Raw genomic sequence first — 54662 nt, forward strand, 5'->3', positions numbered from 1 at the left:
GACGTTGCCCGTATCGGATTCGAGGCACAGTTGCGCCTGGTCCTGCGCGTAGATGAGCAGGTTGGCCTCGAGCATGAGCCGGAAAACGACGAGCGACCGGCCGGGCGTGACGGCGCCGTAATGAAAGCTGACATAGACCGAATCGGGGTCGGTCTCGTGGTGATTGAGATGGACGTCGAACCCTTCGATCTCGAGCGTTTGCGTCTCGACGACATACTCGGCGTCGGGCAGTCCGACCACCGCGCAAACCTCGTGAATCAACTCGACGAAACGTTCCCTGCTCATGGGCGGCAATCTCCGGCGAAAATAGGGCGGCCCGGCTGCAAAAACGCGGGGGCACGTAGCCGGAAAGCAGGGCTTTCCGCTTTCGTGCCCCTCGCGCGAACGGACTGCGGCAAGGCGAGTGGCTTACTGGCCCTTCGCGGCGTCGGCGATGTTCTTCGCGCCGTTGTTGCCCACGGAGGCGAGCGCCGACGTTTCCTGCTGCTGCATGTTGATCTGCATCGCGGCCATCGTCATCGCGTTGTTCTGGTTGGCCATGGCCTGCATCTGGCCGACCATGTCGGCGTTTTGCGAACCGGCTTGCGAGACGCCCGAGCTTCCGATCGATGAAGACATGATGTATTCCCCTTATCAAGAAAGTGATGGAAAAAGCACTGCTGTGGGTTGACGCGTGATGCTTCGGTAAAAGACCCTTGGCCGTGATGGCCGCCGGTCCGGGCCGGCTGACGCGCAGCCGGATGCTGCAACTGCAAACTGTTCAACCGTCTTGCGTATCGCCGCGGATGCGGTCAAAGCGCCGCGCCGCGGGCGCTGTGGCGCTCCTGCAGCGTGAGCACGATGCGGCGCGCCGCGATCATCCCGCGATAAAGCTTTTGCAGATCGAGCCGCTCGCGCTCGTCGGCCGCGGACTGCGTGGCCGTACTGATCCGGCGCGCGGTTTCGTCGAAGGCCGCCGCGATGCGCGCGACCCGTTGCGCGCCGTCGGGCGCCGAGAGCGTGGCGTCCAGCGCGTTCAGATCCTGCGCGATGGGAAGCAATGCGTCGTACATGTCGGTTCCTTTGGTGGTCGAGGTCAATTGTTTGCTTCGTCCTTGCTGCTCGCGAACAGATGCTTCGTGCCGTCGGGCGTCTCGATGTAACGCAGCCCGCCCGTGGCGATCACGGCCGTGTACTCGACATCGGGCGCGAGCGCCTGCGCTTCCTTGACATCCACGTCGACGCGCTTGACGTTGTCGCCGAGGTCGGCCCTGATACCTGCGATCAGCGTGCGGAAGGTCGTCATCGACTGCACGCTGCCGCTCACGCGGAAGATGCCGTGGCCCTGGTAATTCACTGCCGCGCCCGTGCCGGCGAGCGACTGCTGGATGTTGTCCACATCCTGCTGCGCGACGTCGTATTCGCGCCGCACCTTGCCGCGCGCGAGGCTGTCCATGATCCGCTGCGCCTTCGCGCTTTCGTCGCTGCTCGTCACGATGCCGCGCACCGCCACACTGTCCTTGCGTGCCATGGCCTGCAGATCGCCGAGGCCTTCGCGGTGCAGGGCCTCCTGCAACTGCCGTGCGAGCGCGTCGGCGTCGAACCTCACGCTCGCCGCCTCGCTCGACTGCGTGCCCGCGAACATCACACCGGCCACGGCGATGCCGCCGATCGCGGCGGTGCAGGCGAGCGCCAGCACCGCCGTGCGCCAGGGCACCTTCGGCGAAGCGGCCGGCGCATGGCCGGCGCCGGGTTCGTCGGCATGGGCCGGGTCCATATCCTGCGCGCCGCTATCCGCGTCGGCCTGCGCCGCGGTGTCGGCGGCAGGCGGCTCGGCCGTCTTCCAGAGGCCCGCCAGCAAATCGAGATCGCGCGGCCAGGCTTCGCCATCGGGGCCCACGCAAAGCACGACGTCGCCGAACGGCACGGCCACGAAGTCCGCCACGAGCACCTCATCGCCGTTCGCCGAGCGGATCCGCGCCACACCGTCCTCGCCCACGCAAAGCTCGATGTCCTCGACCGTCCAGTCGCTGATGCAGACATCGGCGTGCTCGGTGGCGCCGATCCGGTAGGCGCCGCTCGTGAGCCGGACCTGGGCTCCGGCGTGGGTGCCGGTCAGTACTCGAAGCGCTTTCATGATCGTGGTATCCGTGTATCCGACGTGGGTCATGCGGTTGCTGTTGCGGGTCGCCGCTCCGGCGTTGCGCTGCTTCGCGCATCGGGCTGCCGAGCCTCGACCGTCAGAATCAGTTTAGGGTTTAGCCGCTGTCGCAGCCGGCGCCATGCGAACTTCGAACGTCTTATCCGAAGCGCCGGCCGCGGGCTTGGCCGCTCCTTGCCGCGCGGCGCCGGTTTGATCCCCGATCGCGCCGCCCGTCGCGCCGCCCGTGACGGCGGCACCGGCTGGCGCCCCGCGGGCCGGCAGCGCGGCTTGCGTGTCGAGAATGCGTTGCTTCACTGCCGCGATCGATTGATCGTCGTACGTGTATTCGATGCCCGCGCGCTGGCGCGCGAGCGTGTTGTCGAGCGCGACGCCGAGAAGCCCCGCCACCGCGGCGGCCTTGCCCGGGGTCGCCGCGCCTTGCATCAGTGCCGCGTCGCGGTGCGCGTGAAGCCGGGCAGCATTGCGCCGGAGCGCCATCGGCGAACGCATCGCGAGCAGCATCGGCACGGCCAGCAAGGGGCCCAGCTCGATCTGCGCGGCAAGCCGCAGCACCTCCTTCGCGCACGCCGCCGCGAGTTCGGCCGGCAAGTCCGGCGCACCGAGCTTTTGCGCCGCGAGCAGTTGCATCGTGGCCGCGAGCGGCTGGCTGCGCGCGGCGGCCTTGGCCCGGCCCGCCTTGCCGATCGCGAACTTGCGCGGTTTGTCGCGGCCTTCGCCGGACTGACGGCCGTCGCGCCGAGGCTGCCCGTCGCGCGGCCCACTCTGCTGCGGCTGCCCATGCTCCTCGCCCTGCTGATTCGAGCCGCGATCGTGTCCATGGCCGTTGCGATGCTGTTGCTGCCCGTCGCCGTGTTGCTGATCGCGCTCGCGCTTTTGCTGCTGTCCGTGCTTTTGCTGCTGCCCCTGCTCGTGCTTGCGTTCGCGCTCGTGCGGGTGTTCGTGCTCGCGCCGGGGCTCGAGCGCGTGCTGATCGTCCGGCCGTTCGTGAGCCGATGCTTCTTTGCCCTGCGCCTTCGCCGAGCCCGCCGGCCGCGGCCGTTGGCCGAGCTGGCGCATCAGCTTTTGCGCGGAAGGGGGCGGCGGCTTGTGCAAGCCTTCGGCAAAACGCTTGCCGCGGTAGAAAGCGGCGGCGAGCATCTTGTTGTGCTGCATGCGCGCGCGCTGCATCTTCGTGTGCTGCACCTTCACGCCCGTGAAGCCGCGCGCCTGGGTCATCTGCCCCATGTGCTCGGCGCCGGCCTGCGCCTGCTGCGCGAGATCGGCGGCGTGGTGGCCGTGGTTGTTGCGGATCGGCGAATTCACGACGGCACCGCGAGCGTGATGATCTGATTGGCGAAGCGCAGGATCGCGGCGGCGCCCCAGGCGCCGAACATGAGCACGGTGGCCACGACGGCCACGAGCTTCACCGCGTACGAGATGCTTTGATCCTGCATCGACGTGATGGCCTGCACGAACGAGATCGCGAGGCCGGAGAGGGCGGCGACGGCCACCACCGGCATCGAGACGGACAGGCAGAGCAGCAGCCCCTGCGAGGTGATGCGAACGAGCGTATCGGTTTCCATGGCGCGTGCCTCAGCGATAGGTCATGACGAGACCGTGAATCAATGTGGACCAGCCGCTCATGACGACGAACAGGAGCAGCTTGAACGGAATCGCGACGTTCGTCGGCTGGACCTGATTCAGGCCCATCGCCATCAGCACGTTGGCGATGACGAGATCGACAACGATGAACGCGATGTACAGCAGGAAGCCGATCTTGAAGGCGTCGGCCATCTCGGTCAGCGTGAAGGCCGGGGCGAGCACGATGAGGTCGTCCTCGCGGATCTTCGCCGCCATGTCCTTCGGCCAGACCACGGCTGCCGAGCGGACGAAGAACCGCTTTTCGCGCTCGTGCGCGTGCTTCTTCAGAAAGGCGCGAAACGGCTCCTTTGCCGCATCGAATGCATCGAGCACGACGAGCGACGTGTCGCTGCCGGGGGTACGGTGCATCGTCTGCATGGTTTGCATGGCCTGCATGCCGATCGGCGCCATCACGTACGCGGACACGAGGACCGCGATGCCGTTGAGCACCATGTTCGGCGGCACCTGCTGCACGCCGAGCGCGTTGCGCAACAGCCCGAGCACGACCACGATCTTCGCGTACGAGGTCGCGACCATGGCGACGAACGGGATCAGGCTGATCGCGACGACGGTGATCAGCAGCCCGGTGAGATCGCTAAACTGAACCATGGCCGCGCGACAGCTGAACGAGACGCACGCCGAGATGATCGCCGACGCTCACGAGTTCGCCGAAGCCGATCGTCTGCCCGTAGGTGACGAGCCGCACGCGCGCATCGGGCAGCGCGGTGGGAAGCTCGAGCACGTAGCCCGCGCGCAGCGCCGAGAGCTGCGCGACCGGCATCGACACCGTGTCGATCTCGAGCTTCAGCGGCAGGTCCAGCTGGCTGATGTCGACGGGCGTGTCGATCGAATCGGTAAGCGGCGCGTTGAACTGCGTCTCATGGCTCATGGTGGGGTCCTCGTTCAAGGTCATCAGATGGTGGGTGACGTCTGCCACGGCGCGCAGTTGCCGCGTCCCGTAGCGGCCCCAGACGACTTGCATCGGGGCGGATGAACGCTCGCTCGCGAAGAGCGCGCGGGTGGCTTCGGGTACGGCGCGCAAGATGACGTCCCCCGCGCGCAGCGAATCGAGCGTCGTCACGCTCATCGTTTTCTCGCCGATCCGCAGCCGGCCCGGTACGGCGATCTCACTTACGTGGGTGGCGAACGGCGTGCATTGCCGGGCCACGAGCGTTTCGAGCGCGTCGAGCCAGCCGCCGTCGATGTGCTCGATCACCGCATCGAAGCGGCTATCGCCCACGCGCAGCGAGAGCGCGCAGCAAGGCGCGTTCAACGGCGCACGCGCGGCCCGCTCGAGCGAGACGATTTCCACGCCGTCGAAGCCGAGCGCTTGCAGCGCGCGCCGCAGCGGATCGAGCAGGATGGCGCACACGGCATGGCGCAAGCGCTCGTTCACGGGCTCGTCCGACGCGACGACGCTCGCGAGCCCCGCGTGCTGTCCGACGTCGATGCGCACCGCGGCCGTCTCCATGCCCCAGCGCACGCGCACGACGGCGGCGCGCTCCGGCGCCACGAAATCGTGCGTACCGACGCCGAAGGCCGACACGCCGAGCGTGTGAGCGAGCAGTGCGCTCAGGCGCTCGTCGACGGCGAGCCGATGCAGGCGCGCGGTGGCGGCCGCAAGCGCGGGCAGCCGCGCGGGATCGAGCAAGACGGCCGCCGCCGGCGCTTGGGCGCCTGCCTCGGCGTGGTCTGTCAGTAGCGTTCGTGTGGTATCCATATTGGTTTTACGTGACGATGATCTCGACGCTGCGCGCGCCGTCGAAGCGGTTTTGCATCACTTCCTCGAGGCTCGTGCGCAACGTCGCCGCATGCTGTGAGATTAGTTCGCGCGAGCGTGCGTCCGTGGTGTCGAAGCGAAGCGTCAATTGGAAATGCGAAAGCGCGAGGCTCAACGTGCAGCCAGGCAGCAGCGCCGGATCGATGGGAATCGTGATCTGCCAGTCGCCGCTTTCGAATACGATCGGATTCGCGCAGAAGTCCGACACCTCGGCGACGATCGAATCGACGAACCGGTTCATGTCCTGGCCCGTGCGCGCCGGTGCCCGCACGGCGGCCACGACGTGCGGGCCGCCCGCTGTGGGGCGCTGCGGCTCGCCCGCGGCGTGTACGCGCGGCATGTGCGGCATGTCCGGCGCGGCCGTCGAGGGCGGTGCGTTGGGCGGCCACTGCGATGAAAGCGGCGCCGCGCCGCGCGCCGGCATCGGCATCGGTGCGGGCATCGTCGAATATGCCGGGACGTGCATGAACCCCTGCATGGCCGAATGCACCGGCAGGCGCATCGTCGAATGCAAGGGCGGATGAATCGGCGCTGCCGATCGACCATGCGCGGCAGCGTCGTCGCCTTCGTCGCCGGAGCCGGCCGGCGCGTCGTCGTCGCGCTCGCCGCTGCCGGCATCGTCGCGATGTTCGTCCGCGGCGAACCCGGCGACCGGATAGCGCGGATCGGCTTGCTCGGCGAATGAAGGCTCGGCCGGCGCGGCGCATGGCTGCTCGTCGCCGGGCGTTTCCGACGCGCCGGCGTGCACGCCTTCGCGCAGGCGCTGAAAAAGGGCGGCCTGGCGGCTCAACTGCGCGGCCGGCATCTCGGGTGCGGGGTCGGTGTGCGTGGCCGGCGCCGCGATGACGCGGGCGCGATGAGGGGCGGAGGAATGCATGGCGGGGCTCGCTCGATCACATCGCCAGGCGGCCGACGGGCTGGAGATCGACGTGCGAGCCGAGCTCCTGGTACGAATACACGGGCAGCCAGGGCAGCCGCGCCTCGATCATGCGCTTGATGTAGCGCCGGATATCCATCGAGGCGACGAGCGCCAGCGGCTGCCGCGGCGTATCGCCGACGATGTCAGCGATCTTGCCGACGAGCTGGGCGATTTCGTCGGGCGGCAGCGCGAGGAAGTTGCCCGTGGGGGTCTGTTTGATCGACTGCCGGATGTGCTGCTCGACCTGAACGTCGACGAGTACGACGGGCAGATCCCGCACGCCACCCGTCGCGCGATAGGCGATGAGCCGGCCGAGCTCCATGCGGATGTATTCGGTCAACATCAGCATGTCCTTCTCCTTCGGTCCCCAGACGATCAGGCTTTCGGTGATGCTGCGGATATTGCGCACGGGCACCTCTTCCTCCAGCAGCCGGCGCAGCACGTCCGCCATCTTCTGCAGCGGCAGTGCCTTTTGTACCTCCGCGACGAGGCCCGGGTAGTCCTCGTTGAGCTGATCGAGCATCCATTGCGCTTCCTGAATGCCGAGAAAGAGATGGGCATTGCGCCGCAGCAGGTCGATCGTGTGGCGTGCAATCAATGCTTCCGGTGTCGCCGCGGCGGCTGGCGCGTCCGCGGCGCCGCCGTCGGCCGCCGCGTGTACCGCGCGCGTTTCGGCGAGCGTCGTGCGCCCTTGCGGCACGTCGAAGAGGAGTACCTCGTAACTGTCTTCGGGCAGCGTGCCGTCGGTCCACATCATGATGCCGGGGAACGGCAGGCCGACTGCCGATTGCAGCGCGTGGCGCTGGGCGTCGAACGCGCGGTCGAGGGCATCGGCCGCGAGACGCGCGCTGACATCGGCTGCGAGGCGCACGCCGAGCGGGCACGTGAACTGCGGCGGGCGTGGCAGGATCGACGGCGCGTCGCCCTTGGCGCCGGCGCGCTGCAGTGCCCCGACGGGCTTGCCGGCGCCTTTGGCCGGACCATCCTGCTTTTTCTGCAGACGGTAGCCGACGAAGCCGAGCAGCCCGGCGAGCAGCGCGAAGAGCGCCGCCGGAAAACCGGGCACGGCGGCGAAGCCGAGCAGCAACAGCGCGGCGAAGAACAGCGCGCGCGCGCTGCTCGTGAACTGGCGCCTGATGTCTTCGCCGAGGGAGGAATTTCCATGGTCGCCGCCTTCGTCCACGCGCGTGATCATGACACCCGCGGCCACCGAGATCAGCAGCGAGGGAATCTGCGAGACCATGGCGTCACCGATCGACAGGACCGAGAAGCGGTTGGCCGCCTCCCCGGCCGACATGCCGTGATAGGCGACGCCCACGGCGATGCCCGCGACGATGTTGATCATCGTGATCATGAGGCCGGCGATCGCATCGCCTTTCACGAACTTCATCGCGCCGTCCATGCCGCCATGCAATTGGCTTTCGATGGCGAGCCTTGCGCGTTTCCTGCGCGCCTCGTCCGGCGTCAGGATGTTCGCGCGCAGGTCGGCGTCGATGCTCATCTGTTTGCCGGGCAGCGCGTCGAGCGTGAAGCGGGCCCCCACTTCGGCGACGCGCTCCGAACCCTTGGCGATCACGATGAACTGCACGACGGAGATGATGACGAACACGACGAGGCCGACGACGAGATTGCCGCCCACGACGAGCTGGCCGAAGCTTTCGATGATTTCGCCGGCATCGGCATGCAGCAGGATCGACTTCGTCGACGCGATGTTCAGCGAGAGCCGGAAAAGCGTCGTGAAGAGCAGCACGGACGGGAACGCCGAGAGCGTGGCGATATGGCCCACATACATCGTCACCATGAGCAGCGTGATGCTGATCGTGATGTTGATCGCGAGCAGCCCGTCGATGATCGCGGGAGGCAGCGGCAGGATCATCAGCGAGACGATCGCGATCAGCAGGACGGCGATGCCGGCCTCGCCGATGCCGGGCAGTTTCATGGTCTTGAACATGTCCACTACTCCGTGGTGGCGGTTTGAGGCGCGAGGCCGTCCACCCAGCGAAGAATCGCGGCGACGACTTCGAACAGTTCTTCGGGAATCGGCTGATTGAGCGGCACCTTGTGCAGCATGCGCGCGACGGGCGGGTTCGCGACGATGGGCACGCGCGCGTGCATGGCCTGCTGGCGCAGCCGCAGCGCCTGCTCGTCGACGCCCTTGGCGAGGACGACGGGCAGCGGAAACTCCGCCGGGTCGTAGCGCAGCGCGACCGCGTAGTGAACCGGGTTGACCACGACGACGTTCGCGCGCGCGACGCCGCCTTTCGGGCCTTCCTGCGATATCTCCCTGGCCATGCGCTTGCGCTCGCCCTTGAGTTCGGGGTTGCCTTCGCTCTCCTTGTGCTCGCGCTTCACCTCGTCCTTCGACATCCGGTTCTTGCGGATGAAGAGCCACTTCTGCAGCTTGTAGTCGAACGCGCCGATGACGACGAACACGCCGAGCGCGACCACGACCACGTGCATGAGCACGGACCACAGCACGCCGATCAACTGCGGTACCGAGTGATCGAGCGCGCTCGCCACCACGGGCATCGCGCTTTTGATCGTCTGCCACATGACGGCGACGAGAATCGCGGCCTTGCCGACCATCTTCGCGAGGTCGATGGCGGAGTTCATCGAGAAGATGCGCTGAAAGCCGGACCCGGGGCTGACCGACGCAAGCTTCGGCATGACGGCTTTCAGCGAAAACTTGAGCCCCGTCTGGGGGGCGAGCGCGATGATGGCGGCGACGAGCGCGACGGCCGCGATCCCGCACAGCAGGCCAAGCGCCTGCAGGCCGACATGAACGAGGACGGTCCAGAGGTCCTGCAACTCGCGCTCGCCGTGAGTGAAATCGATCGCCTCCTTGACGATCGCGCGCAGCGTATCGGCCAGATAGTGCTGGCCCGCCGTCAGCACGAGCACGATCGAGCCGAGCGAAGCGACTTCGACGAGGTCGGAACTCTTCGCGACCTGGCCTTCCTCGCGGACTTTGTCCAGCTTCTTGTCTGTGGGCTCTTCGGTTTTTTCGTCGCTCATGACCGCTGTCCTTCGCTTGTCGCAGGCGCGCACCCGGGATGGGGCGCCCCGATGCAACGTTAGCGGCGCCGCTGTATCCGGCGCGATGGCGATGCGAAGCAAGGACGAGGGCTGCGAAGCAAGGCGGCGCGACGGCGCGTCGCTCGGGCGCGGGCCACGTGAGCCAGGCGACCCGCGCGGCGGGCACGCGCGAAGACGTCCGCGAACGCGGCACGCGCCGCCGCCCATCGCATGCGGCGCTTCGCAATTCGTTGTGCGACTTCGTGCCGGGCACGTGGCGTATCCATCGTGTTGCGTAACTTAGCGTCAACGGAAGGCCACGCCTCATCGGGTGCGGCCCATCGGATCGAATCTGATTTCCTTGGGGGAAAGGATGGACGTTCTGAAGGATCGGCCGCAGTGCCCATCGGGAGTCGTCGGCGCGGTCGTCGACCTGGTCAGGGTGGCATTGGCCCGCGCAGGCACACCGGAGCAAGTCGATATCGACGATCTCGAGCACCTCGTCGAAGTGCTGCATCTGCTGCGCCCGGATTCCGCCGAATTCGCGTTTTTCGACGGCTGGCTGCATATGGTGCGCGAGGAATGGAGCGAGGCCGAACGGCTCTTTCGCAATCTGGTCGAGCGCTCGGTCTGCGTGCCGGCCAGCAAGGGAATGTTGCTGCAGTGCCTGAAGGCCCGCCAGGAGTTCGGTTGGCAGGAGGAGGCCCGGCGCCTCCTGGAGGAAGGCGGCAACGAAGAGGTTGAACGGCTCGCGAAGGTTCTGCTTGCGAGCGAGGAGCTGAAGCAGGCGGTCGCGACCGCGAAGCGCACGGGCCGCTTCGTTGCGCCGGATTCCGCGCTCGCGTTCGAGAACGGAGCGCATGCCGAAGACGGCGAAGCGGTCGCGACGCCGTCGTCCTCATCCAGCGACATGCTGCTGACGATGCAGTACATGCGTGTCTGAGCCTGTTGCCCCTACCAGGAGAAACGAAATGAGCATCACGACTGCATCGCAACTCCAGTACGAACTGGCCCGCGTCACCGGCACGACGCCCGCGGCGCCGACCGCGGACGCGGTATCGCAGCCGCTCGTCGACAAATTCCAGGCGATGATGGCTTCGGGGCGCCAGCATGCGGCGGCCTTGCACCCGACCGAGCGCGCGGACCTCGTGACGAAAGCGGTCGAGGAGCAGGCGGACTATTACCGGCAAGTGCCGAACGACGTGCTCTACATGACTCAGCACATGAGCGCGCTGTCGATGGAGCGCCTTGCCGCCGCCGACATGACCATCCAGCTCGAGATCGCCAGCCTGAACGCCGATCTGCAGGTGAAGATGGCAACCGTGCAGTCGTCGAAGGACGCCGTGCAGACGCTCATGAAGAACCAGTGAAATGAAACCGAACCTCGTGCCTTCGAGGCCGCCCTCCGCATGGCGGCTCGTCGCGGTGGCGGCGCTCGTGCTGTCGCTTGCGGCCTGCAAGCAGGAGCTCTACGGGCAACTGACCGAAAGCGACTGCAACGAAATGGTGGCCGCGCTGCTGATGTCCGGCGTCGACGCGCAAAAGAGCACGCCCGATGGCGGCAAGACCTGGTCGGTCGGCGTCGACGAAAAGCAGATCGTGCATGCCGTGGAAGTGCTGCGCGCACGCGGCCTGCCGCGCAAGAAATTCGACGACCTCGGCGCGCTGTTCAAGAAGGACGGGCTCGTTTCGACGCCGACCGAGGAGCGCGTGCGCTTCATTTACGGTTTGTCGCAGGAGCTCGACGACACGTTGTCGAAGATCGACGGCGTGGTCGTGGCGCGCGTGCAGATCGTGCTGCCGAACAACGATCCGCTCGCGCAGTCGGTCAAGCCGTCGTCCGCATCGGTCTTCATCAAGTACCGGCCGGACGCGAATCTCGAGCGGATGACGCCGGCGATCAAGAACCTGGTCGTGCACAGCATAGAGGGGCTGACCTACGATCAGGTCAGCGTGACGAGCGTGCCGGCCGATGCGCTCGATCCACCTGCCCACCCGCATCGCCAGGACGGCTGGATCGTCTATGCGGGCGGCGCACTCGGCGTGCTGCTGTTGATGATCGCCGGCGGCTTCGCGCTCTTGCGCGGCAACCTGCTCAAGGGCGGCGGCGGACTGGCGGGCCTGCTCGCGCGCCGGGCGGGGCGCGCGGCGAAAGCGCCGGCATGAGCTTCGATCCGAACGATCGCATGGCCGGCAGGGCAAGCAGGGGGAGCACACGATGAGCGCATACGACGCAGCCGATGCATACGACGCAACCGCCGACAGCGTTGCCGCCCCGAACGGCGAGACGCCGGCGGCCGTCGCGGCGAGGCTGGCCGCCTACCATCAGCGCCGGCGTACGCTGTTCGACTGGATGCATCCGGCGCGCCTTGCACGCGTGCCCTGTGCAGACCGGCTCGGCGCATGCGGCCCCGCGCAGGCGGAGGCGCTTGCCGATGCGCTGCTCGACGAATGGGGCATGCCCGTGCCGCCGCTTGCCGCGTTCAACGCGCCGGAAGCGGCGCTTGCCTTGCTGCCGGCGCACGATTGTCTGACCGTGTTCCGCCTGCGCGCGCTCGTGGAGCAGGTGGAGCCATTGCGCACCTGGATCGACCGGCCGCGTCGCGAGAAGTTGACGGCCTGGATCGGGGCGCGCGGCGTCAATCTGCTCTTCGCGCGCGGGCGAGAGCTTGCGGGCGAGGCGCGCTCGCTGGCCGCGCGCGCGCACACCGCGGCATCGGTCATGCAAGTGCCGCTCGACGCGGCCGATGGCGACGTCCTCGCGTGGCTCGGCTTTCGGCTTTTCGAGCGCGACTGCCGATGGGCGCCGGGCGGCCCGCTCGCGATCATGCGGTGGGCCATGCCGGCGCGCGACGATGAAGGGGCGTTGCCGTCCCTTTCGTTGCCGCCGTCACTACCGTCTTCGGAAGGCTCGAGCCCGAGCCTTTCGATCGTCTCGCAACTGCCCGACTTGTTTCCGGAGTGGTCATGGTGATCTGGTTACGCAATCCGCAGGCCGAAGGCACGGACCTCGGCGTGGGAGTCGAAGGGGACGTCCTGCGTCATGAACGCCTCGCGGCGATCGTCGAGATCGATGCGGCGTACGCCGAGATGCGCCGGCAATGCGACGAGGCGCTGGACGCGGCGCGCGCCCAGGCCCGCGTGCTGCTCGACGAAGCCCGCGCCCGCGCGGAAGAGCTCGCCGAGCGTGCGGTGCGTGAGTTCGCGCAAGCGGCCGAGCGGGGCTACGACGATGGTTTGCGGCGGGGGCTGACCGATTGGCACGAACGCGCGGCGGCCGCGCACGCCGAAGCCTGCCGGCTCGCGCCCGGGCAGCAGGACCGGCTGGCCGAACTGGTCGCGCTGGCGGTCGAGCAGATCGTTGCGTCGGCCGATCCCAAGGCGCTTTTCGCGCGCGCGGCCGCGACGGTCGAGCGGATCGTCGCCGACGGCAGCCCCGTTCATCTGCGTGTTCATCCGTCGGATCTGGCCGCGGCGAGCGCGGCCTTCGACGAAGCGGCCGCGGCGTGGCGCGAGGCCGGGCGCGCCGTGCGGTTGCGCGTGGCGGCCGACGCGACGCTTGCGCCCGGCGCATGCGTCGCCGAAACCGACCTGGGCGCGATCGACGCGAGCCTGTCGTTGCACCTGGCGGCGATGCGCGACGCCCTGGCGCGCGCGGTGCGAAGCGTGGCGGAGGAGCCCTCGCGCGAGGCGCCGAATGCGCGGCCCGGGGATGACGCACAAGCGGTCGACGCGCAGGCCGGTTTCGCCGGCGAGGATCTGGCGGACCCGGATGCGCGCGCGAACGACGGCGGCGATGGCGGCGAGGGCGGCGAGGGCGGCGAGGGCGGCGACGGCGGCGACGGCGGCGATGGCGGCAACCTCGGCGACGAAGGAGGTTGGCAGGACGATGCCGCGGCCCTGCAAACGGCGGGGGACCTGCACGACGAGGGTTGGACCGATGCCGCGCATGCCGACGCCGACGCGATGTCCATCTGAACGGGCCTTCGCGCGGCACGTGGAAGAACACATGACAAGGAAGGGAGCGCCATGATCGACAGCGCGGACAGTTTCGGAACCGATGAAGCGAGCGGGGCGCACATCGCGCAGCCGCGGGCCATACGCGGCTTCTCGGCGCTGATGGAGGCGATGGAGCGCGAACTGCGCGCCGGCGCGCAACCCGCGGCGTGCGGCAAGGTGCAGGAAGTGATCGGCACGCTCGTACGCGTATCGGGCCTCGACGCGACGCTCGGCGAGCTATGCGAGCTGCGTTCGCCCGAAGGCGCGTTGCTGCAGCGTGCCGAGGTGGTCGGCTTCTCGCGCGACGTCGCGCTGCTCTCGCCGTTCGGCCGGCTCGGCAGCGTGTCCCGGGCGACACGCGTGGTGGGGCTCCGGCGTCCGCTTTCGCTGCGCATCGGCCCCCGTCTGCTCGGCCGCGTGATCGACAGCCTGGGCGAGCCGATCGACGGCAAGGGGCCGCTCGAATGCGACGAGTGGCAGCCCGTCATCGCCGATCCGCCCGATCCGATGTCGCGGCCCGTCGTCGATACCCCGATGCCGACGGGCGTGCGCGTCGTCGACGGCATGATGACGCTGGCCGAGGGCCAGCGCATGGGCATCTTCGCGCCGGCCGGCGTCGGCAAGAGCACGTTGATGGGCATGTTCGCGCGCGGGGCGCGCTGCGACGTCAACGTCATCGCGTTGATCGGGGAGCGCGGCCGCGAAGTGCGCGAATTCTGCGAGCACATTCTCGGGCCGGAGGGAATGGCCCGCTCGGTCGTCGTCTGCGCGACATCGGACCGCTCGTCGATCGAGCGCGCGAAGGCCGCTTATGCGGCAACGGCGGTGGCCGAATACTTCCGCGACCGCGGCATGCGGGTACTGCTGATGATGGATTCGCTGACGCGCTTCGCGCGCGCGCAGCGCGAAATCGGCCTGGCGATGGGCGAGCCGCCGACGCGGCGCGGCTTTCCGCCGTCGATCTTCGCCGAGCTGCCGCGGCTGCTGGAGCGCGCGGGCCGTTCGGAGCTCGGCTCGATCACCGCCCTTTATACCGTGCTGGCCGAGGACGAATCGGGCGGCGACCCGATCGCCGAGGAAGTGCGGGGCATTCTCGACGGCCACATGATTCTTTCGCGCGAGATTGCGGCACAGAACCGCTATCCGGCGATCGACGTGCTCGGCAGTCTTTCGCGCGTGATGACGCAGGTGGTGCCGCGCGAGCACGTGGCGGCGGCGGGGCACGTGCGGCGGCTGATGGCCAAGCACAAGGAGGTCGAACTGCTGCTGCAGGTGGGCGAGTATCAGAGCGGCACCGATGCGCTTGCCGACGAAGCCATTGCGAAGATCGACGCGATCCGGGCTTTCCTCGGCCAACCGACCGATCTGCTCGTCGACCCGAGCGACACGCTCGCGGCCCTCGGCGAGATCGTGCAGTCCTGATGCCGGAGGCAAGCGATGAAAGACCGCCGCGTTGCCGCGTTCGAGCGCGTGCTCTCGCGTCGCCGCCAGCTCGATCGCAAGCTCAATGCGGCGCTCGGCGGTTTGCGCGGCGAGCTGCAGGCGCTCATGGACGCCTTGGACGAAAGCCGCGCGGCGGTGCGCGCGCATGCGGCCGAGCTCGCCGCGCACGACGGCAAGATCGACGCGATGCTGGGCGGCGTTTCCTTCCGGGCGAATGAGTATCTGAAGCTGCGCGAATTCCGCTCGCACGCGGCCGAGCAGCACGCGATGCTCGAGGCCCGGGCGGCGCAGGCCGCACAGGCGCTCGCGGCGAAGGAGGCGCAGATCGGTGCGCTGCGCACGGAGATCCTGCGCAACCGTGCCCGCATCGACATCTACGGCAAGCGGCGCGACACGCTCGTCAAGGGTATCGAGCTCGCGATCGAGGACGCGCAGGACGAGGAAACATCGGAGAGTCGCCGGCCCAGTCCGGCGTTTTGAAGCGGCGAGCGCGCTCGCCAGCCGGCATCCATTGAGCGACAGGTGACTGAAATGAGCGAGATTACATTCGCATCGATCGAATCGAGCCATCAGCTGGTCAGGTTTTTGATCGTGCTCGGCCTTTGCAGTGAACGATTGATGGTCCTGATGATGATTTTTCCGCCGACGTCCGACAACGTCGTGCAAGGCCGCGTGCGCACCGCGCTGGCGCTGCTGTGGGGCAGCTTCATCGCGTACGGGCAACGCGGCCTGCTCGAGCAGGGCGATGCGACGATGCTCGTGGGCATCGGGTTGAAGGAGGCGCTGATCGGCGTCGGCCTCGGCTTCGCGGCGTCGACGGTGTTCTGGGCCGCCGAAAGCGTCGGCACGTACGTCGACGATCTGACCGGTTTCAATCAACTGCAGATGCAGAACCCGAGCCAGGGGCAGCAGACGTCGCTGACTTCCACGCTCCTGAGCCAGTTCGCGATCGCGGCGTTCTGGTGTCTGGGCGGCATGACGTTTCTGCTCGGCGCGATCTACGAATCGTATACCTGGTGGCCGCTTGCGAACCTCACGCCGGCCGGGGGGGCGGTACTCGAATCGTTCGTGCTGGGGAAGACCGACTCGCTGATGGAAACGGTGGCGAAGCTGGCCACGCCGATGATGCTGATGCTGCTGCTGATCGACATCGGCTTCGGCTTTACCGGGAAGGTGTCGCAAAAGCTCGATCTGCCGTCGCTGGCGCAGCCCGTGAAAGGCGCGCTCACGATTCTGATGCTCGCCCTGATGGCGGCGATCTTCATCGATCAGGTACGCGATCAACTGTCGCTCGTGGGCATCGCGGCCGAGGCGAGGGCGCTCGCGGGCGGCAAGTGAAACGCGGTGAATGCTCGAGCGCGCGCAAGTATGCGTTCGCCGATGGCGATTGGCCGAAAAAGCTTGGAGAAAAACATGATCGAGGCGTTGAGCGACAACGCGATCGTCACGGGGATGATGCACGTGCTGTGGGCCGGTGCGGTGCTCGATACGTTTTCGGATGTTCAGGACCTGCTCGATGCGATGGCGGTGCTGCGTCCCGGGAGCGGCGAAATGCGCGAGGTGCTGGCCTGGTGGCATGTGCGTGCACGCGCCTGGGGCGAGGCGCTGACCGAATTGCGCCGGGTGGAGCGCGACGGCACGCTGTCGTCGCGCGGCATGGCGCTCGCGGCTGTCTGTCTTTACGCACTTGGCGATGCATCGTGGCGTACCTATGCGTACGCGGCGGCGTACAAGTCTGATGACCCGATGGCGACGCGCACCGCCCAGGCGCTGCTCGCAGCGCCCGCGATCGGGCGTGGATAGCCGCCCGCGGCTGCGTCAAGCGGGGACCGGCCGTCTGCCCGGCCGGCCGGTTTCACGATGACTCGCCGGGGCCCGAAGCAAGGTTTGCCTCGATCCACGATGCCACGTCGGTGACCGGAATGGCGTGGCGTTGATTGAACGTCCCGCGCTTGTCCCACGCGACACCCCGCCCTTGAGCGAAAGCGGCACGATACTTCCGCATCATGTTGTGTGGGTCCCGCGCCAGTTCATCCAGCAAGTACGCCTCACTCCACACCGCACGGCTGAAAGGGCGGCCGAGGCCCGCTTGCAGCTTGTCGGCGACCTCACCGTAAGTCACGGTGTCGCCGGCCAGATACACGATCTCGTTCCGGATACGAGGTTGGGCGAACACGATCTCGGCAGTCAGTGCGCCGATATCGTCGGGCGTCGTCAGCGTCACGGCGGTGTCGAGGCTGCCCAACGCGTGGACCGTGTCGTTTTTCAGGTCAACGACACCGAAGTCCGGCTCGAACAGATAGCTCATGAACATGCCGGTCGAGATGATGACCCACTCGGTGTCGTGCTGACTGCGCAGCAATTCGCGCACGTCCAGCTGTGCGTCGAAGATGTCCTGCGGACTGCCGCGACCGATCACGTCGAAATCGACCCCGAACTGCCACGGGAAGTACCTCGGGATTCGCGCCTGCAATGCAGCGCGTGCCAATTTCATCGGCGTGTCGATTCCGGCCGTAATGCCCGCGCAACCGATTACCGTGTCATATCGCGCGAACAAGACAGCGAGTTCATCGATGGAACGCTTCACGAAATCGCCTATGACGATCTCGATCCCAAGATCCCGAATCTCCGCGATATCATGCCGCTTGGCGGGTGCGCTGGATTCGACGGCACTGGCGCGCAGCAGCACGCTGATCTTCGCGCCAGTCACGTCCTTCGCCCGGCGTGCAAGACTGCGTAGCACCGGGAGGCCGAGTTCGCCGGCACCGAGCACGAGAATGTTTCGAGACGTAGCGTCAGGATCTGTTCGGTTCATCGTTTAGCCCATCAAGGAATGCGTGGCGGCAGTCTAGCAATGCGTGGGCGTGGATGAAAGAAGGCACACGCGTGATACTGGGAGCCAGAGAGTTGGATCGAGATGAACTTCTTCAATATTCGCAGACCGTGTGTGACGGCCTGCGGGACGATGATGACGGGTTGCGGCGGGAGGTGCTTGCCCATGCCGGAAGCCGTTGGTCGCTCGGTGTCGTGCACACGCTCGGCGTGTACGGCAGGCTGCGCCATGCGGAAATCGGCAGGCGCATGCACGGGGTGACTCAGCGCATGTTGACGCGCACGTTACGGCAGCTCGAGCGTGACGGCCTCGTGCGCCGTCATGATTTCGAAGAAGTCCCTCCCAGAGTCGAATACGAGTTGTCCGACACGGGCATGGACCTGCTCGTTCGCATGGTCCCGCTGTGGACCTGGATCGTCGAGAATGCGGACCGCTTCCGTGAAGCGAGGCGGAATTTCGACAGGCAGCACCGCGACGCAAACGCGTAGTCGACGCCGCCGCGGCGGTGGAGCGGCGCTGCACAAATGCCGGCGCTCGGTATCGCGCGACATCGATTCGGTCACGCGTACTTGTCGCCGACCGTACTGCGAATCGGATGGGTGTCGTAGACGATGATCATCCGTTCGATCAGCCCCGCGATGTCGAACTCGAACACGTCGACGCACTCGAAGCGCGCCACCGAACCGTCTTTCAGGGCCCAGTCGTAGATGAAGTAACCGGTCGCACGTCGAGCGCCTGTCGTGCTGACGCAGATATCGATCGGTGTAATCTTGCTTTCTCCCGATGCGGCAGCGACCTTCGAAAAGAAGGGTTCGGCGTGCATCCAGCCGAGAAACGGCGAAAAAATCCGCGCGTCCGGCGTGAATAGCGCGCAGATGGCGCCCACATCGCCTCGCTCCAGCTCCCGAAGGTAAGTGCGAACCTGTTTCGTATAGAGTGATGCCGACGTTGAGCCCAAAATTATCCTCCGATCATTCGTTGACGCTCCCGTTCATGCGTAGGAGCGGGGTATCCGGTAGACGCACGATAACGACGCACCGATGACCGAACAATCGAAAAATTTGCAACCCGGGTATGCGGCGCATGCATATCCGCTGGCCGACCTGACGCGACCTCTGCCGCCGTTGGCGGCGATTCAGTCGTTCGTCGCCGCGGCGCAGCTCGGCAGCGTCAGCAAGGCGGCGGATCATCTGTGCCGTACTCAAGGCGCGGTGAGCCGCCAGATACAGCAGTTGGAAACGCATTATCGATGCGCACTGTTCGTGCGCCATGTATCGGGGCTGACGTTGACCGCGGAAGGAAATGCACTGCTGACGGTCGCGGTCGACGTGCTCACGCAATTGGTCCAGCACGCGGATTCCCGAGCACGGGCGACCGCGGTGCTCACGTTGAAGTTGCCGTCCACGTTCGCCGTTCGCTGGTTGCTCCCGCGGCTGCCGGACATTCATCGTGCGATGAGCGGGACGGAGCTGCGTATTTCGACATCCGCGGACGACACGCCGGATTTCACGACGTCCGACGTCGACGCCGTCATCGTGCGCGGCACGGGGCAATGGACCGGCATGGAGGCGGTAGCGCTATTTCCCGAGAGGCTCACGCCGATGTGCGCGCCCGCCTTGGCGACATCGCTGCGATCCGTTGCCGATCTTGCGCAGGTCGATTTGCTCCATCCGGGGCCCAGCCATGCGGAGTGGCGATGCTGGCTCGATCACGTTGGCGCGCGCCAGATCGATGCGGGACGCGGGGTGGTATTCGATACCCTCGAATTGACGCTCGCGGCATCGACGGAAGGGCACGGCATTGCAATCGGCGACCCACGAATGGCAAGAGACCGGCTCCGCGCCGGATCGCTGGTGACACCGTTCGACGAGGTGGTTGAAGACGGCCTGTCGTACTTCCTCGTCTATCCGCCGCAACGTGCGGAACAACCGAAAATTCGGGCGCTCGCCGACGTGTTGCTGCGACTTGCGCGAGAAGACTGATCGACAGGTGAGCGACCGATTCGGCATTCCTCCCGATCTTCCTGCCCACCGACGCTCGATACGGAACGCCGCCGGCGGGTCTGCGTCCGTCGAAAATGCCGCGCTTGCCACCGCGGCGACGCTTCGATTCCGCGGATGCCGCGCCGAATCCGATGCGGTCCATCGATACTCACGCTCCCGGGCAGGATCATGCCGCGCCCGCGTCGCGCACCGACGCCGTACAACGGCCGCGTCCATGCAAACTTGATCGGGAAAAGCACTAGACGTACGGGAATTATTTCCCGGCTATAGTGGAATGACTGAAGGTAGATGCGGCGCTTTTTGCCGATACCGACCAGGTCTTGACCGTAGACGGGTGCTGTATGAAAAATAAAATCGAAAAGACCGCCGGACCGATGTGGGGTATGGCGGCAGGATTGCTTCTCGCGGTGGCGGGGTTGAGTCTCGGCATCCTCCCGAAGTCCTTGCATGGCTCGGGAAGCGCAAACGACTTCATGGCGTTCGGCGTCGCGATGCTGGGCATCTTCCTCGTCGTCTATTCCACGCACGAACTGCGCAGAAAGCGCTTGCACTGAGCGTTCGCGCGTCGATCCGCGAAAAAATCGATTCCGGCGGGCCGGCGGCTCGCGCGTGCCCGCGCCTTCGACGTGCTATGCGTTGCGGATTTCGTGGTTGTAGACGAGTTCGACGATGCGTTTCGTCGGGATGCTCGCGCGCAGCGCCTCGACGCCTTCGATCGGAAACCACCTGCATTTCTCGATCTCGTTGTTCGCTTGCGGCGTATGGTCCGGGCCGACTTCCGCGAAGAACACATGATGGATTTTCGCGAGCCCGGTGAACTGCATCGCGTACACCAGATCGTGGCCCGTCATGCCGGTTTCTTCGCGCAACTCGCGATGCGCGGCGTCGAGCGGCGTCTCCCCGCGCTTGATCGTGCCGCCGGGTAGCGCCCAGCGCGACGACGCACGCGCGACGAGCAAGACGTGCTCGCCGCGGTAGCAGACGACCGTCGCGCGCTCCTTGATCGGGACGGCGCTCGCTTCGGCGGCAGTGTTGGGCGCTGGCGTTCGGGGCATGGCGCCATTCTAACCAGCGTCGATCGTTCGGCCAAGCGGCGCCGATCGGGCTGGACGACCGGTCGTCGTCGCGTGGCCGACGGCTGCGCGACGGGGCCGGGCGCGCGGGACGCCGTTCGCACGGGGCGGCCCGCCACGCGCACCGCGCCGCCGCACGATTCGTCCGGTTACTTCTTTTCCGGCAGGAACCAGTTCATCACGAGCGCGCAGATACCGCCCGTCGCCACGCCCGATTCCAGCACGTTCTTCAGCGCATGCGGCAGGCTGTTCAGGATGTCCGGCACCTGCGATACGCCGAGGCCGAGCGCCAGCGACACGGCGATGATCAGCAGCGCGCGACGGTCGAGGTGGATGCCCGCGAGGATGTTGATGCCCGATGCGGCCACGGCGCCGAACATCACCATCGCCGCACCGCCGAGCACGGGCTCGGGCACGGCTTGCAGCACGCCAGCGACGACCGGGAACAGGCCGAGCACTACCAGCATCCCCGCGATCCAGATGCCGACGTGACGGCTCGCGACGCCGGTGATCTGGATCACGCCGTTGTTCTGCGCGAATACCGAGCTCGGGAACGTGTTGAACACGCCGGCCAGCAGCGAGTTCGCGCCGTTCACGAGCACGCCGCCCTTGATCCGCTGCATCCACACCGGCCCTTCGACCGGCTCGTTCGAGATCTTGCTGGTGGCCGTCACGTCGCCGATCGCCTCGAGCGACGTCACGAGGTAGATGATCAGCATCGGCACGAACAGCGCCCACGAGAAGCCGATGCCGAAGTGCAGCGGCGTCGGCACCTGGAACAGCGCGGCCTGATGCATGCCGGTGAAGTCGAGGCGGCCCAGGAACGCGGCGGCGAGATAGCCGATCGCGAGCGCGATCACGAGCGCGGTGCTGCGCACCCACACGACCGGCACGCGGTTCAGCAGGATGATCGTGCCGAGCACGAGGCCCGACAGCGTCAGGTTCTCGGCGCTCGCGAACGTGCCCTTGGCCATCGCGCCGTAGCCGCCGCCCATGCTGATCAGGCCGACCTTGATCAGCGTGAGGCCGATCAGCAGCACGACGATGCCGGTGACGAGCGGCGTGATCAGGCGCTTCACGAACGGCAGGATGCGCGACACGCCCATCTCGACGAACGACCCGGCGATCACGACGCCGAAGATCGCGGCCATCACGGTCTCGACCGGCGTGCCCTGCTTGACCATCAGGCCGCCGCCGGCGATCAGCGGGCCGACGAAGTTGAAGCTGGTGCCCTGGACGATCAGCAGGCCGGCGCCCAGCGGGCCGAAGCGCTTGCACTGGACGAAGGTGGCGATGCCGGAAATCACCAGCGACATCGACACGATCAGGGTCGTATCGCGGCTGGACACGCCGAGCGCCTGGCAGATCAGCAGGCCGGGCGTGACGATCGGCACGATGATCGCCAGCAGGTGCTGGAGCGCCGCGACGAAGGCGACCATCGGCGCCGGCCGGTCGTTCGGGCCGTAGACGAGGTCGCGGGCCGATTCTGCGGCGTCGGCGCCGTGGGAGGCGGATTGGGCGGAGGAGGCGGGTTGCATGGCGAGCGGGCCGGACGAGGTGGAAAGTGCGGCATTTTAGCCGAAGGGCCTGCCGGCGCCGCCGGGCCGGGCCGCAATGGTGACGAGCCGATGGATCGCGCAAAAGGCGCCCGATCGGCGGCCGGCTGGTTCGAACTGCGGGATGTGGCCAATGGTCAGCCCGCGACGCGTGCTCCGTTGCCGCGCGCCGTGGTGCGCGGCGGACGGGAATCCGGATACGCGCGCTGGCAGACGGCGATGACCGTATCGCGCAAGCGGCGGTGCACGGGGTCGCCGTGCATGCGCGGATGCCACAGCGCGGACACGAGGATCGCCGGCAGGCGAACCGGAATCTCGAAACTGCGCAGCCCGAGGACTTCGGTGAGCCCCGGCGAGCACGCATTGCCGAGGCTCGAACGCGGCACCAGCGCGATCAGGTCGGTGCTGGCGGCGACACGCATCGCGTCGGGGTAGCCCGGCACGACGACGTGCACGGCGGGGCCGGGGCCGGCGTTGCCGGTCGTGTCGTCGGCCGGCCCGGAGAAATCGCCGAGCTGGGCCGCCATGACGTGGCGGCACGCGGCATAGCGCGCGGGCGTGATCCGGGCCGACGCGAACACCGGATGCCCGGCGCGCGCCACCGCGACGTGCCAGTCGTGAAAGAGCATGCGCGTGTGCAGCTCGGGCGCGTCGTCGCCGCGCTTGCCGATTTCCAGGTCGACCGTGCCGTCGCGCAGCGCTTGCGGATCGCGGTCGAGCTTCGGGACGAAGCGGATACGCACGTGCGGCGCGACGTCGGCCAGCGCGGCGACGACCGGGCCGGACAGCATTTCCATGAACGACGCGGCGGCCCGGATCGTGAACGTGGCCGTGAGGGTCGCGAGATCGACGTCGGCCGTCGCCGGCCGGAGCACGGCGCGCGCGTCGCTCGCGACCGCATGCACGCGGTCGCGCAGCGCGGCTGCGTGCGGCGTCGGCACGAGCCTGCGCCCGGCGCGCACGAGCAGTGGATCGCCGGTGGCGATACGCAGCCGCGTGAGCGTGCGGCTCATCGCGGACGTGCTCAGGCCCAGCCGGCGCGCGGCGGCGGTCACGCTGGCTTCCGACAGCAGCACGTCGAGCGCGGTGACGAGGTTCAGGTCGATGTCGTCCATGCGGACAGGATACGCCTTTGTGCCGATAACATGGCGTTGAATGCAACTATCGATTGCGTTGGGTGCGTCTGGCGCCTGTCGTGGCGCGCGCCTATAGTGGGCGCATGACGAAACACGGCAAAGGCGAAAACCATGCAATCGACTGAATCGAATCGACGGAACGCGCCTGCGATCCTTCTCGTCGCGGCGTCGCGCGGGCTCGGGCTGGCGATGGCGGAGGCATTCCTGAAGAAGGGCTGGAACGTGACGGGTACCGTGCGCGCAGGATCGGGGCGCACCAAGCTGCACGACCTGGCCGACCGGTTCGACGGCCGGCTCGAGATCGGCACGCTCGACATCTGCGAGCCCGCGCAACTGGCCGCGCTGCGCGAGCGCCTGTCGGGCCGGCGCTTCGACATGCTGTTCGTGAACGCGGGCACGACCAACGATCCGAGCGAAACGATCGGCGAAGTGACGACCGACGAATTCGTGCGCGTGATGATCACGAATGCGCTGGCGCCGATGCGTGCGATCGAGACGCTGCAGGATCTCGTGACCGACGACGGCCTGATCGGCGCGATGTCGTCGGGGCAGGGCAGCGTCGCGAACAACGTCAGCGGGATGCGCGAGGTGTATCGCGGCAGCAAGGCCGCGCTGAACCAGTTCATGCGCAGCTTCGCGGCGCGTCAGGCCGATACGCGCCGCGCGCTGGCGCTGATGGCGCCCGGCTGGGTCCGTACCGAACTTGGCGGGCCCGACGCGCGCCTGACCATCGACGAGAGCGTGCCGAGCCTCGTCGACGTGCTGCTGGCGAAGCGGGCGCGGCCCGGGCTCGAATATCTCGACTATCTGGGGCGGACGGTGCCGTGGTGAACGACGGAGGCGGCGCAAGCGCGCGGCGGCCGGCCAGGTTCCGGCTCGTCGTGAGCGTGCCGCGGGATCCGGCCTGTGGTTCGCGGCCTGTCGCGGCACTGCGAAGGCCGTGCCGATTCAATACAATGCGACGACGCGTCAGTGATACGGTGCCGCCTCATCGCGTTTGAATCCATCCGGCTCATGGCGGATGGGGGGCGCTCCCGTCGCGACGGGCTTGTGTCGAACATGGAGCGCAGCATGAACGAACCCTATCTGCAGGTCATCGCGCATTTCTTCGCGAAACCCGGCAACGGCGACCGCGTGGTCGAATTGCTGGCCGAACTCGCGCCGGCCACGCGCACCGAGCCGAAAAACCTCGACTACGCGTACTTCCGGTCGCCGGAGAACCCCGACCACATCGTGATCCTCGAGCGTTACAGCGAGGCCGACGGCCTCGACGTGCATCGGGAAACGCCGCATTTCCAGCGGATCGGTGTCGGCGCGATCATGCCGTTGCTCGATCGTCGCGAGGTGATCCGCTACATGGTGCAGCCGGACACCGGCACGGCGACGGCCCCGGGAGGCGCTCGATGAACCCGTTTCAATTCCGTACCGTTCCGACGCAGATCGTCGAATTCGGCGCCGCGCGCCGGCTCGGCGCGCTGTTGCGCGAACGCTTTCCGGCGCTCGCGCGGCTGTGCGTCGTCACCGATGCGTTCCTGCATCGCAGCGGCGTGCTCGCGCCCGCGCTGGCGAGCCTCGCCGCGCACGGCTGGCAGGTCACCGTGATCGACGACGTGATCGCCGATCCGCCCGAGCACGTGGTGCTCGACGCGACCGCGCGGGCCGTCGCGGCCGATGCCGAGATCGTGCTCGGCCTCGGCGGCGGCTCGTCGATGGACGTCGCGAAGCTGATCGCGGTGCTCGTGCCGGGGCAGCAGGCGCTGGCCGACATGTACGGCGTCGACAAGGTCGCGAGCGCGCGGCTGCCGCTCGTGCAGATGCCGACCACGGCCGGCACCGGCTCCGAGGTCACGGCCGTGTCGATCGTCACGGTCGGCGAGGCGCGCAAGATGGGCGTCGTGTCGCCGCACCTGTTCGCGGACGTCGCGATCCTCGACGCCGAGCTCACGCTCGGCCTGCCGCGCGCGGCGACGGCCGCCACCGGCATCGACGCGATGGTGCATGCGATCGAGGCGTACACGTCCGCGCGGCTGAAGAATCCGGTGTCCGACATGCTGGCGACGCATGCGCTGACGCTGCTGTCGCGCAACCTGCTGGCCGCATGCGACGACGGGCAGAACCGGCACGCGCGCGAAGCGATGCTGGTCGGCGCGATGTTCGCGGGGCAGGCGTTCGCGAATGCGCCGGTCGCGGCCGTACACGCGCTGGCCTATCCGGTCGGCGGGATCTTCCACGTGCCGCACGGTTTGTCGAACGCGCTCGTGCTGCCGCACGTGCTGCGCTTCAACGCGCCGGCCGCCGCGCCGCTGTATGCGGAACTGGCGGCGATCGTCGCGCCGTCGGCCACGGGCAGCGACGAAGCGAAAACGCACGCGCTGATCGCCGAGATCGACCGGCTGATCGTCGCGACGGGCATTCCGCGCACGTTGCGCGAGGTCGACATCGGCGAGGCCGACCTGCCGAGGATGGCGTCGGACGCGATGCTGCAGACGCGCCTGCTCGTGAACAATCCGCGCGAGGTGACCGAGGCCGACGCGCTGGAGATCTATCGGCAGGCGTGGTGACGCGGCGGGCGCGCGTGGCGCATCGCCCGGCACGATTCACGACGCGCGCACGACCGGCCGCGCGGGCCGTGCCGCAACCCACGTGCATGCCGGCGCGACGGCCACGAGCGTGCCGAGCCGCCCGCCGTGCCTACATGCGCGACGCGTCGGCGCCGGCTGCCACCACGTACGCCGACGCCTGCTTCGTGCCGTCCGGCTTCGTCTGCAGGTACACACCCTGGATTTCCGGTTCGAAGCCGGGCAGCGCGTTGATCCCGGCCTCCAGCGCGCGGAAGTAGTCGAGCGCCGGGCCGCCCCATACTTCGCCGGGCACCACGCAGAAGATGCCGGGCGGATAGGGCAGCGCGCCTTCGGTCGCGATCCGGCCTTCGATGCGATCGAGCGTGACGAGTTCGACGTCGTTGCGGATCAGCTCGGCATTCGCGGCCTGCGGCAGCATCGCCTGCTTCGGGAACTGCGCACGCCGGAACATCTGTTTCTGCAGATGCTTCATGTCGTGGCTGCGATAGAAATCATGCATGCGCTGGCACAGCTGCCGCAGGCGCATCGTGCCGTACAGCTCGGGATAGGCTTCGCACAGCGACGGAATCGCTTCGCGCAGCGGCGTGTCCTGATCGAGATGGCGTTCGAATTGCGCGAGGTGAGCGACCAGATGCTGCAGCTTGCCGAAGCTCTCCGACGGCGTGAGCAGGAACAGGATCGTGTACAGGTCGGCCTTCTCCGGCACGACGCCGTGCTCGCGCAGGTAGCGCGCGAGGATCGGCGCCGGCGCGCCGAACGGCGCGTATTCGTGCGTGTCGCGATCGATGCCGGGCGTGGTCAGCAGCAGCTTGCACGGATCGACGAAATACTGGTCGTCCGCATAGCCTTCGAAGCCGTGCCACGTGTCGGCCGGATGGAAGCGGAAGAAACGCAGGTCGTCGACGATCTGCTCGGTCGGATAGTCGGCCCACGGGCGGCCGTCGATCTGCTGCGGAACGAACGGGCGGATCTGGCGGCACGTTTTCAGCAGCAGCTTGCGCGCATCGACGCCGTGTGCGACGCAGTCGCGCCACAGGCGCTTGCCGGCCGGGCCCGCATGCATCTGCGCGTTGACGTCGAGCGCCGCGAACATCGGATAGAACGGGCTCGTCGACGCGTGGATCATGTACGCGTTGTTGAAGCGCCGGTGATCGCAGAAGCGCTTCTGGCCTTCGATGTGGCTGTCCTTCTTGTGGATCTGCGACGTCTGCGAGAAGCCGGCCTGCTGCTTGTGCACCGACTGCGTGACGAAGATGCCGGGATCGTCGGGCCCGAGCGTCAGCATCAGCGGCGAGCAGTCCTGCATCATCGGGATGAACTGCTCGTAGCCGACCCACGCCGAATCGAACAGGATGTAGTCGCACAGATGCCCGATCCGGTCGACGATTTCGCGCGCGTTGTAGATCGTGCCGTCGTAGGTGCCGAGCTGGATCACCGCGAGCCGGAACGGGCGCGGCAGATCGGCGCGCTCGGGCGCGACGTCGCGGATCGCGTCGCGAATGCGCGCTTCGCCGAGCGCCGCGCTGTCGACGCCGCCGATGAGGCCCCACGCGTTGCGTGCGGTCTCGAGGTAGACCGGCCGCGCGCCGGACAGCACGAGCGCGCCGAGGTGCACCGACTTGTGGTTGTTGCGGTCGAACAGCACGAGATCGCCGGGCGCGAGCAGCGCGCTCGTGACGACCTTGTTCGACGTCGACGTGCCGTTCAGCACGAAATACGTCTTGTCGGCGTTATAGATCCTTGCGGCGTTGCGCTGTGCTTCCAGCGCCGGCCCTTCGTGGATCAGCAGGTCGCCGAGCCGCACGTCCGCGTTGCAGAGATCCGCGCGAAACAGCGTCTCGCCGAAGAAATCGAAGAACATCCGGCCGAGCGGGTGATTGGAGAAGAACTGGCCGCCCTGATGGCCGGGGCAGTCGAACTCGACGTAGCCGCGCTGCACATAGTCGCGCATCACCTTGAAGAACGGCGGCAGCAGACTCTCGCTGTAGATGTCGGCGGCGGCGGAAATCTGCCGGCCGTAGTAATGGCGGCCGCCGTGGCGGAGCTGGATCACGCCGCTCGCGCTCGGCAGGACCGACGGCGGCACTTCCTGGTCGGGCTCGACCGCGACGAAGAACGGAATCGCGAAGCCGGTTCTTTCGACGGTTCTCAGCACCTTTTCCGCGGCGTCGATACCGACGACGATGGCCGCGATATTCGTGAAATCGGTCTGAAATACGTCGACCTGTTCGTGCGTGGTGAGGAAGGCGCCGATCAGCGCCGGCTCGACTGCGATTTTCAACAGGCTCACGCGAACTCTCCGGTAAATGACCTGAAACGGGAGCCGCATTCACGCCGATGCGTCATGTCGATACGACGCGCGCCGCAGCCGATTGAAATGCTCCCGCGAATGCGGAATGCCGAATGCGCACCGCGCCGGGAAGCGTCGAGCCGCGCGGCACAGCCGTGATCGGACGGTGCTCGGCGCCGCCGATCGTAGCAATAAAGGCACGCGAATTCAATCGACCAGAATCGTCAATGTCATTGACGGATGAGCCTAATCAATTGATCGGCAATTGACGTGCTGCAGCGCATATAAAAATGATCCAATGATGAAATCCTATTGAAAAGGCGCCGATGGTTTCACCGAATCGTCGGCTTTTCATCGAATGGCGTTCATGGCATAGTCGGCTCCGAACTGGGTGGCGAATCAAGCCGGAATGGCGAGCGTCTCGTGCCACTGCCCGTGACCTGCCGTCCGCGTGCGCGCGAGACGAACGATACCAATCGAAGCAACCCAACCGCGAGGGCAACAACATGAACACTTCCGTCGGCGGCATTCGCCGTCTCGGCATGCGTGCGCTACTGGTCGACGACGAAATCGCGCAGGAAACCGCCACCGGCCGCGCGGTCCGCACGCTGAGCGCGGAACTCGCGCAACGCGGCATCGACGTGTTGACGGCCACGTCCGCCGACGATGCCGTCGTGCTGATCCGCTCCGATCCGTCGATCCAGTGCGTGCTGCTCGACTGGGATCTCGGCGTGGACGGCCACGGGCCGTCCGAGGTGGTGGTCGACGCGATCCGGCATCGCAACGGCAGCGTGCCGATCTTCCTGCTGGCCGACCGCAGCGTCGCGTCGACGGTGCCGGCCGCGGTGATGGGCAAGGTCGACGATTTCGTGTGGCTGCTCGAGGATACGGCCGACTTCATCGGTGGGCGCATCCACGCGGCGATCGAACGCTATCGCTCGACCGTCCTGCCGCCGATGTTCGGCGCGCTCGCGAAGTTCTCGCGCGTCTACGAATACTCGTGGCATACGCCGGGCCACACGGGCGGCACCGGCTTCCTGAAATCGCCGGTCGGCCGCGCGTTCTTCGAGTACTTCGGCGAATCGCTGTTCCGCTCGGACCTGTCGATCTCGGTGGGCGAACTCGGCTCGCTGCTCGATCATTCGGGCCCGATCGGCGAAAGCGAGCGCTATGCGGCGCGCGTGTTCGGCGCGCATCGCACGTATCACGTGACGAACGGCTCGTCGACGTCGAACCGCATCATCCTGATGGCGAGCGTGAGCCGCGACCAGATCGCGCTGTGCGACCGCAACTGCCACAAGTCGGCCGAACATGCGATGACGATGTCGGGCGCGATTCCGACCTACCTCGTGCCGACGCGCAACCGCTACGGGATCATCGGGCCGATCGCATCGGAGCGCCTCACGCAGGCGGCGATCCGCGAAGCGATCGCATCGAACCCGCTCGCGGCCGGGCTGGCCGATCGCCAGCCGAAGCACGCGATCGTCACGAATTCCACGTACGACGGCCTCTGCTACAACGTCACGCGCGTCGAGGAATTGCTCGGCGCGAGCGTCGACCGGCTGCACTTCGACGAAGCGTGGTACGGCTACGCGCGCTTCAATCCGATCTACCGCGACCGCCATGCGATGCACGGCGACCCGCGCGACCACCACAAGGACCGGCCCACGGTATTCGCGACGCAGTCGACGCACAAGCTGCTGACCGCGCTGTCGCAGGCGTCGTACATCCACGTGCGCGACGGCCGCAGCCCGATTCCGCATGGCCAGTTCAACGAAACGTTCATGATGCACGCGTCGACGTCGCCGAACTACGCGATCATCGCGTCGAACGACGTCGCGGCCGCGATGATGGACGGCCCCGGCGGCGCCGCGCTGACGCGCGAATCGATCGAGGAGGCTGTCGCGTTCCGGCAGATGATCGCGCGAATGAACAATGAATTCGGCGCGAAGGGCGACTGGTTCTTCGAATGCTGGCAGCCCGATACCGTGCTCGAGGCGCGCACGGGCCGCACGCTGCCGTTCCACGAAGCGCCGCCCGAGCTGCTCGCGAGCGACCCGGCGTGCTGGGTGCTGCGCCCCGGCGCGCAATGGCACGGCTTCGGCAATATCGAGGACGGCTACTGCATGCTCGACCCGATCAAGGTGTCGATCGTCACGCCTGGCGTCGCGCCGGCCGGCGGCCTGATGCCGGTCGGCATCCCGGCGAGCGTCGTCACCGCGTATCTCGATGCGCGCGGGATCGTCGTCGAGAAGACCACCGATTTCACGATCCTGTTCCTGTTCTCGATCGGCATCACGAAGGGCAAGTGGGGCTCGCTCGTCAGCGCGCTGTGCGATTTCAAGCGCGACTACGACGCGAACCTGCCGCTCGACATGGCGATTCCGTCGCTCGCGAACGAGCATGGTTCGCGCTATGCGGGCATGGGGCTCAAAGATCTGGCCGACACGATGTTCGCGGCGATGGAGCAGCTCGGCACGACGCGGCTGATGTCGGAGGCGTTCTCGATCTTGCCGACGCCGGAGATGAGCCCGGTGCGCGCATACGAGCATCTCGTGCAGGGCCGCGTCGAACAGGTCACGCTCGACGAGCTGGCCGGGCGCACGGTGGCCACGGGCGTCGTGCCGTATCCGCCGGGCATTCCGCTCCTGATGCCGGGCGAGAACGCGGGGCCTGCCGGCGGCCCGGTGCTCGGCTACCTGAAGGCGCTCGAAGCGTACGACCGGCGTTTCCCGGGCTTCGCGCACGACACGCACGGCGTGGAAGTCGAGGACGGCACGTACCGCGTGTACTGCCTGACGGCCTGACGAGCGAACGAACGAGCGACCGGCCGCCCGGCGGCCTCACATCGAAGGATCGAACACCATGGACAACGCAGCGCACCTGTCCGGCGCGGCCACGACGGCCGCGCCGAAGAACCGGATGAACGTCTGGCAGCTCACCGTCCTCACGGCGGTCAACATGATGGGCTCCGGCATCATCCTGCTGCCGGCGAAGCTCGCGCAGGTCGGCACGATCTCGCTGCTGTCGTGGATCGTCACGGCCGGCGGCTCGCTCGCGCTCGCCTATGCGTTCGCGCGCTGCGGGATGCTGAGCCGCAAGCCGGGCGGGATGGGCGGCTACGCGGAGTACGCGTTCGGCAAGGCCGGCAACTACATGGCGAACTACACGTACGGGCTGTCGCTCGTGATCGCCAACGTCGCGATCGGCGTGACGGCGGTCGGCTACGGCACCGTGCTGTTCGACGCGACGCTGTCGCCGCTGCAAACGGGCCTCTGGACGATCTTCCTGCTCGTGCTGACGACGGTCGCGAACTTCGGCGGCTCGCGCATCACCGGCCGGATCGGCGCGGTGACGGTGTGGGGCGTGATCATTCCGGTCGTCGTCGTGTCGCTGATCGGCTGGTTCTGGTTCAGCGGCGCGACCTGGGGCGCGGCGTGGAATCCGCACGACCTGCCGTTCGGGCCGGCCGTCGGCGGCTCGATCGCGGTGACGCTGTGGGCGTTCCTCGGGCTCGAATCGGCGTGCGCGAACTCCGACGCGGTGGAGAATCCGGAGCGCAACGTGCCGATCGCCGTGCTCGGCGGCACGATCGCGTCGGCGATCTTCTACATCGTGTCGACCAACGTGATCGCCGGGATCGTGCCCAACGCGATCCTCGCGAAGTCGAATGCGCCGTTCGGCATCGCGTTCGCGACGATGTTCACGCCGGCCGTCGGCACGATCGTCACCGCGCTGATGGTGATCGCATGCATCGGCTCGCTGCTCGGCTGGCAGTTCACGGTGGCGCAGGTGTTCAAGAGCTCGGCCGACGTCGGCTACTTCCTGCCGGTGTTCGCGCGCGCCACGCGCACGGGCACGCCGATCGTCGGCATGGTGATCCTGCTGGTCGCGCAGGTCGCGCTGGCGCTGATGACGATCAGCCCGGAGCTGAGCAGCCAGTTCCAGAAGATCGTCGATCTCGCGGTCGTCACGAATCTCGTGCCCTACGTGATGTCGATGGCCGCGCTGATCACGATCCAGAAGGTCGCGAAGGTGCCGCCGGGCAAGGCGCTGTTGACGAACGTGGTCGCGATGGTCGCGACCGCGTACAGCTTCTACGCGCTCTACAGCTCGGGCGAGCAGGCGCTGATGCTGGGCGGCCTGTGCGTGTTCCTCGGCTGGACGCTGTTCGGCTTCGTCAGCGCGCGCTTCTACCAGATGGAAGTCGATGCGCACGTGAAGGAACCGGGGAAGTCGCTGCAGGCGTGAACAGGCCCTAACGCTGCCGCTGCGTCAGCAGCGGCGGGAGTGCTCGTTTCAACAGATCGACGACGGCGCGCACGCGCGGCGGCAGCGGCCGCTGCGCGTGCACCAGCACGTTGAGCGCGAAGTCGGGAACGTCGTAGTGCGGCAGCAGGCGGACGAGCCGGCCGTGCGCGAGCGCATCGGCGCAAGCCGGGTGCTGGACCACGCCGATGCCGCCGCCCGCCGCGATCGTGTCGAACATCGGGCGCCAGTGGCTCGCGGTCATGACCGTGCGGATACGCGCGTATTCGACTGCGCCGCCGTCGCGCTGCAGCGGCACCTGTTCGTTCGCGAACACACCTTTCACGCGGATGAACGGATGGTTCGCGAGATCGGCCTTCGTGTCGATCGGGTCGTGCCGGTCGAGATACGACGGTGCGGCGACGAGCACGCGGCCGACCGCGCCGAGCGCGTAGGCGACGAAGCCGCCGTCGCCGAGCTGGCCGACCCGGATCGAAATGTCGACGCCCTCGGTGACCGGATCGACGATGTCGTCGTTCAGCACGAGGTCGATGTGCAGCTTCGGATACGCGGTGCGGATCTGCATCAGCACGCCCGGCAGTACGACCTCGCCGAAGCATTGCGGCGCCGCGAGCCGGATCGTGCCGTCGAGCGCGTTTTCCGTCTTCGACACCGATGCAACGGCCAACTCGGCCGCCTCGAGCAGCGCCTTGCTGCGTTCGTAGAAGAGGCGGCCTTCCTCCGTGCACGCGAGCGTACGCGCACTGCGCATCAGCAGCCGCGTGCCGAGATGTTTCTCGAGTTTCTCGATGCGCTCGCTGACGGCCGGTTGGCCCATGTCGAGATCCCGCGCCGCGCCGGACATCGTGCCGCGCTCCACGACCCTGACGTAGATGCGCATCGTCGCCAACAAATCCATGAAGTCGCGCCTTTTGTCTTCCGGTTCGATTTTGTGCCGATCGACGGATGGTATCAAAGCGGAGGAGGGCCGACGGTGCGCGTCGGCCCGATACTCATTATCGGCCGGTGCTCATGGTGCCGACGAAGCCGCGTGCGTTCGTCCGCGCCGTGAGCGAAAATCGGCGTCGTTCCCTCGCGACCGACAGGAGACCCGGCATGACGCAACGCAACGAAGCCCCACGGACGCATTGCGTCGCATGGCAGATCGTGCAGACGTGGCAGGCGGCCGAATGGTGCCGGCTCGACGAGTCGCAAACGGGCATCGCGCTAGCGGGGACGGTGGCGGGCGCGATCGACGGCACGCCGTTTCGCATCGATTACGCGATCGCATGCGGGACCGACTGGCTCACGCGTTCGGCGCGCGTGACGCGGTGGACCGGCACGGCGCCGCCACGGCAATGGGACATCGCGTGCGATGCGGGGCGGTGGACGATCGACGGCGTCGATGCGCCGGCGCTCGCGGGCGCGACCGACATCGATCTCGGCTTCAGTCCGTCGACCAATACGCTGCCGATCCGGCGGCTCGCGCTCGCCGTCGGCGAGTCGGCGGAGATTCACACCGCGTGGCTGCGTTTTCCGGATGTCGACATCGTGCGCGGCGAGCAGCGCTATACGCGCACGGCGCCGCACGTGTATCGCTACGAGAGCGGCACGTATGCGGCCGATATCGCGATCGACGGCGCGGGCCTCGTCACCGACTACGACGAATGGCGGCGCATCGGCGCGGCGCCCGCGTCGTGACGCATCAGCGCGCGCTGGCGACCGACAGCTTGCCCGGGATCAGCTTCAGCGTGCTGAACGCGTCGGCGATGCTCTGCTGGTACGCGAGAGTCGCGTCGGTGATCGGCTGCACGCCGTAGCCGGCGCGCTTGAGCGCGACTTCGAGCGTCGGCGCGTCGAGGCCGACGAGCGGGGACAGTTGCGCGGCCACCTCGGGCACGTGATCGCGCGCCCAGCGGTCGACCGCATCGACTTCGTCGAGCAGCGCACGCAGCACCTGCGGGTGCGCGGCCGCGTACTTGCGCGCGGCGAGGTAGTACTGCGTATTGCGCACGAGCGCGTCGCCGTTCGCGACCACGCGCGCGCCGAGCTGCCGTTCGGCGGCGGCCAGATACGGATCCCAGATCACCCACGCATCGACGCTGCGCTGCACGAACGCCGCGCGCGCGTCGGCCGGCGTCAGGTAGATCGGCTGGATGTCGGCATAGGTCAGGCCCGCGCGCTCGAGCGCCTTCACCAGCAGGTAGTGGACGTTCGAACCCTTGTTGAACGCGACCTTCTTGCCGCGCAGTTGCGCGACGGTTCGGATCGGCGAATCGGGCAGCACGACGATCGCCTCGCCCTGGGGCGCGGGCGGCTCGTTGCCGATGTAGACGAAATCGACGCCGGCCGCCTGCGCGAAGATCGGCGGGGTTTCGCCGACCGTGCCGACGTCGATCGCGCCGGCGTTCAGCCCCTCGAGCAGTTGCGGGCCGGCCGGGAATTCGAGCCATTGCACGGCGACGCCCTGGCTCGCGAGACGCTTCTCGAGCGTGCCGCGCGCCTTGAGCACGACGAAGTTGCCGTATTTCTGGAAGCCGATGCGCAGCCGCGTGCCGCCGGCGTCGGCGCGTGCGGGCGCGGCCGCGAGCGGCCCGAGCGCGAGCCCGGCCAGCCCGGCGGCCGCGCCGTGCAGCCACTGGCGGCGGCGCGGGTTTGCCGGAGTCGATTCAAGGTCTGCGTGCGGTGTGTCGTTCATCGAGGCGTCCTGCTGGCGGGTTCACGGGCCGCGCGCGAAGGCGGCGCGGCCGGCGCAGGACCGGGCCGGATGCGGGCGACGCACGCAACGGGCCGGCCCGCGCCGGAGTCAGGACGATACGGCGCGGCGGGCCGGCGGCCAACCAACGAATCCGAATATGCAAATCAGCGGCCGGACGATACGTAACCGGTGACGCGGCAGCACGCCGCCGCGCTCACTCGGTGACGAGCAGGCTTTCCTCGATCGAGTCGACGCGATCCGGATAGAACGCGAGGTGCCCGCGAATCGATTCGACGGCCGGATTCGGATGCTCGTACGTCCACACGGCGTTGATCGAGCGTTCGCCGCCGGCCGGAATCGAGTAGTACGCGCAATCGCCCTTGTACGGGCAGTAGGTCGCGTGGTCGGTGCGTTCGAGCAGCGACATGTCGGCATCCTCGCGCGGAATGTACAGCACCGCCGGATAGCTGGCCTCGCGTAGCACCAGCGCATGGCGCGTATCGGCGACGACCTTGTCGGCCACCTTCACGATCACGCGGGACGAATGCGGTTCGATCAGGATCGGGTGATCGGGGCCCGGCGACTTCACGGGACGAGAGGGCGTATCGGGGTTGATCGGCATCGGGTTCCTCCGGAAAGGGCGGCGCGCACGGACGCGCCGTGCCGGCATGTGCACGCCGGGCGGATTCCCGCGCGCCGGCGCCGGCGTCGGCCAATCGATACGATGCACCCATTCCGGAGAACTTGCAGGGGGCCGGAAGGCCGTGCGGCGGTTTTCGACGGGTTTTCGGGCGGCCCGCCGCGGCGGGGCTTCGCATGCATGCGGCGCTCGCATGGACTTTTCGATGCCGCGGCAGCGGGATGCATCCACGACGATAAGCAACGCGGAATTAATTGGTAAGCGATCGGCGGGAGGCGCGCGAAGATCGGCGGTCGTCAATCGCATGACAGCCTTTTTTATCCGCCACCATGAAGAATCCTTTCGTTTCGTCAGCCGCGCGCCGCACGCGCGGCGTATCGCACGCCGGCGCGGCGCTCCGCTGCATCGCCGCGTCGTTGCTGTTGGCGGGCGCCGCGACGCACGCGCTCGCGGCGCCCGCGGGCAAGACGCTCGTGTACTGCACCGAAGGCAGCCCGGCCGGTTTCGATCCCGGCCAGCACACGACGAGCACCGATTTCGATGCGAGCACGTACCCGGTCTACAACGGGCTCGTGCAGTTCAAGCGCGGCACGCTCGATCTCGTACCCGCGCTCGCCACGAGCTGGGACGTGTCGCCCGACCAGCGCACGATCACGTTCCACCTGCGGCGCGGCGTGAAATTTCAGACCACCGCATGGTTCAAGCCGACGCGTCCGTTCCAGGCCGACGACGTCGTGTTCACGTTCCGCCGGATGCTCGACCCGGACGATCCGTTCCGCAAGGCCTATCCGGTCAGCTTCCCGTATTTCAGCGATCTCGGCTTCGACCGCAACATCGAGCGCATCGAGAAAGTCGACGACTACACGGTGCGCTTCGTGCTGAAGTCGCCCGACGTCGTGTTCGTGCGCAATCTCGCGATGGCGTTCGCGTCGGTGCTGTCGGCCGAATATGCGGGGCAGCTCGCCGCGCGCCATCGGGAGTCGGACATCAACCAGTTCCCGGTCGGCACGGGGCCGTTCGTGCTGCGTACGTACCAGAAGGACGCGCTGATCCGCTACGACGCGAATCCCGACTACTGGAACCCGGACGACGTGAAGCTCGCGCGCCTCGTGTTCGCGATCACGCCCGACCCGGCCGCGCGCTTGCAGAAGCTCGTGGCCGGCGAGTGTCAGGTGTCGGCGTTTCCGCGGCCGGCCGATCTCGAGACGGTGCGGCGCGACCCGAAGCTGACGCTGTTTTCGGGGACGGGCTTCAACGTCGGCTTCGTTGCGTACAACACGCAGCATCCGCCGCTCGATCGCGTCGACGTGCGGCGCGCGCTCGACATCGCGATCGACAAGGCGGCGATCATCAAGACCGTGTTCAACGGCGACGCGACGATCGCGACGAACCCGATGCCGCCCGCGCAATGGTCGTACAACCCGCGCCTGAAGGACGCGCCGCGCGATCCGGCCGCCGCGAAGGCGCTGCTCGCGCAGGCCGGGTTTCCCAACGGCTTCGACCTCACGCTGTGGGCGATGCCCGTGCAGCGCCCGTACAACCCGAACGCGCAGTTGATGGCGCAACTGATCCAGCAGGATTGGGCGAGGATCGGCGTGCGCGCGAGGATCGTCAGCTACGAATGGGGCGAATACAACCGCCGCGCGAAGCACGACGGCCAGCACGACGCGATCCTGTACGGCTGGTCGGGCGACAACGGCGACCCCGACAACTGGCTCGGCACGCTCCTCGGCTGCGACGCCGTGCACGGCAGCAATCTCGCGAAGTGGTGCAACAAGGACTTCGAGCAACTCGTGACGGCGGCGCGCTCGAATGCCGATGTCGCGAAGCGCACGGCGCTGTACGAGCAGGCGCAGGTGGTGTTCAAGGACCAGGTGCCGTTCACGCCGATCGCGACGTCGATCGTGTCGCTGCCGATCTCCAGGCGAGTCCACGGGCTGACGTTCTCGCCGCTCGGCGGGCACCGGTTCGACGGCGTGTGGCTCGATTGACGGAAGGGGGGCCGGCGCGCCCGTGCGCACCGGCGTTCGCCGCGTCAGTCGAGCGCGACGGCCGCGGCCGTTTCGACCGGCGTGCCTTCGAGCGCGACCGACGGCCGGCCGTCGGGGCCGACCGGCACGTCGCCGACGAGCGTCGTGCGATATAGCTGGCGGTCGAAGTCGAGATCGAAGATGTCGACGGGCGCGAGATGCGCGGTCGCGCGGTTGTCCCAGAACGCGATGCTGCGCGGTTCCCACTTGAAGCGGATCGTGAATTCCGGCCGCGTCACGTGCTCCCACAGCAGTTCGAGCAGCGCCTGGCTCTCGCGCGGCGTCAGCCCGACGATCGATTTCAGGAAGCTCGGGCTCACGTACAGCGCGCGTTCGCCGGTTTCCGGATGCACGCGCACGAGCGGATGCTCGGTCACGAGCGGGCGGCGCTCGACCGCATCGTCGAATGCGCCGGTCGCGCGCGCGCCTGGCGGCGGCGTGAAGCGATGGATGCCGCGCAGCGTGTCGACGAAGCCGCGCAGCGGCGCGGACAGCGTTTCGTAGGCGCGCACGAGGTTGGTCCAGTGCGTGTCGCCGCCGTACGGCGGGATCGTCACGCCGCGCAGGATCGATGCCCACGGCGGATTCACGGCGGCCGTCACGTCGGTGTGCCAGCCGGTCCAGGGCCGGCGCACCGGTTCGCCTTCGAAGCGCGTCGCCTTGCGATGCTTCGCGATCGAATAGACGGCCGGATGGCCGTCGACATGCCCGAACACCGGGTGCCCGACCGTCGGCTCGCCGAACTGCGCGGAGAACGCGACATGCTGCTCGTGCGTGAGAAATTGTTCGCGGAAGAAGACGACGCGCCATTTCAGCAGCGCGGCGCGGATCGCCGCGATCTGCGGCGTGGTCAACGGTTGCGTGAGGTCGACGCCGCGGATTTCCGCACCGATGTGGGCGGACAGCGGGATCACGTCGACCGGCTGCGGGGCGGGTTCGAGTAGGGCGCTCATGCGACGCTCCTGGCGGAAGTGAACGGGGAAGACGGACGACATCGTTGCGCGTGCAAGCGTCGGTCCGGTGGCGCGAGGTTCATGGCGGGTGTCCGGCAGGGAGTGGCGCGGCGGCGCGCGGGAAAAAGGGAAAGGAAACAGGCAAAAGGGCGCCGCCGCGGGACATGGACGTTATTGCAGCGTGGCGCCCGGCCCCTTCAGCAGGACGCTCCGGCGGCCGTCGATGCCGACCGGCACGTCGCCGTGAACGGTCGCACGGCGCACGACCCGGCGCGCATCGCCGTAGTCGTTGATCGCATAGTGCTGCGTCGCGCGGTTGTCCCAGATCGCGACGTCGCCCTCCTGCCAGTTCCAGCGCACGGTGTTCTCGAGACGCGTCACGTGCTCGTGGAACACCTGCAGCAGGTGCGCGGAATCCTGCGCCGACAGCCCCTTGAGCCGCTGCACGAAGTGTCCGAGCACGAGCGTGCGCTCGCCGGTTTCCGGATGCACGCGCACGACCGGGTGCTCGGTTTCGTAGACGGTCGACGTAAACACTTCGCGGTAGCGCTTCAGTTGCGCATCGTCGGCGTGCACGTGCGTCGATGCATAGTCGTAGGCGTTCGTGTGCAGCGCCCACAGCGTGTCGGCGAGCGCGCGCAGCGAATCGGGCAGATGCGCGTACGCGGCGGCCGTGTTGGCCCATACGGTGTCGCCGCCGAACGGCGGGATCACGACCGCGCGCAGGATCGAGACCTTCGGGTACGCATCGACGAAGGTCACGTCGGTGTGCCACGAATTCGCGCGTGCGCCGTGCGCGGAATCGAGTTCGAGCAGCGCCGCGCTGCCGTCGACGGACGGCACGGTCGGGTGCGCGACCGTGTCGCCGAAGCGGCGGGCGAACGCTTCCTGCGCGGTGTCGTCGAGATGGTGCTGGCCGCGGAAGAACAGCACCTTGTGGCGCAGCAGCGCGGCGTGGATCGCGTCGAACGTCGCGTCGTCGAGCGTGGCCGACAGCCGCACGCCGGAAATTTCGGCGCCGATCCGGCCGGCGACCTGGCGAAGCTGAAGCGGGACGGCGGCCGTGCGCGGCGCGGCGTGCGAAGCAGGCGAAGGCGAGTGAGCGGCGTGCTGGACATCGGACATCGTGAGTCTCCTGGAGTCGGGTCGGTCGAGCCTCCATTCAAGCAGGCGCCGCGCGGATTCGGAACCGATGAATCGTCACAACCTTAGCGTGCGGGCTGCGCTGAACGATATGTGTCGTCCTGCTGAGCAATGCAAACGCGTTGCATCGCTACCACGCGAGCCGCCATTCGCCGATCGGGTGCGCTCGCGCCGCGTCGATGCGCCTGCCGCCCGACGCGTCGTCGCCCGACGGGTCGCTGTCGTCGAAATCGGCGAGCACCGTGGCGCGCAAGCGCGCGAATGCCGGCGAATCGCGCCGGCGCGGGCGCGGCAGCGCGACGTCGACGATGCGCGCGATGCGGCCCGGACGCGGCGCCATCGTGACGACACGGTCGCCGAGATAGACGGCTTCGTCGACGTCATGCGTGACCAGCAGCATCGTGATGCGTTCCTGTTCCCAGATGCGCAGCAGTTCGTTCTGCATCTTCGCGCGCGTCTGCGCGTCGAGCGCGCCGAACGGCTCGTCGAGCAGCAGCACGCGCGGCCGGTTCACGAGACCGCGCGCGATCGCGACGCGCTGCGCCATCCCGCCCGACAACTGGTTCGGAAACGCGTGCTCGAAGCCGTTCAGCCCGACGAGGGCGATGTGTTCGGCGACCGCACGCCGTTTCGCGGCGGCGTCCAGCGGCGCGTTGCGCAGCGCGGCGCCGATGTTCTGTTCGACGGTCAGCCACGGAAACAACCGGTGATCCTGGAACACGATGCCGCGCTGTAGCGACGTGTCGCGCACGCGTTCACCGCCCGCGCGGATTTCGCCCGTGTAGTCGGTGTCGAGCCCGGCGACGAGCCGCAGAAGCGTGGACTTGCCGCAGCCGCTGGCGCCGACGATCGTGACGAATTCGCCGGCACGCACGTGCAGCGATACGTCGTCGAGCACGGCGAGCGCCGCGTCGCGTCGCGCGTAGTGCTTGCTTACATGGAGGATGTCGAGCGAATCGGAGGCGAGGGTCGTCATGGCGGTACGAAGAAGGGGGCGGAAAGGAGGCAAGGGGCGCTCAGCGCGTGAGGTCGCCGCGCCGGGCCAGCACCTTGCGCTCGATCGCTCGCGCGGTCGCGTTCAGCGCCCAGCCGGTCACGCCGACGACGATGATCCCGAACAGCACGAGATCCATCCGGAACTGCTCGCTGCCGTCGATCAGCGTGTTGCCGATCCCGCTGCCGGCGACGAGCAGGTATTCGGCGCCGAGCGTCGCGAGCCACGAATAGATCAGGCCGAGATACAGGCCGGTGAAGATCGACGGCAGCGCGGCCGGCAGGATCACGTGGCGGATCAGCTGGAGCCGCGAGTAACGCAGCGCGCGGGCGACGTCGACATACGCGCGCGGCACCGCGTGAATGCCGTCGCAGGTATGGGCGGCGACCGGCAGTAGCGCGGCGAGCGACAGGAACACGACCTTCGCGACGTCGCCGAGGCCGAACCACACGGAAATCAGCGGAATCCACGCGAACAGCGAGATCTGCTTGAACGTGTCGAAGCTCGGGCCGACCATCCGCGCGGCGATGCGCGACAGCCCGAGCACCGCGCCGAGCAGGAGGCCGCCCGTCGCGCCGATCGCGAACCCGCACGCTTCGCGCGCGAGCGACGCCGACAGCGCACGGCCGAGCGCGCCGCTTGCCGCCTGCGCCCACGCGGTGTGCAGCACGTCGGCCGGGCCGACGAGCAGCCCGCTTGTCGCGAGATGCGCGGAAGCGATCGCCCACCAGAGCGCGAACGCCGCGAGCGGCAGCACGAAGCCGCGCCAGTCGGGCACATGCGGACGGCGGGCGGCCGCGGCGGATGTAGCGGTGGTAGCGGTGGTAGCGGGCGGTGTGGCTGACGGCGCGGCGGCATGCGGCACGGGCGATTCTCCTTCGGTTGGGCGGGCGGGCCCGTTCAGCCGCGAAACGCGGACGGCACGCCGCGGCGCAGGCGCGCTTCGAGTGCGTCGAGCGCCCGGTTGATCAGCAGGCCGACCGCGCCGACCACGACCACGGCTGCCATCACGAGATCGAGTTGGAACAGTTGCCGCCCGTACACGATCAGGTAGCCGAGCCCTTCGGACGACGCGACGAGTTCGACCACGACGAGCGCGAGCCACGACTTCGTGAACGCGAGCCGCACGCCGGTCGCGAGCGTCGGGATCGCGGCCGGCAGCACGACGTGGACGATGCGTTGCCGGCGCGTGTAGCCGAACCCGCGCGCGACTTCGTCGAGGGCGGGCGGCGTCTGGCGAAACCCTTGCAGCGTGCTTAGCGTGACGGGGACGAGCGCCGCATGCGCGATCAGCAGGTACTTCAGCGGCTCGCCGACGCCGACGAGCAGCAGCAGGAACGGCAGCCAGCCGAGCACCGGGATCTGCACGAGCGCGTTGAAGCTCGGCAGCACGTAGGCTTCCAGCGTGCGCGACAGCCCGAGCGCGACGCCGATCGACACGCCGAGCAGCGTGCCGGCCGCGAAGCCGACGAGCACGCGTTGCAGGCTGATCAGCGTGTGGCGCACGAGATCGCCGTTCGACGCGAGCTCGGCCAGCGTGTCGACCACGCGTTCGGGCGGCGGCAGGATTTGCGGCGCGATCCAGCCGCGCGCGCTGCCCACGCTCCACAGCGCGAACAGCAGCGCGGGCAGCACCCACGGCGCGAGCCGCCACGCGAGCCGTTCCAGCGCGGCCGCGCGGCGCGGCGGCACGGCGAGCGTGCGCGACTCGGACGACGGGACGGGAAACGCGGTGTCGCTCATCGGGGTCGATCCGGTCAGGAGAGAGGCTTGCCGGCCGCGTCATAGCGCGGCCAGTAGTTTTCGAGCTTCAGCGTGCGCAATGCATGGTCGAGATACTTCGGCTCGAACCAGCCGTCGACGTCGACCGGCTGACGGATCAGCTTCAGGTTCAGCGCATCCTGCGCGACGGCCTTGTAGCGCGCGACGACGAACGGGTCGATCAGCGGGGACAGGCGGTCCTTCAGGCGCTGGTTCGCATAGTCGGCCTGCCACGACGTGTACGGCACGCCGCTCTTCGCCCACAGCTTGAACAGCGCATCGCGGTTCGCCTCGTCGGACGACCATTGCGCGCCCTTCACGAACGCGGTGACGACGCGCTGCACGATGTCCGGGTGCGCGCGTTCGAAATCGTCGAGTACGAGCAGGTGGGTCTGGCGCGTCAACTGCGGGCCGTCGTTCTGCGATTCGTAGATGATTTTCGCGAGGCCCGCGTCGCGCAGCTTGTAGAGCCCGTAATCGCCGACCGACGCGTCGATGCCCTTCGACGCGAGCGCGGCGAGCGAACTGGCGGCGTCGAGATTGATCACGCGCAGGTCGCGTTCGCCGAGGCCGTTCTTCGCGAGCGCGTTGTCGGCGACGAGCTGCAGGTTGGTGCCGCGGAAGATCGACACGCGGCGGTCCTTCAGGTCCTTGATCGAGCGGATCGTGGAGTCGGGCGGCACCGCGATCTTGATGCCCGATCGCACGCTCGCGGCGAGCAGCAGGCGCGTCTTGATCCCGTTCGAGCGCGCGAGCACGGCGGGCAGGTCGCCCTGGTATGCGAAGTCGAGCGCCTTGTTGGCGATCGCCTCGTTGACGGCCGGCCCCGCGCCCTTGAAGAACAGCCATTCGACCTTGATGCCGTCGGCGGCGAATTCCTTTTCGACGAGCTGCTGCAACTGCACCGTCGCGGCGCTCGATCCGCCGAACGTCGGTGGGTCGCCGGCGCCCTGCTGGGCGACGCCGATGCGGAGAATGGCGGGCTTGTCCGCGTGCGCGGCGGCGGCCGGCAACGCAACGAGGGACGCGATCAGCAGTGATCGCAGCAGGCGCAGTGGAAGCATGAATCGATGGATCCGGAACGTTGGGGAACGAGGCCGGGCCGCAGCCCGTCGGGTCATTCTCGATGACGCCCGGAGGCCGGACAAGCAACGATTTGAACTATGCTTATCGCCGCGCGGGGGATCGCGGGAGGGACCGAGCGCGCTGCAGCAGCACGAGCAGCGCGATCGACGTGATGGCGGGCCCGATCTGCGGCAGCATCATCCACGGATTCAGAAACTCGTACAGCGGCAGCGCCCACATCGCGGCGACGGCGCATTGCTCGCCGCGCCGCCAGCCATGCTGCGAGCCGATGGCGATCATGCAGGCGATCGGAATGCACAGCCACGACAGTTCGTAGTGCCAGACATACGGATTGGCGGCGAGCGTCGCGACGACCAGTACCGCGCCGCGCAACCGCGCGTCCCGGCTGCGGCGCCAGACCTGGCACGCCGCCGCGAGCGCGATCGCCGCGACGGCGGCCTGGCCGGCGAACGCGGCGGCGGGCGACAGGCCGGCAAGCCGAAACGCCGCGAATGGTGTCGGCGACGCGAACCAGAACGGCACGCCATGCTCGATGATCAGCGAGCGCAGCGCGCCGGCATTCCGCAGAAACAAGCGAAGCGGTTCCATGCCGCCCGCCGCGATGCCCAGTGCGGTGATCGCGATCGCCCATGCCGCGGCCCATGCGAACGCGCGCCACGCGCGCGCGGCGATCAGCACGAACGGGAACAGCACCGCCAGTTGGGGCTTGACCGACAGGAGTCCGATACACAGGCCGGCCAGCATCGGCCGCCGGTCGACGAAATACACGGCGAGCGCCGCACACGCGGCGGTCAGCATCGCGTTCTGTCCGTACATCGCGGTGACGAGCACCCCGGGGCACGCGAGCAGCGCAAGCCAGCCGATGCGTGTCGCGTCGGGCACGGCGCCGAGCCCCGATACGCGCCACACCGCGAGGCCGAGCAGCACGACGCCGAGCACGACGAACAGCGGATAGCTGATCGCATAGGGCAGCAGCGCGAGCGGTGTCACCGCGAGCAGATACGACGGCGGGTACAGCCACGGCAGGAATGCATGGCGGCCGGCCAACGGGAACAGTCCGGCGAGCGCGCGCGAGAACGCGGGGATGTCGTAGGCCTGCCACGGCGAGCCGTGGAGCATCAGATGGGACGCGGACCAGAACACCATGTACCCCGAACCGGGGCGGAACGTGCCCGGTTCGGTCGAGCGAAGGCCGATCCAGAGCAGGACCGCCCCCAGCAGTACGCCGATCGCCAGCATGACCGCACTGTAAAGCGCGATGCGTGCGGGGGTGAGCCAGGCGCGGACGGGTCGTTCGCCGCGCCGTATCGGCGAGCCGGAAATATCCATGCGGCGCTACTTGGCCGACAGATTGCGCGGCACTTCGGAAAGCCGGTTGTGCACGCGGTAGCAGAGGGCGGCCGCCATGCGTTGCATCAGCGGATCGCACATCCGGTCGGTGCGCTTCGTGGCGACGACCTCGGCGCCCGCGTGCCAGCGTTCGAGCATCGCGGGAATCAGGGACGGTGGGCCCTGCAGGTCGGCGTCGGTCAGGATCACGGCCGCGCCGGCCGCCTCGTCGAGGCCCGCGGTGAGCGCGGCCTCCTTGCCGAAGCGCCGCGTGAGATCGACGATGCGTACGCGCGGATCGGCGACCGCGATGTCGATCAGCTTGTCCAGCGCGCCGTCGCGGCTGCCGTCGTTTACGCAAACGATTTCGAAGCGCGCGGTGCCGATCGCTTCCGGTATCGGAACGGTGGTCGCGAAGAACGCATCGATCGCTTCCGCTTCGTCGTGAAACGGCGCGACGAGCGATACCAACGGCTTCAGGGTGTGCCTGGACATACGTCCCCCGTGAGATCCGGTCTGCGGCGCGTTGTCTGGTTCTGTTGCCGGCGAACGTGCGGAAACGGGCCCGGACCGGTGCGCATGTCGCGGTTATGACGGCCTCGCTGGCTGCCGCCGGCCGGGGCGGCGAACCGTCGGATCATTCTACGCACGAACGGCACGCGAGTGACAGCATGCGCGGGTTTGCTCGGGGGGATTTTCCGCGATGCCGCCCGTGCCGAGGGGCGTTGGCGTTCGGACCGGTCTGCATACGCGCGCAACCGTTAGCATGTTGCTGTCACGACGGTAACGGAGAGGGGCATGCAAGTCCAGGATCTGACAGGCGCGGCGCTGGATTACTGGGTCGCGATCGCGGAAGGCCATGATGCGCCACGTGCCGACGCGTACGGATGCACGTCTGTTCGCACGGCGGGCGGCGTGCCGGCGCCGTTCGCGCCGTCGTCGTCCTGGGCGGACGGCGGCCCGATCGTCGATCGGCGGCCGTTCGCCGCGTTCGAGCGCGATGGCGGGCGGGGCGCGTGGCGCGCCGTGTTGCATCGGGCCGTGCCGGCCGCGGGCGAGCGCTGCACGTTCAACCAGTCGGGGCCGACGCTGCTGATTGCCGCGATGCGCACGGTCGTCGCGTCGACGTTCGGCGACGACGTGCCCGACCTCGATATGGCGCGCCCGCGCTGACCGTGCGTCGCGCGCCGCGCGGCGCCACTCAGGCCGACACGTTCCGGATGGCGATCGACGCGACGTCGACGCGGCGCGGCAGGATCGCGTCCGCCGCCGCGCGATCGGCGACGCGCTGCAGCACGTCGATGTCGGCGCCGCTGAGGCTGCGCTGCGCGAGCGCGGCCCGGCGCGCGATATCGGTGGCGGCGTCGGGCGGCAGACGCGTGAGCGACGCATAGACGCTCGCGTAGTCGGCCGGGTGCGCGAGCGCCCATTGGCCCGCACGGGCGAGCCGCGCGAGCACGTCCGCGAGCGCTGCGCGCTTGCCGCGATCGTCGAGCGTTTCGACTGGCGACGTGAGGAACGCGAGCCCCGAGTTGATGCCGCTGCCGTCGCGGACGATGCGCGCGCCGCGTCGCACCGCATGCCCGTAGTACGGATCGAACGTGGCCCAGATGCCGATCCGCTTCGCCTCGAACGCGGCGAACGCGTCGACCGGCAGGACGAAACGCACCTCGACGTCGCGCGGCGCGAGCCCATGTTCGCGCAGCGCGCCGTACAACTGGTATTGCGAGATGCTGCCGCGCGCCGACGATACGACGACGGTTTGTCCTTTCAGGTCGGCCACGGTGCGAACCGGCGAGTCCGGCTGCACGACGATGCCGAGCGACGTCGGCGAGCCGACGCGCGTCGCGACGATCCGCAGCGACGGATCGCCGAGCGCGGCCGTCAGGACGGGCAGGTCGCCGGCCGGCGCGAGATCGATCGCGCCCGCGCGCTGCGCTTCGAACAGCGGCGCGGCGCCCTGGAAGTTGGCCCAGCGGAACCGGTACGGCGTGCCGTCGAGCACGCGCGCCGCTTCGGCCAGCGCGCGCAGGCCGCCGGCCTGGTCGCCGAGCACGAGCGTGACGCCCGACAGGTCGGCGCCGGCCGCACGGGCGGGCAGTGCGAGGCCGCCCGCGAGCGGCGCGGCGGCGAGGGCGGCAAGGCGCTGCAGCGCGCGGCGGCGCGCTGTGGCGAAAGGGTGGGTCATCGGCGGCGTGTCCTCGGTGATCCGCGCGCGGACGGCGCGGCTGCCGGGCAGGTTACGGAATCGGTTTCCGGCCGACAAACATCGAATCGTGAAATGCATATTCGTGCGGAGGGCGGCCGGTTTGGCCGGTGCGGCGGCGCCCGACCCGGCGCCCGGGCGCGCACGTCTTACGCGGCCGGCCGAATCGTCCGCAGGAATGCCCGCACGGCCGGCGCCTTTTCGAACCGCCGGTGCGCGAGCGCGAGCGCCGACATGATCGGTTTGCCGGCGATCGGCCGGTACACGACGCCCGGCAGCGACACGCAACCGGCAAGTGCATCGGGGATCACCGCGACCCAGCCGTTCACCGACACGCACGCGAGTACCGCGAGCAGGCCGCCCGGCCGCGCGGCGACGACCGGCGCGAAGCGGCCGCGGCGCGCGACTTCGAGCGTGCCGAGCGCCTGTTCGGGCACAGCGAAGCGCGCGTCGGCGAGGTCCGCCGCGCGCACGGTCGCCATCGCCGCATAACGCGAATCGGCCGGCACGGCCGCGACGAACACGTCGCGCTGCAGCGTGACGATCCGCAGGCCGCCGGGCAGCGCCAGCGGCGGGCGCACGTACGCGAGGTCGAGCCGGCCCGTGTCGAGCTGGTTCGCGACGTCGTCCATCGGCACCTCGCGCAGGTTCAGCTCGATGCGCGGGTGCGCGGCGCGGAACGCGCCGACGGTGCGCTGCAGCGTGCCCGAATAGACGGCCGACGACACGTAGCCGATCTCGATCCGGCCGAGTTCGCCGCGTTCGGCCAGCGCGGCGAGTTCGCGGCCTCGCTGCAGGTGCTCGACTGCGGCTCTCGCTTCCGCGAGATAGGCCTCGCCGGCCGCGCTCAGCGTGACGGCGCGGCGCGACCGGTGAAAGAGCCGCACGCCGAGCACGCGCTCGGCTTCCTGGATCTGCCGCGTGAGCGCGGGCGGCGCCATGTCGAGCGCCTCGGCCGCGCGCGCGAAATGCAGGTGTTGCGCGACGCTCAGGAACGCGCGCAGATGACGGAATTCGAGGTGACCCATGGTTGCAGTTTTCGTCAATGAAACAGCATGGAAGTATCAATGACAGGCAATACCGGGCGAGCCTAGCATACGGCTCGTTCATCCTGTTCCGGAGTGGCCGATGTCTCAGTCTTCACCGGCGTCGCGCGCAAGCGCGGCCGCCGCCCCGCCCGCCGGCGTCCGTCTGCCTGCCGCCGCGACGCTCGCCGTCGCGTCCGCGACCTGTTCGCTGATCGTGCTCGACACGAACGTGGTGGCCGTCTCGCTGCCGAGCATCGCGCGCGGCTTTCACGCGAGCTTCGCCGATATCGAGTGGGTCGTCAGCGCGTACATGACCGCGTTCGCCGCGTGCCTGCTGCCGGCCGGCGGGCTCGCCGACCGCTTCGGGCGCAAGCGGATGCTCTTCGCGGGCCTCGCGCTCTTCTTCATCGCGTCGCTCGGCTGCGGCGTCGTGCCGTCGGCGGGCTGGCTGATCGCCGCGCGTGCGGTGAAGGGCGGCGGCGCCGCGCTGCTGCTGACCGCGGCGCTCGCGGTGATCGCGAACCGTTTCCCGGACGGGCGCGAGCGCGCACGCGCGTGGGCGATCTGGGGCATGTGCATGGGGATCGCGACGGCCATCGCGCCGCTCGTCGGCGGCGCGATCACGCAATGGATCGGATGGCGCTGGGTGTTCCTGCTGAACTTGCCCGTCTGCCTGCTGCTGGCGGCCGGCGCGCACGTCGCGATCGACGAATCGAACGATCCCCATGCGAAGCGCGTGGACGTGGCCGGCAGCCTGCTGTTCGGCGCGGCGCTCGCCTGCGCGATCGCTGCGCTGATCGGCGCGCCGTCGCACGGCTGGCTGTCCATCGCGACGCTGGGCCGGTTCGCGCTCGCGGCGGCGCTGCTGGCGGCGTTCGTCGGCGCGGAGCGCTGGCAGGCGCGGCCGATGATCGATCTCGCGCTGTTTCGCCAGCCGCGCTTCGTCGGCGCCGTGCTCGCGATGTTCGGTTACGCGGCGTGCGCGCAGGTGATGATGACGTTCCTGCCGCTGTACCTGCAAAACGCGTTCGGGATGTCGGCGATCGATGCAGGGCTCGGGATGCTGCCGTTCGCGTTCGCGATGATCGCCGGCCCGTCGCTCGGCGCGGCGCTCGCCGCGCGCGTGTCGTCCGGCGGCGTGCTGGCCGGCGGGCTCGCGCTGATCGGCGCGGGCAACCTCGCGACCGCGGCGCTGACGGGCGGCGGCGACTACCGGCTCGTCGCGCTCGGCATGTTCGTGACGGGGTGCGGCGCCGGCATCATGAACGGCGACACGCAGAAAGCGATCATGGCGTGCGTGCCGCCGAATCGCACGGGCATGGCGTCGGGCATCAGCACGACGACCCGCTTCTCGGCGATCGTCACGGCCGTGGGCGTGCTCGGCGCGGTGCTGGCGGCGAGTACGCATGCGCGGCTCGACGGGCTGCTGTCCGCGACGCCCGGCCTGCGCGCATTCGTCGACGCGCCGTTCATGTCGAGCCTGCTGGCCGGCGACCTCGCGCAGGCGCTCGGCCGCGTGCCGCCATCGGCTGCCGGTGCGCTCGCACAGGCGGCGCCGGCCGCGTTCGCGAGCGGATTCGCCGATGCGCTGAAGGTAAGCGGCGTACTGGCGCTGGTTGCGGCCGTCGTTGCGTACAAGTTGCTTACGCAACCGATGCGCGAACCCGCGTGACGCGGACGCTTGCATGCGCAGCGCATCGTTCTGCTGTCGATGCTCGGGGTCGCTCGTCTCGCTGCCGGTGCGGCTCGCACTCTCACGCGGCACGTATGACCCGGTACGTCCTTTGACGCATCCCGTCAGCCTTTCAGTGCGTCGCGATCGACTTGCGCGTCGTGCAGCTTGCGCATGGCGTCGCGCAGCTTGGCCTGCTTGTCGGCGAGCTTGCGTTGCGCGTTGTTCAGCTTCTTCGCATCGCCGAGCGTTTCGGCTTCATGGGCTCGTGCCTGTGCGTCGCGCACCTCGTCCTGCGCGTGCTGCAGATCGCGCTGCTTGTCGGCGACCTTGCGCTCGGCGCGCGCGAGCTGGCCGGCGTCCGTGCAATTGGCCTTGATCTGTTCGAGCGCGGCCTGCTGGCGCATCGCCTGATGCGTGTTGCCGAATCGCTTCGCGTTGTCGATCTGCGTCTGCAGTGCACGAATGCGTGTCGCGCAATCTTGCGTATCGGCGAAGGCGCCGGTGCTCGCGAGCAGTGCGGCGGGAATGGCCAGGATAACGAGCGTTTTCTTCATGGTGGGGTTCTCGACAGGATAGCGGCCGGGTGAATCAGCGATGCGGTACGGTCGCGGCGATGTTTCGAGAACGCATTCTGACGATTCGGTACCGGGCGCGTAAATAGGACTAGTCTGACTTGAGTCCGAATAGGGAATCGCACGGACCATCCGCGCGTGCACGCGTTGAGCAGCGAATCGTTGCAGGCGCGGGCGGCGGAAGGGGAACGCCGCGTGACGCCTGCGCCGGTCAGTGCGGTTTCGTCGCGAGGCGATGGATGCGTGCCGCTTGCGCGACGCGCGCCGGGTGGGACGCGTGACCATGCGCGGCCGGTGTGCGGCGCGGGCGACGGGTCGGCTCCGAGGAGTCGGCGACGTTCGGTGCGGTTTTCACGGTATCCGCATCGATCCCCGAAGCGGCGATCGCGGCGACGGCCGGCAGCGTCGCGTCGGCGTCGAGCCATGCGCGCGTCGCTTCCGCGATCAGCCCGCGCAGCCACCGCACGCCTTCCACACACGATCCCGATTCGTTCCACGTCATCCGGTACACGATGTCCGGCGGTTCCGTCGGCAGCGCGACCGCGGCGAGCGGCAGCAGCTTCGCGTAGTGCCGCGCGAGCCGGTACGTGGTGGTGAGGATCAGGTCGGCGCGCACGAGCGCATGCGCGGCGAGCTCGAAGTGCGGCAGCGTGACGGCGATGCGCCGTTGCAGGCCCACGCGTTCGAGCTGCCGGTCGATCGCGCCGGACGCTTCGAGCCACGACGGCGTCGGGCATAGCTGCGGCGCCGCCGCGAACGCGGCGGCCGTCATCGCGCCGCGCCGCGCGAGCGGATGCGTCGCGCGCATCAGGCACACGACGCGGTCGTCGAACAGGTCGTCCTGACGGAAGCGCGACCGGCGCGCGGGCCGGTTGTCGATCACGACGTCGAGCTCGCCGTCGGCCAGCGCGCGCTCGTCGTCGAACCCGTCGCCGAGCGGATGAAACACCAGTTGCGCGTTCGGCGCACGCTCGCGAAACAGCGCGACGAGTTTCGGCACGAACAGCACGTTCAGGTAGTCGGGGCAGCCGATCCGGTAGGTGCGCACTGACGTGCGCGCGTCGAACGTCGGCTGCTGGATGCGGATGAAATCGATCACGCGCAGCGCGTTGCGCAACGGCTCGATCAGTCGCGCGCCGAACTCCGTCGGCACCATCCCGTAGCGGCTGCGCACCAGCAGCGGATCGCCGAGCAGCGTGCGCAGGCGCTTGAGCGCGGCGCTCGTCGCCGGCTGCGACATGTTCAGGCGCACGGCCGCACGCGACACGGTACGCTCGGTCAGCAGCACGAGCAGGATGCGCATCAGCCGCGCATCCAGCACGTCGAGCGCGCCCGAGTCGTCGGACGCGTCGCGGGGCGGCGCGGCCGGATCTAGCGGATCGCGCATGTCGATACGCGTCCCGGCGAGGCGAGGCGGCCGCGCGACGCGGCGGCCGGCCGGCGGCCCGTCATTTCGCGAAGGTGCCCGGCCAGCCGACGATCCGCTTCGGGCGCGGCGGCGCGTAGGTGCGGACCTTCGACGTCTTCAGCTTCAGGCGCACCAGCGACTCGGCGAGCGCGACCGCGGCCGATACGCCGTCGACGACCGGCACGCCCGTGCATTCCTCGATCTGCCGGTCGAGGCCGGCCATCCCGCCGCAGCCGAGGCAGATCACTTCCGCATGATCGTCCCGCACCGCGCGCTGCGCCTCGTCGACGATCGACTCGATCGCGCGCGCCGGGTTCTCCTCGAGTTCCAGCACCGCGAGACCGCTTGCACGCACCGACGCGCAACGCGCATCGAGCCCGGCGAGCTTCAGGCGATCCTCGATCAGCGGCACCGTGCGGTCGAGCGTCGTGACGACCGAGTAGCGATGGCCGAGCAGCATCGCGACGCTCGCGGCTGCTTCGGTGATGTCGACGACGGGCGCCGTCAGCAATTCCTGCAGCCCTTCGCGGCCGTGTTCGCCGTAGCCGGCCTGGATCACCGCATCGTACGGTTCGTCGTAGCTCATCACGCGATCCATCACGGCGATCGCCGCGAGGTAGCTCTCGAAGTTGCCTTCGACCGACTCCGCGCCGAAGCGCGGCGTGAGCCCGACGATCTCCGTGCCGGGCGACGCGGCGGCCTGCGCCTGCGCGGCGATCGCGTCGGTGATCGACTCGGTCGTGTTGACGTTGACTACCAGGATCCTCATCCGTGACTCCGTATGCGTGTGTGTCAGTGTCGCGCGCAGGCAACCGCGATGTGTTCGCCCGAGCGCGCTTCGTAATGCCGTTTTCGATCGGCCAGCAGCCAGTACACGCCGCCCGCGATCGCCGCGCCGAGCAGCCACGAGAACGGCGTCATCGCGCTGAAGGCCGGTACGACGGCGAGCGTGATCGAGATCAGCGCGGACGGCACGAGCGCCGCGAGCGCGTTGCGGTTCACGCCGCGCGTGTAGAAGTAGGCGCCGGTCGGCGCTTCGGAATAGAGATCGGGCACGTTCACGCGCTGCTTGCGCACGAGCCAGTAGTCGACCGTGATGATCCCGTACAGCGGGCCGAGCAGCGCACCGAGGCCGGACAGGAAATAGACGATCACGATCGGGCTGTTGTACAGGTTCCACGGCAGGATCAGCACGGCGAGCGTCGCGCTGATGAGGCCCGCGCGGCGAAACGACAGGCGGTGCGGCGCGAGGCTCGTCAGCACGAAGGCCGGCGCGACGAAGTTCGCCATGATGTTCACGGCCACCGTCACGATCAGGAACGCGAGGCAGCCGAGCACGAGGAACAGCTTGTTCGGCACCGTCGCGATGATTTCCGTCGGGCTGTGGATGACGTGGCCGTTCAGCTTGAACTGCGCGCCGGCAAGCACGAAGCTGATCGTCGCGAACACGAGGATGTTGACCGGCAGGCCCCAGAAGTTGCCGACGCGCACCGTCTTCGCGCTCGGCGACGAACGGGTGAAATCGCAGAAGTTGAGCACCAGCGTGCCGTAGATCGCGAGCCACAGCGCGCCGCCCGCGAAGATTTCCGTCCACATCTTCAGGCCGGTCATCGGCTTGCCGATCGACATCGCGAGGTGGCCGCCGGTGCGGCTGAACATCCACGCGGCGAGCGACAGCGTCGTGACGAGGATCACCGGGCCGGCGAGCCCCTCGTACTTGCGGACCATCTCCATCCCGTACGTGAGGATGCCGATCTGCACGAGCCAGATCGCGACGAACGTGATCCAGCCGAGCGTCGACAGCCCGAAGATCGCATTCCGGTCGAACGCGGCAAGGCCCGGCCAGATCGCGGTAAGCAGCACGCGCAGCACGACCGACGCGAGATAGGTCTGGATGCCGAACCATGCGATCGCGATCACCGCGCGAATCATCGCGGGCAGCATCGCCCCGTAGATGCCGAAGCTCATCCGGCTGATCACCGGGAACGGCACGCCGGTTTTCTGGCCCATGTAGCCGGTGAGATTCATGAAGCAGTACACGAGCACCGCGCCGATCGCGAGCGACGCGAGCATCTGCCAGCCCGACAGGCCGAGCGCGAACAGCCCGATCGCGAACGAGTAGTTCGCGATGTTGTGCACGTCGTTGGTCCAGAGCGCGAAGATGCTGTAGCGGCCCCACGTCCGGCCTTCGGCCCGGGTCGGCGCGAGATCGGGGTTGTGCAGCCGCGGGCTCGGCGCGGGCTCGCGCGCGGCCGTACCGTGTCGATGCGATGCGTCGTCCGCGCCGAGCCCGATGCTCGCGCGGTGGATGGCTTCCAGTTGCACGCCGTTGTCTCCTTCCATGTGCGGGGCGCGAAACCGGCCGCGTATGCACGCGGCGCGGGCCCGGCCGCCGTGGACGTTATGTCTCGGATTTGTTCGCGAGTATGGGCGGCAGGTACGGCGATGGGAAATTAAATATTCGGCTGGGGGGCATTCGAAAAACAAATGGAACGCGCC

Annotated in this window: 55 protein-coding genes and 1 pseudogene (1 of these 56 only partly in view); 22 read left to right on the forward strand and 34 right to left on the reverse strand. The window is 68.2% G+C overall.

Annotated features, from left to right (window positions below):
- From KPB06_RS26505 to KPB06_RS26525, 5 genes are all read right to left on the reverse strand, one after another.
- On the reverse strand, positions 1 to 285 hold the 5' portion of the coding sequence (locus KPB06_RS26505; RefSeq protein WP_059582641.1) for a type III secretion system chaperone family protein. It extends 171 nt beyond the left edge of the window; only the first 285 of its 456 coding nucleotides appear in the window; the start codon lies at positions 283 to 285; its stop codon lies beyond the left edge, outside the window.
- A 123-nt stretch (positions 286 to 408) separates the two neighbouring features.
- A complete protein-coding gene (locus KPB06_RS26510) occupies positions 409 to 618 on the reverse strand; it encodes a hypothetical protein (RefSeq protein ID WP_006765597.1) in 210 nt (69 codons plus the stop codon).
- Positions 619 to 791: 173 nt separating this feature from the next.
- The gene (locus tag KPB06_RS26515) at positions 792 to 1052 is read right to left on the reverse strand and encodes a hypothetical protein (RefSeq protein WP_011660757.1); all 261 of its coding nucleotides are present in this window, start codon (positions 1050 to 1052) and stop codon (positions 792 to 794) included.
- Positions 1053 to 1075: 23 nt separating this feature from the next.
- Positions 1076 to 2149 (reverse strand): HrpD5 family protein, encoded by a 1074-nt coding sequence (gene hrpD5, locus KPB06_RS26520; protein ID WP_081068206.1) that lies wholly within the window; start codon positions 2147 to 2149, stop codon positions 1076 to 1078.
- A gap of 81 nt (positions 2150 to 2230) precedes the next feature.
- Positions 2231 to 2695 carry a hypothetical protein gene (locus KPB06_RS26525; RefSeq protein WP_226094071.1) on the reverse strand — a complete coding sequence of 155 codons (465 nt, stop codon included), beginning with the start codon at positions 2693 to 2695 and terminating at the stop codon, positions 2231 to 2233.
- A gap of 54 nt (positions 2696 to 2749) precedes the next feature.
- Between KPB06_RS26525 and KPB06_RS26530 the strand changes: the two genes are divergently transcribed.
- Entirely contained in the window at positions 2750 to 3472 is a 723-nt protein-coding gene (locus tag KPB06_RS26530) for a hypothetical protein (protein WP_226094070.1), read from the forward strand.
- Here KPB06_RS26530 and sctS read toward each other — a convergent pair.
- Genes sctS through sctU form a run of 6 tightly spaced genes read right to left on the reverse strand, consistent with a single transcriptional unit; the run spans position 3442 to position 9477 of the window.
- A complete protein-coding gene (gene sctS, locus KPB06_RS26535) occupies positions 3442 to 3705 on the reverse strand; it encodes a type III secretion system export apparatus subunit SctS (RefSeq protein ID WP_059582636.1) in 264 nt (87 codons plus the stop codon). The two genes, KPB06_RS26530 and sctS, sit on opposite strands and share 31 nt — an antisense overlap.
- 10 nt (positions 3706 to 3715) lie before the next feature.
- Complete coding sequence (sctR, locus tag KPB06_RS26540; protein ID WP_059582633.1) at positions 3716 to 4372, reverse strand: type III secretion system export apparatus subunit SctR; 657 nt, start codon at positions 4370 to 4372, stop codon at positions 3716 to 3718.
- Positions 4359 to 5483 carry a type III secretion system cytoplasmic ring protein SctQ gene (sctQ, locus tag KPB06_RS26545; RefSeq protein ID WP_059582630.1) on the reverse strand — a complete coding sequence of 375 codons (1125 nt, stop codon included), beginning with the start codon at positions 5481 to 5483 and terminating at the stop codon, positions 4359 to 4361. Before sctQ ends, sctR begins: the two co-directional genes overlap by 14 nt.
- Positions 5484 to 5490: 7 nt before the next feature.
- A complete protein-coding gene (gene sctP / locus KPB06_RS26550) occupies positions 5491 to 6420 on the reverse strand; it encodes a type III secretion system protein SctP (protein ID WP_059582628.1) in 930 nt (309 codons plus the stop codon).
- Between the two features lie 16 nt (positions 6421 to 6436).
- Positions 6437 to 8413 carry an FHIPEP family type III secretion protein gene (locus tag KPB06_RS26555; protein WP_059583109.1) on the reverse strand — a complete coding sequence of 659 codons (1977 nt, stop codon included), beginning with the start codon at positions 8411 to 8413 and terminating at the stop codon, positions 6437 to 6439.
- A 5-nt stretch (positions 8414 to 8418) separates the two neighbouring features.
- The gene (gene sctU, locus KPB06_RS26560) at positions 8419 to 9477 is read right to left on the reverse strand and encodes a type III secretion system export apparatus subunit SctU (protein WP_059582625.1); all 1059 of its coding nucleotides are present in this window, start codon (positions 9475 to 9477) and stop codon (positions 8419 to 8421) included.
- Positions 9478 to 9850: 373 nt separating this feature from the next.
- Between sctU and KPB06_RS26565 the strand changes: the two genes are divergently transcribed.
- The 9 genes from KPB06_RS26565 to KPB06_RS26605 all read left to right on the forward strand — a co-directional run bounded on the left by KPB06_RS26565 (position 9851) and on the right by KPB06_RS26605 (position 16722).
- Positions 9851 to 10420: an HrpB1 family type III secretion system apparatus protein gene (locus KPB06_RS26565; RefSeq protein WP_059582619.1), complete on the forward strand. Its 570-nt coding sequence runs from the start codon at positions 9851 to 9853 to the stop codon at positions 10418 to 10420.
- 28 nt (positions 10421 to 10448) lie between these two features.
- Entirely contained in the window at positions 10449 to 10847 is a 399-nt protein-coding gene (locus tag KPB06_RS26570; protein WP_060311186.1) for a serine kinase, read from the forward strand.
- Position 10848: 1 nt separating this feature from the next.
- On the forward strand, positions 10849 to 11643 hold the full coding sequence (gene sctJ / locus KPB06_RS26575) for a type III secretion system inner membrane ring lipoprotein SctJ (protein WP_099317280.1): 795 nt from the start codon (positions 10849 to 10851) through the stop codon (positions 11641 to 11643).
- A 52-nt stretch (positions 11644 to 11695) separates the two neighbouring features.
- Complete coding sequence (locus tag KPB06_RS26580; protein ID WP_275905920.1) at positions 11696 to 12451, forward strand: type III secretion protein HrpB4; 756 nt, start codon at positions 11696 to 11698, stop codon at positions 12449 to 12451.
- Positions 12445 to 13455: a type III secretion system stator protein SctL gene (sctL, locus tag KPB06_RS26585; protein ID WP_275905919.1), complete on the forward strand. Its 1011-nt coding sequence runs from the start codon at positions 12445 to 12447 to the stop codon at positions 13453 to 13455. The genes KPB06_RS26580 and sctL overlap by 7 nt, the downstream gene beginning before the upstream one ends.
- A 51-nt stretch (positions 13456 to 13506) precedes the next feature.
- Complete coding sequence (gene sctN, locus KPB06_RS26590) at positions 13507 to 14898, forward strand: type III secretion system ATPase SctN (RefSeq protein WP_226231606.1); 1392 nt, start codon at positions 13507 to 13509, stop codon at positions 14896 to 14898.
- A 15-nt stretch (positions 14899 to 14913) separates the two neighbouring features.
- Positions 14914 to 15399, forward strand: a complete 486-nt coding sequence (locus KPB06_RS26595) for a type III secretion system protein (protein ID WP_059582604.1) — start codon at positions 14914 to 14916, stop codon at positions 15397 to 15399.
- 51 nt (positions 15400 to 15450) lie between these two features.
- Entirely contained in the window at positions 15451 to 16257 is an 807-nt protein-coding gene (gene sctT / locus KPB06_RS26600) for a type III secretion system export apparatus subunit SctT (RefSeq protein WP_059582601.1), read from the forward strand.
- Positions 16258 to 16332: 75 nt separating this feature from the next.
- On the forward strand, positions 16333 to 16722 hold the full coding sequence (locus tag KPB06_RS26605; protein ID WP_059583107.1) for an HrpB1 family type III secretion system apparatus protein: 390 nt from the start codon (positions 16333 to 16335) through the stop codon (positions 16720 to 16722).
- Positions 16723 to 16774: 52 nt separating this feature from the next.
- On the opposite strand, the gene KPB06_RS26610 is transcribed toward KPB06_RS26605, so the two are convergent.
- Positions 16775 to 17734 (reverse strand): aromatic alcohol reductase, encoded by a 960-nt coding sequence (locus KPB06_RS26610; protein WP_124658386.1) that lies wholly within the window; start codon positions 17732 to 17734, stop codon positions 16775 to 16777.
- 92 nt (positions 17735 to 17826) lie between these two features.
- Between KPB06_RS26610 and KPB06_RS26615 the strand changes: the two genes are divergently transcribed.
- Positions 17827 to 18240: a winged helix-turn-helix transcriptional regulator gene (locus KPB06_RS26615; protein WP_059583104.1), complete on the forward strand. Its 414-nt coding sequence runs from the start codon at positions 17827 to 17829 to the stop codon at positions 18238 to 18240.
- Between the two features lie 71 nt (positions 18241 to 18311).
- On the opposite strand, the gene KPB06_RS26620 is transcribed toward KPB06_RS26615, so the two are convergent.
- Positions 18312 to 18710 (reverse strand): nuclear transport factor 2 family protein, encoded by a 399-nt coding sequence (locus tag KPB06_RS26620; RefSeq protein ID WP_059582596.1) that lies wholly within the window; start codon positions 18708 to 18710, stop codon positions 18312 to 18314.
- An 82-nt stretch (positions 18711 to 18792) separates the two neighbouring features.
- On the opposite strand from KPB06_RS26620, the gene KPB06_RS26625 reads away from it, so the two are divergent.
- Together KPB06_RS26625 and KPB06_RS26630 are read left to right on the forward strand one after the other, a co-directional pair.
- Complete coding sequence (locus KPB06_RS26625) at positions 18793 to 19734, forward strand: LysR substrate-binding domain-containing protein (protein WP_275905918.1); 942 nt, start codon at positions 18793 to 18795, stop codon at positions 19732 to 19734.
- Positions 19735 to 20096: 362 nt separating this feature from the next.
- On the forward strand, positions 20097 to 20309 hold the full coding sequence (locus KPB06_RS26630) for a hypothetical protein (RefSeq protein ID WP_059583102.1): 213 nt from the start codon (positions 20097 to 20099) through the stop codon (positions 20307 to 20309).
- A 75-nt stretch (positions 20310 to 20384) separates the two neighbouring features.
- Here KPB06_RS26630 and KPB06_RS26635 read toward each other — a convergent pair whose 3' ends face one another.
- The 3 genes from KPB06_RS26635 to KPB06_RS26645 all read right to left on the reverse strand — a co-directional run bounded on the left by KPB06_RS26635 (position 20385) and on the right by KPB06_RS26645 (position 23499).
- Positions 20385 to 20810 carry an NUDIX hydrolase gene (locus tag KPB06_RS26635; RefSeq protein WP_060311179.1) on the reverse strand — a complete coding sequence of 142 codons (426 nt, stop codon included), beginning with the start codon at positions 20808 to 20810 and terminating at the stop codon, positions 20385 to 20387.
- Between the two features lie 167 nt (positions 20811 to 20977).
- Positions 20978 to 22366: a nucleobase:cation symporter-2 family protein gene (locus tag KPB06_RS26640; RefSeq protein ID WP_059582589.1), complete on the reverse strand. Its 1389-nt coding sequence runs from the start codon at positions 22364 to 22366 to the stop codon at positions 20978 to 20980.
- A 155-nt stretch (positions 22367 to 22521) separates the two neighbouring features.
- Positions 22522 to 23499 carry a LysR family transcriptional regulator gene (locus tag KPB06_RS26645; protein ID WP_059582588.1) on the reverse strand — a complete coding sequence of 326 codons (978 nt, stop codon included), beginning with the start codon at positions 23497 to 23499 and terminating at the stop codon, positions 22522 to 22524.
- Positions 23500 to 23631: 132 nt separating this feature from the next.
- Here KPB06_RS26645 and KPB06_RS26650 point away from each other — a divergent pair, with 132 nt between their 5' ends.
- The 3 genes from KPB06_RS26650 to KPB06_RS26660 all read left to right on the forward strand — a co-directional run bounded on the left by KPB06_RS26650 (position 23632) and on the right by KPB06_RS26660 (position 26081).
- A complete protein-coding gene (locus KPB06_RS26650; protein WP_124658388.1) occupies positions 23632 to 24351 on the forward strand; it encodes an SDR family oxidoreductase in 720 nt (239 codons plus the stop codon).
- A gap of 240 nt (positions 24352 to 24591) precedes the next feature.
- Positions 24592 to 24927: a putative quinol monooxygenase gene (locus KPB06_RS26655; protein ID WP_059582584.1), complete on the forward strand. Its 336-nt coding sequence runs from the start codon at positions 24592 to 24594 to the stop codon at positions 24925 to 24927.
- Entirely contained in the window at positions 24924 to 26081 is a 1158-nt protein-coding gene (locus KPB06_RS26660) for an iron-containing alcohol dehydrogenase (RefSeq protein WP_060967693.1), read from the forward strand. The genes KPB06_RS26655 and KPB06_RS26660 overlap by 4 nt, the downstream gene beginning before the upstream one ends.
- Before the next feature lie 130 nt (positions 26082 to 26211).
- Here the strand turns inward: KPB06_RS26660 and KPB06_RS26665 are convergent, their stop codons facing one another.
- Positions 26212 to 28392 (reverse strand): ornithine decarboxylase, encoded by a 2181-nt coding sequence (locus tag KPB06_RS26665; RefSeq protein WP_185723030.1) that lies wholly within the window; start codon positions 28390 to 28392, stop codon positions 26212 to 26214.
- A gap of 506 nt (positions 28393 to 28898) precedes the next feature.
- Here KPB06_RS26665 and KPB06_RS26670 point away from each other — a divergent pair.
- Positions 28899 to 31199, forward strand: a complete 2301-nt coding sequence (locus KPB06_RS26670) for an Orn/Lys/Arg family decarboxylase (protein ID WP_089465509.1) — start codon at positions 28899 to 28901, stop codon at positions 31197 to 31199.
- Positions 31200 to 31257: 58 nt separating this feature from the next.
- Positions 31258 to 32643: a putrescine-ornithine antiporter gene (gene potE, locus KPB06_RS26675; RefSeq protein ID WP_059582571.1), complete on the forward strand. Its 1386-nt coding sequence runs from the start codon at positions 31258 to 31260 to the stop codon at positions 32641 to 32643.
- Positions 32644 to 32650: 7 nt separating this feature from the next.
- Here potE and KPB06_RS26680 read toward each other — a convergent pair whose 3' ends face one another.
- Positions 32651 to 33559, reverse strand: a complete 909-nt coding sequence (locus KPB06_RS26680; protein ID WP_124658391.1) for a LysR family transcriptional regulator — start codon at positions 33557 to 33559, stop codon at positions 32651 to 32653.
- Between the two features lie 197 nt (positions 33560 to 33756).
- On the opposite strand from KPB06_RS26680, the gene KPB06_RS26685 reads away from it, so the two are divergent.
- Positions 33757 to 34341 carry a putative glycolipid-binding domain-containing protein gene (locus KPB06_RS26685; RefSeq protein ID WP_124658392.1) on the forward strand — a complete coding sequence of 195 codons (585 nt, stop codon included), beginning with the start codon at positions 33757 to 33759 and terminating at the stop codon, positions 34339 to 34341.
- Between the two features lie 4 nt (positions 34342 to 34345).
- Here KPB06_RS26685 and KPB06_RS26690 read toward each other — a convergent pair whose 3' ends face one another.
- Together KPB06_RS26690 and KPB06_RS26695 are read right to left on the reverse strand one after the other, a co-directional pair.
- Positions 34346 to 35338: a sulfonate ABC transporter substrate-binding protein gene (locus KPB06_RS26690; RefSeq protein ID WP_059582566.1), complete on the reverse strand. Its 993-nt coding sequence runs from the start codon at positions 35336 to 35338 to the stop codon at positions 34346 to 34348.
- 214 nt (positions 35339 to 35552) lie between these two features.
- Entirely contained in the window at positions 35553 to 35960 is a 408-nt protein-coding gene (locus tag KPB06_RS26695) for a DUF427 domain-containing protein (RefSeq protein ID WP_059639233.1), read from the reverse strand.
- Between the two features lie 347 nt (positions 35961 to 36307).
- Here KPB06_RS26695 and KPB06_RS26700 point away from each other — a divergent pair, with 347 nt between their 5' ends.
- Complete coding sequence (locus tag KPB06_RS26700; protein WP_226094062.1) at positions 36308 to 37969, forward strand: ABC transporter substrate-binding protein; 1662 nt, start codon at positions 36308 to 36310, stop codon at positions 37967 to 37969.
- A gap of 44 nt (positions 37970 to 38013) precedes the next feature.
- Here the strand turns inward: KPB06_RS26700 and KPB06_RS26705 are convergent, their stop codons facing one another.
- The 8 genes and pseudogenes from KPB06_RS26705 to KPB06_RS26740 all read right to left on the reverse strand — a co-directional run.
- Complete coding sequence (locus KPB06_RS26705; protein ID WP_275905917.1) at positions 38014 to 38961, reverse strand: TauD/TfdA dioxygenase family protein; 948 nt, start codon at positions 38959 to 38961, stop codon at positions 38014 to 38016.
- Positions 38962 to 39132: 171 nt separating this feature from the next.
- The gene (locus KPB06_RS26710) at positions 39133 to 40086 is read right to left on the reverse strand and encodes a TauD/TfdA dioxygenase family protein (RefSeq protein WP_099317290.1); all 954 of its coding nucleotides are present in this window, start codon (positions 40084 to 40086) and stop codon (positions 39133 to 39135) included.
- A gap of 148 nt (positions 40087 to 40234) precedes the next feature.
- Positions 40235 to 41080 (reverse strand): ABC transporter ATP-binding protein, encoded by an 846-nt coding sequence (locus tag KPB06_RS26715; RefSeq protein ID WP_089465514.1) that lies wholly within the window; start codon positions 41078 to 41080, stop codon positions 40235 to 40237.
- Between the two features lie 40 nt (positions 41081 to 41120).
- Positions 41121 to 41963 carry an ABC transporter permease gene (locus KPB06_RS26720; RefSeq protein ID WP_275905916.1) on the reverse strand — a complete coding sequence of 281 codons (843 nt, stop codon included), beginning with the start codon at positions 41961 to 41963 and terminating at the stop codon, positions 41121 to 41123.
- 35 nt (positions 41964 to 41998) lie between these two features.
- Positions 41999 to 42841 carry an ABC transporter permease gene (locus KPB06_RS26725; protein WP_060009457.1) on the reverse strand — a complete coding sequence of 281 codons (843 nt, stop codon included), beginning with the start codon at positions 42839 to 42841 and terminating at the stop codon, positions 41999 to 42001.
- A 14-nt stretch (positions 42842 to 42855) separates the two neighbouring features.
- Complete coding sequence (locus KPB06_RS26730; protein WP_059582549.1) at positions 42856 to 43923, reverse strand: ABC transporter substrate-binding protein; 1068 nt, start codon at positions 43921 to 43923, stop codon at positions 42856 to 42858.
- Positions 43924 to 44026: 103 nt separating this feature from the next.
- Positions 44027 to 45274, reverse strand: a complete 1248-nt coding sequence (locus KPB06_RS26735; protein ID WP_275905915.1) for a glycosyltransferase family 87 protein — start codon at positions 45272 to 45274, stop codon at positions 44027 to 44029.
- Positions 45275 to 45292: 18 nt separating this feature from the next.
- Positions 45293 to 45769, reverse strand: a pseudogene (locus tag KPB06_RS26740) (glycosyltransferase family 2 protein); the annotation flags it as partial.
- Positions 45770 to 46072: 303 nt separating this feature from the next.
- On the opposite strand from KPB06_RS26740, the gene KPB06_RS26745 reads away from it, so the two are divergent.
- Entirely contained in the window at positions 46073 to 46447 is a 375-nt protein-coding gene (locus KPB06_RS26745; protein WP_099317293.1) for a phage protein NinX family protein, read from the forward strand.
- A 28-nt stretch (positions 46448 to 46475) separates the two neighbouring features.
- Here the strand turns inward: KPB06_RS26745 and KPB06_RS26750 are convergent, their stop codons facing one another.
- Together KPB06_RS26750 and KPB06_RS26755 are read right to left on the reverse strand one after the other, a co-directional pair.
- Positions 46476 to 47462 (reverse strand): ABC transporter substrate-binding protein, encoded by a 987-nt coding sequence (locus KPB06_RS26750; RefSeq protein WP_059583094.1) that lies wholly within the window; start codon positions 47460 to 47462, stop codon positions 46476 to 46478.
- A 167-nt stretch (positions 47463 to 47629) separates the two neighbouring features.
- Positions 47630 to 48508 (reverse strand): LysR family transcriptional regulator, encoded by an 879-nt coding sequence (locus tag KPB06_RS26755; protein ID WP_275905914.1) that lies wholly within the window; start codon positions 48506 to 48508, stop codon positions 47630 to 47632.
- A 100-nt stretch (positions 48509 to 48608) separates the two neighbouring features.
- Between KPB06_RS26755 and KPB06_RS26760 the strand changes: the two genes are divergently transcribed.
- Positions 48609 to 50180 carry an MFS transporter gene (locus KPB06_RS26760; protein WP_275905913.1) on the forward strand — a complete coding sequence of 524 codons (1572 nt, stop codon included), beginning with the start codon at positions 48609 to 48611 and terminating at the stop codon, positions 50178 to 50180.
- A 125-nt stretch (positions 50181 to 50305) separates the two neighbouring features.
- On the opposite strand, the gene KPB06_RS26765 is transcribed toward KPB06_RS26760, so the two are convergent.
- From KPB06_RS26765 to KPB06_RS26780, 4 genes are all read right to left on the reverse strand, one after another.
- Complete coding sequence (locus tag KPB06_RS26765; RefSeq protein WP_059582537.1) at positions 50306 to 50737, reverse strand: DUF1090 family protein; 432 nt, start codon at positions 50735 to 50737, stop codon at positions 50306 to 50308.
- A gap of 229 nt (positions 50738 to 50966) precedes the next feature.
- On the reverse strand, positions 50967 to 52142 hold the full coding sequence (locus KPB06_RS26770) for a LysR family transcriptional regulator (RefSeq protein ID WP_275905912.1): 1176 nt from the start codon (positions 52140 to 52142) through the stop codon (positions 50967 to 50969).
- Between the two features lie 61 nt (positions 52143 to 52203).
- Complete coding sequence (locus KPB06_RS26775) at positions 52204 to 52932, reverse strand: aspartate/glutamate racemase family protein (protein ID WP_059582532.1); 729 nt, start codon at positions 52930 to 52932, stop codon at positions 52204 to 52206.
- Between the two features lie 23 nt (positions 52933 to 52955).
- Positions 52956 to 54506: an NCS1 family nucleobase:cation symporter-1 gene (locus KPB06_RS26780; RefSeq protein WP_316374769.1), complete on the reverse strand. Its 1551-nt coding sequence runs from the start codon at positions 54504 to 54506 to the stop codon at positions 52956 to 52958.
- Positions 54507 to 54662 lie beyond the last annotated feature (156 nt).

Source organism: Burkholderia semiarida, assembly GCF_029268935.1.
GTDB lineage: Bacteria > Pseudomonadota > Gammaproteobacteria > Burkholderiales > Burkholderiaceae > Burkholderia > Burkholderia semiarida.

What these genes read in the sequence shown, in the direction of transcription:
- KPB06_RS26510 (WP_006765597.1), bottom strand. Translation starts at nt 618, where the DNA reads ATGTCTTCATCGATCGGAAGCTCGGGCGTCTCGCAAGCCGGTTCGCAA.
- KPB06_RS26515 (WP_011660757.1), bottom strand. Translation starts at nt 1,052, where the DNA reads ATGTACGACGCATTGCTTCCCATCGCGCAGGATCTGAACGCGCTGGAC.
- hrpD5 (WP_081068206.1), bottom strand. Translation starts at nt 2,149, where the DNA reads ATGACCCACGTCGGATACACGGATACCACGATCATGAAAGCGCTTCGA.
- sctS (WP_059582636.1), bottom strand. Translation starts at nt 3,705, where the DNA reads ATGGAAACCGATACGCTCGTTCGCATCACCTCGCAGGGGCTGCTGCTC.
- sctR (WP_059582633.1), bottom strand. Translation starts at nt 4,372, where the DNA reads ATGGTTCAGTTTAGCGATCTCACCGGGCTGCTGATCACCGTCGTCGCG.
- sctQ (WP_059582630.1), bottom strand. Translation starts at nt 5,483, where the DNA reads ATGGATACCACACGAACGCTACTGACAGACCACGCCGAGGCAGGCGCC.
- sctP (WP_059582628.1), bottom strand. Translation starts at nt 6,420, where the DNA reads ATGCATTCCTCCGCCCCTCATCGCGCCCGCGTCATCGCGGCGCCGGCC.
- KPB06_RS26555 (WP_059583109.1), bottom strand. Translation starts at nt 8,413, where the DNA reads ATGTTCAAGACCATGAAACTGCCCGGCATCGGCGAGGCCGGCATCGCC.
- sctU (WP_059582625.1), bottom strand. Translation starts at nt 9,477, where the DNA reads ATGAGCGACGAAAAAACCGAAGAGCCCACAGACAAGAAGCTGGACAAA.
- KPB06_RS26565 (WP_059582619.1), top strand. Translation starts at nt 9,851, where the DNA reads ATGGACGTTCTGAAGGATCGGCCGCAGTGCCCATCGGGAGTCGTCGGC.
- KPB06_RS26570 (WP_060311186.1), top strand. Translation starts at nt 10,449, where the DNA reads ATGAGCATCACGACTGCATCGCAACTCCAGTACGAACTGGCCCGCGTC.
- sctJ (WP_099317280.1), top strand. Translation starts at nt 10,849, where the DNA reads ATGAAACCGAACCTCGTGCCTTCGAGGCCGCCCTCCGCATGGCGGCTC.
- KPB06_RS26580 (WP_275905920.1), top strand. Translation starts at nt 11,696, where the DNA reads ATGAGCGCATACGACGCAGCCGATGCATACGACGCAACCGCCGACAGC.
- sctL (WP_275905919.1), top strand. Translation starts at nt 12,445, where the DNA reads ATGGTGATCTGGTTACGCAATCCGCAGGCCGAAGGCACGGACCTCGGC.
- sctN (WP_226231606.1), top strand. Translation starts at nt 13,507, where the DNA reads ATGATCGACAGCGCGGACAGTTTCGGAACCGATGAAGCGAGCGGGGCG.
- KPB06_RS26595 (WP_059582604.1), top strand. Translation starts at nt 14,914, where the DNA reads ATGAAAGACCGCCGCGTTGCCGCGTTCGAGCGCGTGCTCTCGCGTCGC.
- sctT (WP_059582601.1), top strand. Translation starts at nt 15,451, where the DNA reads ATGAGCGAGATTACATTCGCATCGATCGAATCGAGCCATCAGCTGGTC.
- KPB06_RS26605 (WP_059583107.1), top strand. Translation starts at nt 16,333, where the DNA reads ATGATCGAGGCGTTGAGCGACAACGCGATCGTCACGGGGATGATGCAC.
- KPB06_RS26610 (WP_124658386.1), bottom strand. Translation starts at nt 17,734, where the DNA reads ATGAACCGAACAGATCCTGACGCTACGTCTCGAAACATTCTCGTGCTC.
- KPB06_RS26625 (WP_275905918.1), top strand. Translation starts at nt 18,793, where the DNA reads ATGACCGAACAATCGAAAAATTTGCAACCCGGGTATGCGGCGCATGCA.
- KPB06_RS26630 (WP_059583102.1), top strand. Translation starts at nt 20,097, where the DNA reads ATGAAAAATAAAATCGAAAAGACCGCCGGACCGATGTGGGGTATGGCG.
- KPB06_RS26635 (WP_060311179.1), bottom strand. Translation starts at nt 20,810, where the DNA reads ATGCCCCGAACGCCAGCGCCCAACACTGCCGCCGAAGCGAGCGCCGTC.
- KPB06_RS26640 (WP_059582589.1), bottom strand. Translation starts at nt 22,366, where the DNA reads ATGCAACCCGCCTCCTCCGCCCAATCCGCCTCCCACGGCGCCGACGCC.
- KPB06_RS26645 (WP_059582588.1), bottom strand. Translation starts at nt 23,499, where the DNA reads ATGGACGACATCGACCTGAACCTCGTCACCGCGCTCGACGTGCTGCTG.
- KPB06_RS26650 (WP_124658388.1), top strand. Translation starts at nt 23,632, where the DNA reads ATGCAATCGACTGAATCGAATCGACGGAACGCGCCTGCGATCCTTCTC.
- KPB06_RS26655 (WP_059582584.1), top strand. Translation starts at nt 24,592, where the DNA reads ATGAACGAACCCTATCTGCAGGTCATCGCGCATTTCTTCGCGAAACCC.
- KPB06_RS26660 (WP_060967693.1), top strand. Translation starts at nt 24,924, where the DNA reads ATGAACCCGTTTCAATTCCGTACCGTTCCGACGCAGATCGTCGAATTC.
- KPB06_RS26670 (WP_089465509.1), top strand. Translation starts at nt 28,899, where the DNA reads ATGAACACTTCCGTCGGCGGCATTCGCCGTCTCGGCATGCGTGCGCTA.
- potE (WP_059582571.1), top strand. Translation starts at nt 31,258, where the DNA reads ATGGACAACGCAGCGCACCTGTCCGGCGCGGCCACGACGGCCGCGCCG.
- KPB06_RS26680 (WP_124658391.1), bottom strand. Translation starts at nt 33,559, where the DNA reads ATGGATTTGTTGGCGACGATGCGCATCTACGTCAGGGTCGTGGAGCGC.
- KPB06_RS26685 (WP_124658392.1), top strand. Translation starts at nt 33,757, where the DNA reads ATGACGCAACGCAACGAAGCCCCACGGACGCATTGCGTCGCATGGCAG.
- KPB06_RS26690 (WP_059582566.1), bottom strand. Translation starts at nt 35,338, where the DNA reads ATGAACGACACACCGCACGCAGACCTTGAATCGACTCCGGCAAACCCG.
- KPB06_RS26695 (WP_059639233.1), bottom strand. Translation starts at nt 35,960, where the DNA reads ATGCCGATCAACCCCGATACGCCCTCTCGTCCCGTGAAGTCGCCGGGC.
- KPB06_RS26700 (WP_226094062.1), top strand. Translation starts at nt 36,308, where the DNA reads ATGAAGAATCCTTTCGTTTCGTCAGCCGCGCGCCGCACGCGCGGCGTA.
- KPB06_RS26705 (WP_275905917.1), bottom strand. Translation starts at nt 38,961, where the DNA reads ATGAGCGCCCTACTCGAACCCGCCCCGCAGCCGGTCGACGTGATCCCG.
- KPB06_RS26710 (WP_099317290.1), bottom strand. Translation starts at nt 40,086, where the DNA reads ATGTCCGATGTCCAGCACGCCGCTCACTCGCCTTCGCCTGCTTCGCAC.
- KPB06_RS26715 (WP_089465514.1), bottom strand. Translation starts at nt 41,080, where the DNA reads ATGACGACCCTCGCCTCCGATTCGCTCGACATCCTCCATGTAAGCAAG.
- KPB06_RS26725 (WP_060009457.1), bottom strand. Translation starts at nt 42,841, where the DNA reads ATGAGCGACACCGCGTTTCCCGTCCCGTCGTCCGAGTCGCGCACGCTC.
- KPB06_RS26730 (WP_059582549.1), bottom strand. Translation starts at nt 43,923, where the DNA reads ATGCTTCCACTGCGCCTGCTGCGATCACTGCTGATCGCGTCCCTCGTT.
- KPB06_RS26735 (WP_275905915.1), bottom strand. Translation starts at nt 45,274, where the DNA reads ATGGATATTTCCGGCTCGCCGATACGGCGCGGCGAACGACCCGTCCGC.
- KPB06_RS26745 (WP_099317293.1), top strand. Translation starts at nt 46,073, where the DNA reads ATGCAAGTCCAGGATCTGACAGGCGCGGCGCTGGATTACTGGGTCGCG.
- KPB06_RS26750 (WP_059583094.1), bottom strand. Translation starts at nt 47,462, where the DNA reads ATGACCCACCCTTTCGCCACAGCGCGCCGCCGCGCGCTGCAGCGCCTT.
- KPB06_RS26755 (WP_275905914.1), bottom strand. Translation starts at nt 48,508, where the DNA reads ATGGGTCACCTCGAATTCCGTCATCTGCGCGCGTTCCTGAGCGTCGCG.
- KPB06_RS26760 (WP_275905913.1), top strand. Translation starts at nt 48,609, where the DNA reads ATGTCTCAGTCTTCACCGGCGTCGCGCGCAAGCGCGGCCGCCGCCCCG.
- KPB06_RS26765 (WP_059582537.1), bottom strand. Translation starts at nt 50,737, where the DNA reads ATGAAGAAAACGCTCGTTATCCTGGCCATTCCCGCCGCACTGCTCGCG.
- KPB06_RS26770 (WP_275905912.1), bottom strand. Translation starts at nt 52,142, where the DNA reads ATGCGCGATCCGCTAGATCCGGCCGCGCCGCCCCGCGACGCGTCCGAC.
- KPB06_RS26775 (WP_059582532.1), bottom strand. Translation starts at nt 52,932, where the DNA reads ATGAGGATCCTGGTAGTCAACGTCAACACGACCGAGTCGATCACCGAC.
- KPB06_RS26780 (WP_316374769.1), bottom strand. Translation starts at nt 54,506, where the DNA reads ATGGAAGGAGACAACGGCGTGCAACTGGAAGCCATCCACCGCGCGAGC.